Origin of the sequence: Kitasatospora sp. NPDC088548, from assembly GCF_044753005.1 — a bacterium.
Classification (GTDB): domain Bacteria; phylum Actinomycetota; class Actinomycetes; order Streptomycetales; family Streptomycetaceae; genus Kitasatospora.
The window spans coordinates 13,334-69,745 of sequence record NZ_JBIVMI010000035.1; the positions used below are offsets into that span (position 1 = coordinate 13,334).

A 56,412-nucleotide genomic window follows, 5' to 3' on the forward strand; every position below is an offset into this window, starting at 1 on the left:
CGCCTGGCGGCGGGGGGGTTCTCCCCCCCCGGGCGCCGCCGCGGCCGCCGGCGCGCCCCGCCCGCCCCCCCCCGCCGCGCCCCCCCCCCCGCCGGGGGGCCCCCCCCCCCTTCCGCGTCCGTGCGTATACAGCGCGTCACGATCACATCAACTTCTCAAGGAAATCCTCAGGCCTTGGGGGTCTATGTCCATACTTGTCATGATCATCTCGTCAGATGATCTTCCCTATGCTCCCGCCAGCACTGTTGATCAACAGTGGGTCAAGGAGCATCGATGCACGTCTCAAGACGGACCCTGAGCGGTCCGCTGGCCCTCGCGCTGGCACTGTCGCTGGCAGGCGGGGCCCAGGTCGCGTTCGCGGCCAAGCCACAGCCCAAGCCCTCCCCCGGCAAGCCCCCGACGGTGGCCGCCACCGACCCCACCGGCAGCATCGCCGCCGCCAGGGCCGCCGCCCGGACCACCGGCAAGCGGGTCGAGGCAGCCTCCGAGCGCAGCGAGGTCTCCACCACCTGGGTCAACCCGGACGGCACCCTCACCACCGAACTCTCGGCCGGCCCGGTGCGCTTCCTGCGCGACGGTGCCTGGGCCGATGTGGACCTCACCCTCAAGGCCGCCGCCGACGGCTCGGTGGCCCCCGCCGCGCACCCCAACGGCATGAAGCTGGCCGGCGCCGGCGGCAAGCGCCCTCGTTCGCTCCAGGAGTCGCAGGCCGGCGCGGAGGCGGCCCGCACCCTGGTCTCGCTCGGATCCGGCGACGACGAGCTGGCCCTCCAGTGGAAGGGCGGCCTGCCCGAACCCGAGCTGGACGGCCCGCGTGCCACCTACCGGGACGCCATCGGCGACGGCGCCGGCGACCTGGTCGTCGAGGCCACCCGGACCGGCTTCGAGCAGTTCGTGACGCTCAGGCAGCGCCCGGCCGCCCCCGGCTACTCGTACACCATGCCGCTCCAGGCCAAGGGCCTGAAGGCCGTCCCCCAGCCCGACGGCAGCGTGCTGTTCACCGACCGGAGGAACGGCCACAGGCGCGCCGTGCTGCCCGCCCCGGTCGCCTGGGACGCCACCACGGCGCCCGGCTCCGGCGAGCACCCGCGGCAGGCGAAGGTCGACCTCAAGGTCGTCCAGCACGGCGACGACGTCGATCTGGTCTTCACCCCCGACGCCGCGTTCCTGGCCGACCCGGCCACCGTCTACCCGGTGACCGTCGACCCGGCCACCGCCGGTCTCGGCAACGCCTTCGACACCCGGGTGCAGAAGGGCGAGACGGTCGACTGGTCGGCCGACACCGAGATCTACTGGGGCAACTCGGGGACCAAGAACGCCGACGGCAGCTCCCGCGAGGCCCGTTCCTTCATCAACTGGAACACCGCCTCGATCGCCGACGCGCTGGTCTCCAGCGCCACCCTGTCGCTGTACAACTTCCACTCCGGCAACAGCGACTGCCTGAACTACGCCTGGGACGTCTACGACACCGGCCTGGCCTCCACCGCCTCGCGCTGGACCGCCCAGCCGGCCTGGGGCACCAAGCGGGCGACGTCCACCGAGACCAAGGGCCGGGACGCCTGCGGCGGCGACGGCTGGATCAACGCCGACGTCACCACCATGGTGCAGACCTGGGCCTCGGCCAAGAACACCACCTCGGGCATGGGACTGCGCGCCCCCGACGAGACCAACACCAAGTTCTGGAAGGAGGTGAACTCCGCCAACGCGGCCACCAACGTGCCGAAGCTGACGGTCACGTACAACTACCGGCCGCGCACCGGCACCAACCAGCAGGCCGGCCCGCCGTTCCTCCAGGACGGCACCGGCACCTGGCGGGTGGACACCACCACCCCGGTGCTCCGCGACACCTTCGTCGACCCCGACGGGGACAAGGTGACCGGCACCTTCCAGCTGGTCGACGCCATCTCCGGCGCCCAGGTCGGCAACGTCAACGTCTCCGGCTACGTGGCCAGCGGCACCCCCGCCTCCGTCACCGTCCCGGCCGGCCTGCTCCAGTACGGCCACACCTACCGGTTCCGCACCTCGCCGTACGACGGGCTGCACTACAACCTGGGCTGGTCCGCCTGGGCCACCTTCAGCGTCAGCCCGCTGCCGGACGTGCCGAGCGCACTGCAGACCGGCGCCCAGCAGACCCTCACCCCGGTCCTCTCCGCCCTGGTGACCAACCCCAACCAGGGGCGCGTACGCACCGAGTTCGCGCTCAAGGGCCAGAACGGGCAGCCGCTGCCGACCGCGCTTCCCCCCGCCTGGGCGGAGAGCGGCAGCCGGGCCTCCGTCCAGGTGCCCTCCGGTGCGCTCGTCGACGGCGGCAGCTACACCTGGGCCGCGCGCGGCTGCGCCGCCGTCGGCTGCTCCGCCTGGACCGCCGACCAGCCGCTGACCGTCCGGGTGCAGGCCCCGCCCGCCCCGCCGACGCCGACCACCGTGGTGCTCACCGGACCCACGCTGGCCGACGCCTCGACGGCCACCGCCGGCGGCGGCTGCGACACCGGTGCCTGCCCGGCCGCCGACCCGGCCGAACTGCGGGTCGGCACGGTCGCCGGCAGCAGTTGGACCGGCTGGCTCAAGCCGGACCTGACCGCCGTTCCGGCGGGCTCCCGGGTGGTCGGTGCCAAGCTGGCGCTGACCCGCTCGGACTGCGCGGCCGGTACGCCCGGCTGTGACGAGGCCGCCGTGGACGTCTTCCAGCTCGGCTCGGCCTGGACCCCGGACCAGGGCGGCGCCGCGCTGACCGGTGCCACCGGAACGGAGAGCTTCGCCTCCGCCGCCAGGCTCTCCGAGATCGACCTGGCCGCGATGGTCGGCTCCTGGATCGAGAAGGGCGAGGCCTACGGGCTGGCCCTGCGCCCGCCGGCCGACTGGACCGGCGCCGCCCGGTACTACTCCGCCACCGCGGCGAACCCGGCCCAGCGGCCCCGGCTGACCCTCGACTACCTGGCGCCGACCGCGCCGGGCCCGGCCGAGCTGGTCACCGGGACCGGCGGGGACGCCGGACTGCTCGTCACCTGGAACGCGCCGTCCGACCGCGGCTCGGTCGGCGACGTCTCCTACACCGTCCGGGTCGAGACCGCCGACGGCACCCTCGTCCGGGAGCTGGCCGGCGCCGACACCCGCGCCGTGGTCACCGGCCTGGACAACGCCCGCTCGTACCGGGCCGCGGTCACCGCCCGGAACAGTTACGGCAGCGCCGCCCCGGTCGTCTCCGCCCTGGCCCAGGGCACCCCGACGGCCGGCGGCCCGGACCAGTACCGCGGCTATGTGCAGGAGTACCTGGACGCCCGCAACAAGATCAAGATGAAGCCCGGGTTCACCGCGCCCGACGCCGCGGCGGAGGCCGCGCACGGCACCGCCTTCGTCGACCTGCTGGCCACCCAGGAGGCCTCGCTGGTCGCCAACCGCGAGGCCCTGGCGACCCAGAACCAGGTCTACTCCGCGGCGGCGGTCTCGCTGACCGACGTCGTGGTCGACCAGAAGACGGCCGGCAAGGTCGTGGTGCGGGCCACCGTCAAGGACTCGGTGATGATCCGGACCGACGGCGTGGACTCGCCGACCGAGAGCGCCGGCCCGAAGCGGTTCGAGTTCACCGTCGGCTCCACCGCGGTGCTCACCTCGGAGGCCGACGACAGCGCCGCCGAGCAGAAGCTCTCCTCCTCGGCCTCGGCGCAGGCCCAGGTCGAGGTGGCCGACGGCTCGCCGAGCGACACCGTCGGCAGCCAGGGCTCGGTGCCGCTCGGCGCCGACGGCTTCCCGGTCGCCTCGGCCCAGCCGGCCGGCGCCGTCCAGGCCGGGTACAACTACAACGGCACCGCCGACTGGGCCCGCCGGAACGTCGGCATCAGCTGGGACTTCGGGCAGGACTGCACCAACTTCGTCTCCAAGGCCCTGTACTACGGTGGCGGGATGCGGGTCCGGTACGGGTTCAAGACCTTCGACAGCGCCTGGTGGCAGAACGACTACTGGCTCTTCGGCTGGCACAAGAACCGGAGCTACACCTGGGCCGGTGCCGCCAACCTGCGTCGGCACCTGCTGTACTACCGCAACACGGTGTACCTCACGAGCACGAGCCAGGCCCGGCCCGGTGACATCGTCTTCTTCAAGTGGCGGAGCGAATCGGTCGTCAACCATGCTGCCGTGGTAGTCAGTTGGGGTTCCAGGATGGAGCTGCGCCAGCACGGCCGGTCGAATGTCACCACGCTGAACGAGGTCCTGTCCTACTACCGGCAGAAGGGCGACCCGATCGAGTGGATCACCGTCGTCCGGCCCCTCGGGACCAGCTGATGACGCCCGGGCGGCCGATCGCGGCGGCAGCGGCGGCCCTGCTCTCGGCCGCCCTGCTGGCGGGGTGCTCCAGCGGGCCCTCGGACGCCGAACTGGAGTACGCGGGCGACTACGCCAACCACCCGCACCTGCGGGTGACGGGCTATCCGGCCACCGCCACCCTGGGCCTCGTCCAGCAGGTCGTCTGGCGGCTCGCCGACGGCTCCGGGGACCGGCTGGAGAAGCTGGCCGCCTCGGACGGCCCGGGCGACGCGCGCCGGACCGCCGCGGACGCCTGGGTGCGGGACTACCAGCGGGGCGCCCAGGGGTCGGTCACCGCCGACTTCCAGGACGACCCGGCGAACCGGCAGACCGTGGTGCTCACCTTTCACGACACCGGCCAGTCGAAGGAGCTGCTGCTCCGGCTGGACGGCAACGGAGGCGCCGACGGCTGGCGCGTCCTGCTGAAGTGACCGCCGGGTGACGGGCGGGCGTTCCTCCGGGAGCGCCCGCCCGTTCGGCTTTCCTGCCCGGGCCACCTGGCCACCTGACCTGGCCACCTGACCGGGCCACCTGACCAGATGGGCGTCGGTGATCAGCAGTCGGCTCATGACGGTGTCCTCCCGCGGCCTGTTTCAGTACGCCATGTATTGAATACGCCATATATCGTGTGGCCGTGAACCCACCCCAGGCCGAACCCGCCGCCCCCCGCCCGCCGCGCCGCCGCGTCCACACCCGGGCCCGGATCCTGGCCGCGGCCGCCGGGCTCTTCCTCACCGACGGCTACGCGCGGACGAGCATCGAGGACATCTGCGCCGCCGCCGGCTACACCCGGGGCGCCTTCTACTCGAACTTCGCCGCCAAGGAGGACCTGCTGCTGGCGCTCTTCGACGAGCAGGCGGCCGGGCGGATGGCCGAACTGGAACGGCTGGCGGCGGCCTGCGAGGAGCTGGCCCCGCAGGAGCGGGCCCGGCGGCTGGTCGAGGCGCTGCTGCGGGTCGAGCCCGAAGAGACCGGGTGGATCCTGCTCTTCCTGGAGTTCCGCCTGCTCGCCGCCCGCACCCCCGGGCTGGCCGACCGGGTCGCCCGGCACGACCGCGCGGTGACGGCGGCACTGGCCGGGCTGCTGGAGCGGGCGATGCCGGGGCTGGTGCCGCCGGGCGCGGCCGCCGGACAGGCCGCCGAGGTGGTGCTGGCCGCCCGGGAGGGGGTGCTGGCCCGGACGGCGGCCGGCGGCCCGGCGGCGAAGCAGTTGCTGGACGCGGCCACCGCGGTGCTCACCGGCCTGCTGGGCTGAGTACGGCGGCGGGCCCGGGAACGCCGCAGGGCGGCACCCGTGGTGAACGGGTGCCGCCCTGCGGCGGAAGTGGGACGCGGTCAGATGATCAGGCTCAGCGGCATGATCAGGGCGATGGCGACGACCGAGATGACGCTCTCCATCACCGACCAGGACTTGAGCGTCTGACCGACGCTCATCCCGAAGTACTCCTTCACCAGCCAGAAGCCGGCGTCGTTGACATGGGAGAGGAAGAGCGAGCCCGCGCCGATGGCCAGCACCAGCAGGGCCGCGTGGGTGGACGACATGTCGGCGGCGAGCGGGGCGACGATACCGGCGGCGGTGATGGTGGCGACCGTCGCGGAGCCGGTGGCCAGCCGGATCAGCACGGCGATCAGCCAGCCGAGCAGCAGCGCCGAGATGTGCCACTTGCCCGACCACTCGCTGACCGCGTTGCCGACACCGACGTCGATCAGGGTCTGCTTGAAGCCGCCGCCCGCGCCGACGATGAAGACGATGCCCGCGATCGGGCCGAGCGACCTGCCGACGGTGTCGGAGATCCGGGCCTTGGAGAAGCCGGCCGCACGGCCGAGCGTCAGCATGCCGAGCAGGGTCGCGGCGAGCAGGGCGATCAGCGGCGAGCCGATGAAGTCGAACACCCGCTGCGGCATCGCCTTCGGGTCGTCGACGACCACGTCGGCCAGCGCCTTGCCGAGCATCAGCACGACCGGCAGCAGGATGGTCGCCAGCACCGCGCCGAAGGACGGGGCGTGCTCCGGCTTCTCGGTCTCCTCCGGGGCGGTGGCCTCCGGGACCGCCAGCGGTCCGACCCAGCGCTCGGCGAGCCGGGCGAAGAGCGGGCCGGCGATGATCAGGGTCGGCACCGCGATCAGCAGACCGAGCGCGAGGGTCACCCCGAGGTCCGCCTTGAGCGCGTCGACCGCGACCAGCGGGCCCGGGTGCGGCGGCACCAGGCCGTGCAGCACCGAGAGACCGGCCAGGGCGGGGATGCCGATCCGCATCAGCGGCACGTTGCCGCGGCGGGCGACCAGCAGCACGATCGGGATCAGCAGGACGACCCCGACCTCGAAGAACAGCGGCAGCCCGAGGACGGCCGCGATCAGCGCCATCGCCCAGGGCAGCGCCCGGGGGCCCGAGCGGGACAGCACGGTGTCCGCGATGATGTTCGCCCCGCCGGAGTCGGCGAGCAGTTTGCCGAGCATCGCACCGAGGCCGATCAGCAGACCGACACCCGCCACGGTCGAGCCGAAGCCGGTCGAGAAGCTGCTGAGCAGCTTGTCGAAGGGGGCTCCCGCGACGGCGGCCAGCAGGCCCGAACCGAGGGTGAGGGCCAGGAACGGGTGCAGTTTCAGCTTGGTGATCAGCAGCACGATGGCGCCGATGCTGAGCAGCACCGCGATCAGCAGCTGGGTGTCACTGCCGGTGTGCGGCAGGGCCGGCGGCGCGGCCGCGAGCAGGGTGGGGGACGGGCTCACGCGAGGTCTCCATTGACGGGCCGCAGCAGCGCCGCGGCCATCTCGACGAGTTCTTCGGGGGACGGACCGACATCCAGGACGCCGCCGTGCTCGTCCGCCCGGAGGGGTTCCAGGGCGGCGTACTGCGAGTCGAGCAGCGACGGCGGCATGAAGTGGCCGGTGCGGTGGGCAAGCCGGTCCTCGACCAGCTCGTGGCCACCGCTGAGGTGCAGGAAGAAGGCGCCCGGGCAGGCCGCGCGCAGGGTGTCGCGGTAGCGGTGTTTCAGCGCCGAGCAGGTGACCACGCCGCCCGTGCCGGCGTCGGCGCGCTCCCCCAGCCAGGTGCCGAGGGCGCGCAGCCAGGGCGCGCGGTCCTCGTCGTCCAGCGGGATGCCGGCCGACATCTTGGCGATGTTGGCGGGCGGGTGGAAGTCGTCCGCCTCGGCGTAGGGGAGGCCGAGGCGGTCGGCCAGGAGGCGGGCCAGGGTGGTCTTGCCGACGCCGGAGACGCCCATCACCACGACCGTGAGGGGGGTGGGGAGGGTGGGTCCGGTGGTGTCGTGGTTCTCGACGCTGAGAGCCATGGGTGGTGCTCCTTCGTTGCCTGGCCGCCACTATCGCTCCAAAGATATGACGTATTCAAGTGGCAGAAACCAAATCGTCATACTTTTACGGAAGGTCGGGCGGCCGGAGAAGGCGGGACCCCGGGCAGGACGGCCCGGCGGGACCGCCCGGCGCGGCAGCCGGGCGGGGAGGCTGGGCCTGTCTGACGATCCGCCCGCCCGCCGCGAATCATGAGACACGCCTTAAGCTGGGCGGATGGAGATCCAGGGGCTGCCCGGCCGACTGCTCGCCGACCTCGGACCGGCCATCGCGTCCGGTGAGATCCCCGAAGGGGCGGTACTGCGCGGCGAGGAGCTGGAGGAGCGGTACGGGGTGTCCCGGACGGTGGTCCGCGAGGCGGTGCGGATCCTGGAGGGGATGCGCATGGTCGCGTCCCGCCGCCGGGTCGGCATCACGGTGCAGCCCAGGTCGGACTGGGACGTCTTCGATCCGCTGGTGATCCGCTGGCGGCTGGCCGGCGCCGACCGGCCCGCGCAGCTGCGCTCGCTCGGATCCCTGCGGGTGGCCGTGGAACCGGCCGCGGCCGCACTCGCGGCCCGGCACGCCGGCGACGACGACTGCCGTCAACTCAGCGCGCTGGCAGTTGAGTTGACGATGACGGCGCGGGCCGCCGACCTGGAGGCCTTCCTCCGGCACGACATCGCCTTCCACGCCACCGTCCTGCGGGCCTCCGGCAACGAGATGTTCGCCCACCTCGGCGACACCGTAGGGGCGGTGCTGACCGGCCGGACCGAGTACCATCTGATGCCCCACCAGCCGGAGCCCTACGCGATCCGGCTGCACCGCGAGGTCGCGGAGGCGATCTGCGCGCGGGACGCCGAACGCGCCGAGCAGGCGATGCGGACGATCGTGGCCGGTGCGCTGGAGGAGCTGAACCAGCAGCTGGGCTGACGGTCTGCCACGTCTTGCGGTCATCTGGGACGGATCACACGGTTTGGCGGCAGTTCGCCGGATTCGGACGCATAGTCCGGGCCGCATGGGGCAGAGTGTTTCCCAGGGGCGCGTTCTGCGTGCCCTCCCTGCCACGTGACCGCGCCCGGGGGGTCGCCCGATGTCAGTCGCTCGCCGTCGCCGCCTGCCCGACGAGGTACGTGCCGCCGTCGTCCGCGCGGTGCTCTGCCTGTCCTTCACCCTGGTGGGCCTGGTGGTCGCGACGCTGGCCTCGTACGCGGACAGCTGGCTGATGACGCCGGCGATGATGGCGATGGGGCTCGGGGTGTTCGGCACGATGTGGTGCCTGCTGGAGATCCTGATCTCGCGCCAGATCGCGGCGCAGCGGATGCGCGGGCCCGACTCGGCGTCCCCGATGGCGGGCGGCCGGACCGCGGCCCGGCCGCTCCCCCGCCCGGTGCCGCGGCAGGCCCCGCTGCCGCCCCAGAGCTGGCCGCAGCCCGGGCCGCAGTCCGGTTCACCGGCCGGCACCGGGGCGTTCCCGGGACAGGCCCTTCCCCCTCGGCCGCACCCGGGGCAGGGCTACCCCGGGCAGGCGTACCCCGGCCAGGGATACGCGGGCGGGCCGGGCGGGCCTCAGCCCCGGTTGCCCACCGCGTAGCCGTACGACGCGGGCCGGGCGCGGGCGCCGCCGTCTCCCCCGTGGTCCTGGCCGAGGTGGATGTCACTGAGATGAGCGATCGTCAGCATGGCGGTGAGGCCGGGGCTTGTCCGACAATTCCCGCCGCGCGCCGATACGACGGGAATTGTCGGACAAGCCCTGGCCCGGTCAGGCCGAGGCCGGCACCTCCGCGGGGCGCTTGAACATCCGGGTGGCGGTGATCTCGCCGTGGACGGCCGGGCCGTCCGGATCCTGCGGGGCGGGCAGGCCGGGGCGCAGGTGCTCCTCCACCGAGATGTACTTCAGACCGGCCCGCAGGTCGGCGTCGTTGCGCAGCCGGATGACGAGCGGGAACTCGGCGAGCGCGGTGGTGTCGAACAGGCCGGTGGTGTAGATCAGCTGGACGCCGAGCGCGTCGGCCACGGCCCGCTGGAGCTCCAGCAGGTAGGTGGCGTTGGCGCGGCCGATCGGGTTGTCCAGGAAGAGCGTGCCGGCGTGCCGGAGCTGGGACTGGCCGCGGTCGTTGGCCCGCAGCGCGGCCATCGTGCAGTAGAGCGCGATGGCGGCGGTGAGCAGCTGGCCGCCGGAGAAGACGTCGGACATCTGGCCGACGCTCACCCGCTCGGCGCGCAGCACGGCGTCGGGCTTGAGGATCTCGACGCCGACGCCGCGCGGGCCGATCGCGGCCGCGACACCGCGCAGCAGCAGTGACATGCCGTCACGGCGCAGGTCGCTGTTCTTCTTGACGGCGGCACGGGTCGCCTCGTCGATCACCTCGCCGAGGCGCTCGACCAGGGTGGCGTGGTCCGGGTCCTCGAAGCGGATGCGCAGGAACTCCTGGCCGGACCACTCCCCCAGGCCCTCGGGGAGCCGGGAGAGCCGCTGGGCGGCGCGCAGGGTGGTGAGCGAGGACTCGACCAGGCCGCGCAGACGGTCCACGATCGAGCCGCGGTTGCGCTCCAGCTGGGCGAGTTCGTCGGTGAGCACGCGCAGCCGGGGGGCGAAGGCGGCGGCCCAGGCGGCGGCGTGGTCGGGCAGCGCGGAGGCCGGCAGTTCGCGGATCTGCTGGCGGGCCGGGGTGCGGACGGCCTCGTAGCGGGCCGCGTTGGCGTGCCGGACGAGCGCGTCGGAGGCGTCGCGGACGGCGAGTTCGGCGGAGGAGAGCTCGCCGGCGGCGGTGCGCAGGGCGCGGCGGGCCTCGGCGGCGGCGGTGCGGGCGTCGGGGAGCGCGCCGAGGTAGGGCTCGACCGGCTGGTCGGCGTCGTCCTGGTGCTCGCGCAGGCCGTCGCGCAGTTGCCCGGCGTGCTCGTCGAAGTCGGCGGCGGCGGCCTGGGCGGCGTCGAAGGTGCGTTGCAGGTCGGCGTGGGCGGTGCGGGCGGTGTCGACGCTCTCGCGGCGCTCGGCCAGGCGGCTGGTGGCGGTGCGCAGCAGGACCTGGGCGTGCTCGGGGTCGGTGGGGACGAGGTCCTCGGGCAGCTCGGTGTGGGCCTCGCCGTCGGCGGGGGCGGAGCGTTCGGCCTCGCCGCGCAGCCGGCCGAGCTGTTCGCTCGCGGTGGCGGCGCGGGCCTCGATGGTGGCGACCAGCTCCTCGGCGCGGGCGACGGCGGCCTGCCGGGCCGGGCCGTCGGCGCCGTCGGGGCTGTTGAGCAGCTCCTCGGCACGGGTGCGCACCTTGTTGGTGAGGCGGTCGAGTTCGGTCGCGGCGGCGGCCTCGTCGCCCTCTGCGCGGGCCTGTTCGGCGCGCAGGTCGGCGCCGACACCGACCTTCTCGTAGAGCTGGGAGGCCGCGCGGTAGGCCTCGCGCAGGGCGGGCAGTGCGGCGGGGGCGGTGCCGGCGGGCTCGTCGGCCTGCTCGGCGGCGGGGATCTCGGCGCGCTCGGCACGCAGGGTGCGGGCGGTGCGGCGGGCGTCGTCGGCGGCGCGCTGGGCGGCGCGGCGGTCCTCGTCGCAGGTGCGGGCGCGCTCGGCGCACTGGGCCTGGCGGCGGTCGCACTCGGTGGCGTCCTCGGCGAGTTCGCGCAGGCCGCGGGTCCAGCCGGCGCGTTCGCGCAGGCGGAAGGCGAGGCCGGAGAGGGCGTCGGCGCGGCGGCGGGCGCGCTGGGCGGCCTCGCGGTGTTCCTCGTGGGCGGAGGCGGCGGCGGCGTGGTCGGTCTCGGCCTCGTCGTGGTCGGCGCGCAGCGTGGCCAGGGCGGCGGCGGCCTGCTCGGCGCGCTCGCGGGCGGCCTCGGCGGCGGCGGCGAGTTCGGCGAGGGTGCCGGGCGGGCAGCTGGCGTGCCAGGAGGCCAGGCGGGCCGCGAGGGCGCGGTCGCCGCCGAGCCGGGCGGCGAGTTCGCGGATGTGCTCCTCACGGGCGGTGGCGCGGGTGCGCAGTTCGCGGCGCTCGTCGTCGGCGGCGCTCTCGTCGTGCATGGCCGGGTTCGGCGGGACGAGGAAGAAGGCCGGCTCGTCGGTGATCGGGGCGATCAGGGCGGCGGCGGCGCCGACGGCGACGGTGGAGCGGGGCAGCAGGGCGGCGGAGCGCAGGGTCTCGCGGGCCCGGTCCAGCGAGTTCGGGTCGGTCACCACGACGCCGTCGACGAGCTCGGGGCGGGCGGCGAGGATGGCCTCGTGGTCGGCCGGGTCGACGGACTGGGCGAGGTAGCGCCAGCCGGGCAGCGCGGGGATGCCGTGCTCGCCGAGGTACTCGACGGTGGCGAGGACGTCCGGGCCGGGCGGCAGCAGGCCGCCGTCGCCGAGGGCGGCGAGGATGCGGGAGTCGTCGGCGGCCGCGGTGCGCAGGTCGAACAGGGTGCGTTCGGCGGTGGCGATGGCCTCGTCGAGCAGCTCGCGCAGCGCCTCCGCGGAACGGTCCAGGACGGCGGGGGTGAGGAAGCCGGCCTCCTCCTCGGCACCCTCCTGGTACGGGGTCAGGGAGAGCAGGTCGGCGAGGCGCGGCTCGGTGGCGAGCAGGGCGGCGGTGCGCTGCTCGACGGCGAGGGTCTGGGCGGCGGCCTTGCGGGCGTCGTTGGCGCGGGCGGCGCCGAGCTCGGCGCGGCCGGTGGCGGCGGCGGCCTCACGCAGCCGGGCGGCGGCGGCCTCGGCGGCGGTACGGGCCTGGGCGAGCGCGGCGCTGGCGCTCTTCTCGACGTCGGCGGCGTACAGGGCGGCGCGGGCCGGGTCGGGCTCGGCGGTGTCGGGGTCGATCCAGCCGGCCTCGACGGCGGCCGCGGTCTCCTGCTCGACCTCGGCCAGCCGCTGGCGCAGGTGGTCGGCCTCGCTGCGGGCCTTCTGGGCGGCGGTGGCCGCCTCGGTCGCGTCGGACTGCGCCTTGGAGCCGTCGGCCTGCAGTTCCCCGGCGCGCTGCTCCTCGGTGTCGGCCCGGGCTTCGGCCGCCGCGGCGGCGCTCTCCAGGGCGCGGGCGAGGGCGGTGGCGGCGCGGGCGCGGGCGGCGAGCGCCGGGGCGGCGTCCAGCTCGGCCTCGCGGATGGCGGCGGCGACCCGGGCCACCCGGTCGGCGGCGGCGCGCTGGCGCAGCACGGTCTCGGCGGCCTGCCAGGCGGAGTGCAGGGTGCGGGCGTCGGTGAGTTCGCGGCGCAGCGCGGCGGCCTCGGCGGTGGCGGCGGCCAGGCCCAGGGTGGCGTGCCGGTGGGTGAGCTCGGCGGTGATCAGGGTGTGCCGGGTGCGGTCGGCCTCGGCGGCGGTGACGGCGCTCGCGGCGGCGGCCACCTCGATGGCGAGGTCCTGGGCGCGGTCGCGCTCGGCGGCGGCGCGGGAGGTGAGCGCGTGGGCGAGACGGCGGGTGCGCCGCTCGGCGGTGCGGTGGGCCTCGCGGACGCTCTCGCGGGCGGTGGTGGCCTCGGCGATGCGTTCCAGCAGGTCGAGGGAGCCGGCGGTGAAGTCGCGTTCGGCGGTGAGTTCGGCGCGGCGGCCGAGCTTGGCGGCGAAACCGTGGACGAGGTCGGCCAGGCCGTCGGTGTCGCGGGTGTCGGTGACGGCGCGCAGCAGCAGGTCGGTGAAGTCGCTGTCGTGCTTGACCGCGAAGAGGCCGGCGGCCTCGCCCTCGTCGGCGTTCATCTCGCGCTGGTAGCGGAAGAGTTCGGGGTCGAGGCCGAGGTCGCCGAGGTGTTCCGTCCAGCGGTCGTGGCCGTCCTCGAAGACCAGGTCGAGGTGGGGGTGGGCCTTTCCGGCCTCGGTGAGGGCGTCGCGGAAGCCCTTCATGGTGCGGCGCCGGCCGCGGGCCTTCTGGTCGCCGGCCAGGCTGATCCGCTCGGCGACGGGCAGCGAGTCCAGGGTGAGGCCGGGGCCGGGGCGGAAGGAGTACCAGGTCTCGGCGAACTTGCGCGGGTCGGAGGAGACCTGGCGGCCGCGCCACTCGCTGACCTTGCCGACCACGATCGGCTCGCCGGTGACGGTGTGCTGCCACTCCAGGGCGACGTGGCCGCAGTCGTCGGCGAGCAGGAACTTGCGCAGCACGCCGGAGCTGGCGCCGCCGAGGGTGTTCCGGTGGCCGGGGAGCATCACCGAGAAGATCAGCTTGAGCAGGACGGACTTGCCGCCGCCGTTCTCCAGGAAGAGCACGCCGGCGGGCGCGGGGCGGCGGACCGGGCCCTCGGCCTCCTCGCCGAACAGGCCGATCTGCTGGGGGGCCGGGTCGGCGACGGGCTCGCCGACGCCGCGCAGGTCGAGCACCGTGTCGGCGTAGCGGGCGCCGGCCGGTCCGATCGAGTAGAGGCGGACCCGGTTGAGCTCGTACATGTGCGGCGGTTCTCCAGTGCGGGCAGGCGGTTCGGTTCGGGTGGGTGCTGCTCGGGTGGTGCTGCTCGGGTTGGGGGGTGCGGGCGGTGCGGGTGAGCCGGGTCGGGCCGTCCCGGTGGGGGCGGGTGCAGCTAGAGCGAGTGGAACGGCAGCCCGGCGTCGGCGACCAGTTCGTCGCCGGTGTCCGGCGGCAGCAGGCTGGCGGTGCCGTCGGAGACCGCGACGATACCGAGGTCGAGCAGTTCGGCCATGGCGGCGCTGCCGGCCAGGTCACGGACCTGGAGCTGGTAGCGGGCGGTGGTGCGGTAGGTGCCGCCGGAGTCGTCCGAGGTCTTCTGCAGGAAGCCGGACTCCACCAGGAACATCACGGCCTTGGCGACGATGCCGATGGTGGAGCCGGAGAGCCGACGGGCGTCCTTGGTGGCCCCGGTGGCGGTGCGCCGGGCCCAGACCCGCCAGGCGGCCTCCAGGCCGGGGGCGTCGCTCTGCGGGTCGGTGTTGGCGCCCGTGGCGTCGGCCTGCTCCTCCAGCCGGCGGCAGGCCTGACGGACGAAGGAGTCCACGCCGTTGACGGTGATCCGGCCGAGGTAGCCGTCGTCGGCGAGGTCCTCCGGCCGGGGGAAGGCCATCGCGGCGACGGCGAGGTGGGCCAGGCCGTGGAGGAAGCGGTCGGTGGACTCGGAGGCCGCGCGGCGCGAGTAGTCGCCCATCCGGACGGCGAAGACGGAGTCCTCGGCGGCGGCGACGGCCATGCCGGCGCGCGGCGAGACCTCCAGCACCACCAGGCCCATGCCGGTGGCGACGGCGTCGGCGAGGCGGGCGAAGGCCGGGTCCTCGCGGTGGCGGCGGACGAGTTCGGCGTACTCGGCGTCACGGGCCGGGAGCAGCTTGGCCTGGAGCCCGAAGGAGACCAGCCGGGCGGCGTCGGCGACATCGCCCGGGGTGATCGCGGCGGGCGCGGCGGGCTCGGTCTCGGTCGCCCAGGACGTGTCGTGGTGGGTCGTCACGGGCGGTGCTCCTCGGGGCTGTCATGGATCGTGGTGCGGTGGTGGCGGGCCATCGGCTTCGTCGGCCGGTCGTTCGTCAACCGACCGCTCGTCAACTGGCTGCTCGTCAACTGGCGTCCTTGCGGTCGGCCGCCATTCCGGCCGCGTCGAGCAGGGCGCTGCCGACGATGAGGTCGGCGCCGCCGAACTCCGGGTCGCGCAGCGGGGTGCCGTCGTCGACGGCGAACAGCAGCCGCTCCTCGCCCTGGCGGTAGGCGGTGCCGACCGGCGGGCTGGCCGCGTGCACGGCCAGCAGGGCGACCAGGTACGGGAGTTCAGGGTCCTGCCGGCGGGCGTCGGCGAGCAGGCCGGAGAGCCGGCGGGGCGCGTCGGCGGGCAGGTCGAGCAGTTCCAGCGCGGCCTCCAGCTGGGCCTCGGAGAAGCGGCTGTCGTCCGGCGTCGCGACGAGGTCCGGGTCGGGCAGCTCCGCGCCGAGGTGCTCGCGCTCGACCGGTGGGGTGAGCAGCAGGTCCACCAGGTCGGCGACCCGCACCGCGACGGGGGTGCGCAGGCCGATGCCGCGGGCGAAGAAGGCACCGGTGGGCCGGACGGCCTGCTCTATCGGCAGCCGCAGCACCGGGGCGAGCAGTTGCCCGTACAGGTCGATGCCGCTGCGCGCGCCGGGGGTGGCGAAGGCCTGGCGGTCCTGCTCGGCGCGGAACAGCGGGCCGGCCTCCAGCAGGCGGGTCTGCAGCTGGGTGTGGCGGCGGATGCAGTCCTTGACGATGTCGACCAGCTCGGCGGCGCGACGCTTGTGCTCCTGGTCCTCCGCCTCGTCGCGGGCCTTGCGGATGTTGGTGAGAATCGCGTTCTCGTGCCGGTAGCGGTCGGCGATGTGGTCGAGCGCCTCGTCGATGAGGTCGGGGATGGCGTGCATCCAGTCCACGGCGCGCACATTGCGCCGGGTCGCGTCGAGGGCGCGGCGCAGCGTCTCGGCGTACTGGACGGTGCGGTACCGGGCCTGCTCGGCGGCGAGCTGGGCGTCGGCCAGGCGGCCGCGCCGGATCAGCACCTCCAGCTTGACCTCGGCGGCGATCTGGGCCGAGGTGACATCGGTGTCCAGCGCACCGACCAGGACGTTGACCGCCTCGTCGGTGGTGCGCAGGTAGATACCGCCGTCGGGGCCCGGCACCTCCTCGATCAGCTTGAAGTCGTAGTCGCGGCGGACGTACTCGCCGTCCGGGCCGAAGGTGCCGTAGACCGCGCGGAAGCCGCGGTCGACGCTGCCGACGTTGATCAGCGACTCCAGCACCCAGCGGGCGACCCGCTCGTGCTCGGCGGCGGGCCGGGCGGCGGCCTGGGCGGCGACCCTGGGCAGCATCCGGGCGAGCACTATCTCGCGGTCGGCCCCGGTGTCGAAGTCCATGTGCAGGGTGACGAGGTCGATCGCGGCGAGACCGACCTCGGCCATCGCGTAGCCGCCGTACTCGCCGGCCAGGTTGACCTTGCGGCTGTCGAGGTCGTGCAGCGGGGCGGTGCAGGCCAGCGCCTTGAGCCTGCGGGCGAGGCCCTCGTCGGCGGCGGGGCCGGGCGCAGGCCGCACGGCGGCAGCGGCGGGGCCGGCGGGCGGCCGGGAGCCGTGCTCGATGGGCGGGTCAGCGATGGCGGTCACGGTGGACAAGATTAGAGGTTCGCACCGACAACGACCGAAACGGGCCTTACGGGTGGGTGCGGGTCCCGCCGGCGGCGCGGGCGAAGGAGCTCCCGCTCGGACACGGAAGGCGAGTTGAACATGTTCAATTCCGAGGTCTAGAGTCACTTCCAGGTGGCCGGGAGAAGCCCGGACCGCCTCCTCGACCTGGGGGTTTCCGGCATGAACAGCACGTCCGAGAGCGAACGCGCCGCGTTGCGCAGGGTGCGGCAGTGGCTCTGGTTCTTCGTCGTCTGCCTGGTGCTGAGCGGCCTCACGGCCTTCCCGCTGGAGTCCGAGACCAGGTGGCTGGCCGACTTCGCGGCCGGCCCCGGCGCCCCGGTGACCGAACGGTTCCCCACGCTGCTGGAGTGGGCCGAGCGGGTCCGCGACGGCGTCGCCGAGACCAACGCCCGCTACCCCTTCCTGGCGTACGGCACCGACTGGCTGGCCTTCGCCCACCTGGTGATCGCGGCCGCGTTCTGGGGCCCGATCAAGGATCCGGTGCGCAACGTCTGGGTGATCCGCTGGGCCGTCCTGGCGTGCGCCGGGGTCATTCCGCTCGCCCTGATCTGCGGACCGCTCCGGGACATCCCGCTGTACTGGCGATTTATCGATATGTCGTTCGGAATCGTCGGTGTGGTGCCGCTGTTGATCGTGTTGCGCGCGCTGCGCCCGCTGGAGCGGCGGGCGGGGGCGACTCCCGTCACCGGCTGAGCGGGCCCGCCCGAACGGCAGGACGAGCGGCCGGACGAGCGGGCAGACCACGGAGGCGGCCCGAACGGGCGGACGATCGGCTGAGCCGACCGGGGGAGCGCGCACGGCAGCGGTGCGCGCCGGTGGGCCCGGGAGGGGTCGGGTATCGGGCAACGGCCTTCACACACAGGCCCTACCATCTGGCTCAACAGCTGCTGGAAGGCGGACGGGCGTGGCCGATGCGGTGATCGATCTCAATGCGGACCTCGGTGAGGGGTTCGGGCGGTGGACGCTGACCGACGACGAGGCACTGCTCTCCGTGGTGACCAGCGCCAATGTCGCCTGCGGCTTCCACGCCGGGGATCCGTCGACGATGCGGCGGGTCTGCGCGCTCGCCGCCGAGCGCGGCGTACGGATCGGTGCCCAGGTCTCCTACCGCGACCTGGCCGGCTTCGGCCGGCGCGCGATGGACGTCCCGCCCGAGGAACTGGCCGACGAGATCGCCTACCAGATCGGCGCCCTCCAGGTCTTCGCCCGGGCGGCCGGCTCCCGGGTCTCCTACGTCAAACCGCACGGCGCCCTCTACAACCGGGTGGTGGCCGACTCCGACCAGGCCGAGGCGGTGGTCGCGGGCGTGCTGCGGGCCGGCGCGGTCTGCGACGGCCCGCTGCCCGTCCTCGGCCTGCCGGGCTCCCGGCTGCTGGCGGTCGCCGAAGGGGTCGGGCTGCCGGTGGTCACGGAGGCGTTCGCCGACCGCGCGTACACCTGGGCCGGCACCCTGGTGCCGCGCAGCGACCCGGACGCCGTGGTGCACGACCCCGAGGCGGTGATCACCCGCGCCGTCGGTATCGCCCGGGACGGCGTGGTGGAGGCGGTCGGCGGCGAGCCGATCGCCGTCGAGGCCCGCTCGCTCTGCGTGCACGGGGACACCCCCGGCGCCGCCCAGCTCGCCTGGCGGGTGCGCGGCGCGCTCGCCTCGGCCGGGGTGCGGGTGGAGGCGTTCACATGACCGTCCAGGTGGCCGGCGGGCCCGAGCCGTTCGGGCGGATACGACCCGTCGGCGACCGGGCGCTGCTGGTCGAGGTGGCCGGGACGGCCGAGGTGAGCGCCCTGTACGGCTGGCTGCGGGAGCGCCGGGCGGCGGGCGCGCTGCCCGGGGTCGAGGAGATCGTCCCGGCCGCGCGGACCGTCCTGCTGGACGGCGTCGCCGACCTCCCCGCGCTGACCGCGCTGCTGCGCGGGGTGCGCCCGACGGCGGCGAGCAGCACGCCCGGCCCGCTGCTGGAGGTCCCGACCGTGTACGACGGCGCCGACCTCGGCGAGGTCGCGGCACTGTGGGGGGTCTCCGCCGAGGCCGCCGTCCGGATCCACACCGAGCCCGAGTACGTCGTCGCGTTCTGCGGCTTCGCCCCCGGTTTCGGCTATCTCACCGGCCTGTCGCAGCGGTACGGGGTGCCGCGCCGGGCCACCCCGCGCAGCGCCGTCCCGGTCGGCTCGGTCGCGCTGGCCGGCCCGTACACCGGCGTCTACCCGCGCTCCTCCCCCGGCGGCTGGCAGCTCCTCGGCCGCACGGCGCTGCCGCTCTGGGACACCGGGCGCGAGCCGGCGGCACTGCTGGCGCCGGGTACGCGGGTGCGGTTCACGGCGGTGCGCGACGGCGGCGGGCGGGCGGCCCCGGCTCAGGCGTCCCCGGCGGTGCGGGGTGGCGGCGCTGAGTGAGCTGCTGGTGGTCCGGCCCGGGCCGCTGACCACCGTTCAGGACCTGGGCCGGCGCGGCGTCGCCCACCTCGGCGTGCCCCGGGCCGGGGCACTGGACGAACCCGCGCTGCGCGCCGCCAACCGGCTCGTCGGGAACGACCCGGGCACCGCCGCGCTGGAGAGCACACTCGGCGGGGTCGCGCTGCGCGCGCTCGGACCGGTGGTGTTCGCCACGACCGGAGCCCCCGCCCCGGTCCGGGTGGACGGCCGGGCCGCCGCCTGGGGCGCGCCGGTCGCGGTACCCGCCGGAGCGCTGATCGACATCGGCGCCGCCACCCACGGGGTGCGCGGCTATCTGGCGGTGGCGGGCGGGATCGCCGTGCCGCCGGTCCTCGGCAGCCGGTCCGCCGACCTGCTCTCCGGTCTCGGCCCCGCCCCGCTGTCCGTCGGCGACCGGCTGCCCGTCGGCCCGCCCCCGTCGTACCGGCCCGCGCCCGATCTGGTGCCACTGCCCGCGCCCCCGGTCGAACTGGTCCTGCGGCTCCGGCTCGGGCCGCACACGGACTGGTTCGACCCGTGGTCGGTGGCCCGACTGGCCCGCGAGCACTACCGGGTGGCGCAGGCCGGCAACCGGATCGCGCTGCGCACCGAGGGCCCCGCCGTGGCCCGCGCCCGCGGCGGCGAGCTGCCCAGCGAGGGGATGGTGCTGGGCGCGGTCCAGATCCCGCCGGACGGCCTGCCGGTCGTCTTCCTCGCCGACCACCCGACGACCGGCGGCTACCCCGTCATCGGCGTCGTCCCGCCCGCCGACCTCGCCTTCGCCGCCCAGGCCCGCCCTGGCACCCCGGTCCGGTTCGTGCCGCTGCGGGGGCGCTGACGGAGCGCCGGAGGCGGCGCGGTCGGCCCACCCGATGATCACGACCGGGCGGCGGCAAGGGGCTGCCGACGGCCCGCCGGCGAGGGCGGTCCGTCGGGCAGGGGCTCGGCGGGCAAGGGCTCGGCGGGCAAGGGCTCGGCGGGCAAGGGCTCGGCGGGCAGGGGCTCGGCGGCAAGGGCTCGGCTGGGTGCCCAGCAGACAGCTCAGCGGGCCAGCAGGGCCTCGGCCACGGCCCGTTGGGCGGGGTCGATCGCGTGGGCGCCGTCGTCCAGGTCCCAGAGGGCGTTCTGCAGGATCCGGCCGAGGGTCCAGGACGTCGCCCGGGCCCGGTCGAGGGCGAGGACGTCGGTCATCAGGTCGAAGCGACGGCGCAGGGCGCGCGGAACGTCGCCGGTGGCGGTGAGGTCGTCCCAGCGGTTGCCGAGCGCGGGGAGAAGCTCGAAGCCCGGGTCGCCGGCGAGCGGTTTGGGGTCGATGGCGAGCCAGGGCGCGCGGCCGTCCGGGCCGGCCGGGGCGAGCACATTGCCGTAGTGCAGGTCCCAGTGCAGCAGGCGGTCGCCGGGCTCGTCCCTGACCTCGCGGACGGCCGCGGCGCAGTCGGCGAGCAGGCGGCGGTCGGCCGGGTCCGCCAGCACGGCGAGTGCGGGCGGAGTCCCGGCCAGCAGGCCGTCGGCGAGGTCCGCCAGCCGGCGCAGCCCGGGCGGGGCCTGGCGTTCCGTCAGGCCGGCCAGGATCTCCGCGAGGACGCGCAGCGCGGCGAGGTCGTCGGGGACGGCGAGCAGGGAGCGGTCCGGGTCCAGGCGTTCCAGCAGCATCGATCCGGACGCCGGGTCGTGGGCGAGCAGCCGGACGGCGCCCCGGCCGGCCCAGGCCCGCAGCGCCACCGGCTCGCCCGCCGTCTCCTCGTCCACGGGCTGGAGCTTGAGCACGGCGGGCGTGCCGTCGGCGCGCAGCACTGGGACGACCAGCCCGACCACGCCGTGCGCGGGCGGGCCGTCCGGGCGCAGCTCCCAGCTCTCCAGCAGTGCGCCGGCGAGTGACGGCAGCCCAGCCGCCCAAACCCGTCCGGCCTCGCCGAGGAACGCGGTGAGAGAGGCCGCCAGAGCGTCGGGGACATCGATCGGCGCGGGGCCGGGCGGGTGTTTCGGCATGGTGGGCTCCTGCTGGCACGTCCGGGCTGTCCTTCCGGGCAAGCCTGACACGGCCCGCCGCGGCCATCGGCCCGGCCGCATCACCCGCTCCGGGCCGCCGCTCCCCCACCGGGGACCGCCGGCTCGGCGCGACCGCCGGCAAGCAATCGCCAACTCACTTCCCCAGAGGGGGATTTCCGGGGTGCGAGTTCCGCCGAACGACGGTTTTCCGGCCCGTTCCGGAGGAGGATGGCACTCGGACGCTCCACCCGCGGGCGAGGGACCGGAGCAATGACGGAGGGGCGGACGTGGCCTCGCACCCCTGGCAGTCCGCACGCCAGGGATGCGAGGCCGGCGAGGGAGCCGTCTCTCGGACCGGGCCGACCCGTCCTATCGGGTCGGCCTGTGCCGTGTGGCGAATTCTGCGCTTCGCCGGGCAGGTCGGGGACACGGCTCCCCGTCCGCCTCCGCTCTCGCCGCCCGGGGCGCAGGTCGGCCGGAACAGAAGCTTCCCGCAAGCGTACCCGGTTCGGGCAAAACGTTCGGGCCATCAATGAACGAGTTCTGTGCCCAACTGGCCTTTCTTCGGTGATTCCTTGACGAACGATCAGCTCTTGGCGCACAGAAGCCCGAGGGGCGCCGAACCGTCCGGCGCCCCTCGGGCCGTTCTCCTCGCGGCGCTCGCCGGCAGGGACCACGCGAACTGGCGCCACCATCCCCATGGCGCAGTCCGTCGGACCGCGGTCACCACTGGCCGAGCACACCGGCGCGGGTCATGTCCCTGGGAGCCGAACCCGGTCTCCCGGCCGCACCGCCCACCCGGGCCGCACGCTCATCCGAGCAGCAGCAGTTCCCGGACGGATCCCTCGCGATCGACCAGTTGGAGCTTGCTCCCGCGCTCGCTCTCCCGCTCCACCAGGTCCAGCAGGGCGATGGCCCGTCGCACCGTCTCGGTGATGGAGGTGCCGCGCTTCTTGTGCCGCTTCAACACCTCTTCCGTCTCGCTGTTGATGTTGATGCTCAGGCGAGTGAAGGTTTTCGTCTCAGTGTTCTCGGACATGCCGCAGGCCCCTCGTTCGAAAACGCCGCAGCATAGGAACCACGGCGCAGCCCGGGCGTGAACACAGCACACCCAGGCACATTTGATTGGCTGCCATCACGAGCAAGGTGGGACCGCGTGTGAGCGGAAACGCACGACAACGGACTGCAGAGCGTCCGCATCCGTCACACGCCGCGCCGGCACGCCGTCACGTCAACCGAGTCGAGCCATAGCCGAGGACCGGCCCGTAACGCTCGGGACTGTTGGTCGGGACAACCCATGGTGCTCCCCCTGCAGTTCTGGCGATGCGTTCAATCCTCCCCAGACCCACATGCGATGTCAAGTAGATACACCTGGGACACTCCTTTGGTACGCACAAGATGCACATTCAATGTTGATGTGATGTTGATTCAATCCGCCTTCCGTCTGTAGGATCCCTCCTGCAGCACGCTGCAGGGAACTGCGCCGCTGCTCCCCTGCCCCGACGGGCACTTCAGTGAGGGAGAACCACAGCATGTCGACCGTCTCCGCGAGCAGCGGCGAGCCGGGACAGGACCGCTGCGCCTTCGTGCGTCACCTGTTCCCCAGGCCCGGCTCCGCGGTCTCCACCCGGGTCAGCCTGGACTTCGGCTGCCCCAGAATGGCCGCAGCAGACAGCGTGGTGAACGTCTACGCGGGCCAGTCGGTTCCTGAACCGACCCCCGAGGATCCAGAGTTGATCATCAGTCAGACCATTCCGGCCCTCGTGCCGGGGCAGCGGCTCCTGCACGAGGACGAGACCCCCGGCAACGGCCTGTGCGACGTCGCCTCGGTGTCCGGGCCGATCGCCCGGCTCTACTGCGAGGCCGGCAAGGAAGGATGCCGTGACCGAGATCTCTGAGGGCGCCGAGCGGCCCGGACAGCACGTCCTGTCCGAGAACGACGAGCCCTCCAGGCGCGGGCTGAACACCAACGACTTCCTGTTGGAGGTCAACAACCAGAAGCACATGTCCCAGACCCGACGCCTGCTGGCGGTCGGGCTTTTGTGGATCATGGGCCTGCTCGCCGTGATCCCCACCATCGCCCTGGTGCTCGGCCGCTGGACCCACTTCGGCGGCGAGCAGCTCCAGGCCTTCGCGGTGCTGTTCACCCCCGTGATGGCACTCGCCAGCGCGGCGTTCGGCTTCTTCTTCGCCTCGGAGGGGAGCAACCGCCGGCGATAGCGGCGCCGCACACCGGAGCCGCGCCCGTACCGGCCGTCGATCGGACCGGTACCGGCGCGGCTCCGTCCCGCGCGCGGGCCCGCACGCCCGGGAAGCGGACCGCCACGTACCTCTTCCCGGCACCCCCTTCCCAGTTCCGGCCGCCCGTGTTCGGATGGGGCGCATGGGTGATGAGCGACGCGATGGATACGACGGGACGGGGCCAGGAGCGATCACGCCGGACGGCTGCGCCGTCGAGATGTGGTCCCGGCTGCCGGTGGACGGTTCGCCGGAGGTGATCGAACGGGCGGTGCCGGCCGGCGCGAGCATCCTCGAACTGGGCTGCGGCGTCGGCCGGATGACACACCCGCTGCTCGACCGCGGCTTCACGGTGACGGCCGTGGACGAGTCGCCCGAGATGCTGGCCCGGGTGCGCGGGGCGCGCACGGTCCGCAGCCCGATCGAGCACCTGGATCTCGGCGAGCGCTTCGACGTCGTCCTGCTCGCCTCGTTCCTGGTGCACGCCGGCGACCCGACGGTCCGCCGGGGGCTGCTGGAGACCTGCCGCCGGCACGTCGCGGACGACGGCAGCGTCCTGGTACAGCGGGAGGGCGAGGACTGGTACCGGAACGTACCGCGCGAGCGCCCCGTCGGCCGGGACGGGCTGATGCGGGTGGTGTCGGCCACCCCGGTCGGCGACGGGGTGAACTCGGTCCATATCGAGTACGAGTTCCCCGACGCACGCTGGACCCACACCTTCCGCGCCCGGCCGCTCGACACGGAGCAGTTCGAGCGGGCGCTGGCGGACGCCGGGCTGGCCGTGGAGGGCTACCTCACGGACGACCGGACGTGGGTCCAGGCCCGGCCGGTGCCGCACCGGACCGGCTGAGCCCGGCGGGGGCCGGAGCGGGGGCCCGGAGCGGGGGTGATCGCCAAGTCGTCACCTTCACCGCGTACCATCAGGCGCGCGCCGGGCCCGCGCGCGGCCCGAGGGCCGGACGGGACCGGTTGTTCGCATGCCGTCGGCATGTCCCCCGCGCATGCCATCGGGCATGCTCCCGCACCGACCGACAAGGACCGCTGATGCGCATCGAGCGACGGATACCCCCGGCGGGTGCCCGGTGATCGACTGGTTCCACGGGGCCGTCCTCGGCCTGATCCAGGGGCTCACCGAGTTCCTGCCGGTCTCCTCCAGTGCCCACCTGCGGGTCTTCTCCGCCCTGCTGGGCTGGGACGACCCGGGCGCGGCGTTCACCGCCGTCACCCAGCTCGGCACCGAGTCCGCGGTGCTGATCTACTTCCGCCGCGACATCGCCTCGATCGTGAAGACCTGGACGCTCTCGCTGTTCCGCCCGGCGCTGCGCTCGCACCAGGACGCCCGGATGGGCTGGTTCGTGATCATCGGCACCCTGCCGATCGGCATTCTCGGCAAGCTGTTCCAGGACAGCATCGAGACCAACCTCCGCGATCTGCGGATCATCGGCACCACGCTGATCGTCTTCGGCCTGATCCTGGCGGTCGCCGACCGCAGCCGGGCGGTCCGGAACGCCAAGCCGATCACCGACCTGACCCTGCCGCACGCGGTCGGGTACGGCTTCGCCCAGGCGCTCGCGCTCATCCCCGGCGTGTCGCGCTCCGGCGGCACCATCAGCGCCGGTCTGCTGCTCGGCTACAGCCGCGAGGCGGCGGCCCGGTACTCGTTCCTGCTGGCCATCCCCGCGGTGCTGGCCTCCGGCGCGCTGGAGCTGTTCAAGATCGGCGAGGGCCCGGCGCCGGCCTGGGGACCGACCATCCTGGCAACGGTCATCGCCTTCGCGGTCGGCTACGCGGCGATCGCCTGGTTCCTGAAGTACATCTCGAACAACAGCTTCCTGCCGTTCGTGGTCTACCGGGTGCTGCTGGGCATTCTGATCATCACCCTGGTGAGCATCGGCACCCTGGCCCCCGACGCCGGTGTGGTGAAGTAGCGCGGCGGACGTCGCGGACACGTCGGTAGAACGGCATTGCAGAACGGCCCGGGCACAAGCGCCCGGGCCGTTCGTCGTATGCGGTGCGGAGAACCTAGCGACCGCGCTCGCGGGCGGCGGTCAGACGGCCGCGTACGGCGGCGTGGACCTCGGCCTCCTCGGCCGGGTCGGCGGCGAGCCGGCGCAGGCGCTCCAGCACACGGGCGTCCCCCGTGGTGGCGACGTGCCGCGCGGCGAGCTCGCGGGTGGACTCCTCGCAGTCCCAGAGGCACTCGACGGCCGGCCCCTCGGGGAAGTGCACGTCGGTCACGGCGAGCGCGCGGGCGGCGCGGCCACGCAGCTCGGACGAGGCGGCCTCACCGTAGATATGGCGCAGGACGGGGACGGCTTCGGCGGCGGCCAGCCGCCCCGCGCCGTCGACCAGCGACCCGAGCCCGGTACCGGTGACGCCGCGGACGGAGACCCAGCGGCGCAGCCCGGCCACCACCAGCGGTCCGTCGCCGGGCTCGCCGGCGTCGGCGAGCAGCTGGACGGCGGCCTCGCCGAGGGCGCTGTCGGCGCCGCCGGTGGCCGGATCGGCCCAGCGGCGGGCGTGGGCCAGCGCCTCGGGGCCGCGCATCCGGCCGAGCAGCTCCAGGGCGGCGCGCACGATCCGGTCGTCGACATCGGCGGCGGCGGCCTCGATCAGGGCGGCGGCGGCCGGGTCGCGTTGGTCGACCAGGAAGCGCAGAGCGGCCCGGCGGGCCCCCGGCAGTCCGCCGCGGGCGGCCTCCAGCACGGCGGGACGGTCCTCGGGGCGGACCACGGCGGCCAGGCAGCGGGCGGCGGCGGCGGCCCGGCGGTCCCCGGCGTCGGGGCCGTCGGTCTCGCCGGCGTCACGGGCCGGCTCGGGGCGGTCGGGCTGCCGGGCGAAGGCACCGGCACCGAGGCCCCCGAGGTCTCCCTGGTCGGCCCAGGCGAGCACGTCCGCGGTCGACCAGCCGGGGGTGACGCCGCTGCGGTTCAGCTGGCGCTGCCAGAGGTCGAAGGGTGACTGCTCGCTCGCCGCGGCGACCCTCGGGTGGTACGCGGCCCAGAGCCGCCAGGGCCTGGGCTCGTACGCGCCGCGGATGAACTCGCGCAGCTCGGCGTCGCCCTCGGGGCCCGGCGCGAACCGGTCCAGGACGGCGGTGCCGAGCAGCAGGAGCCCGCGGTCGTCGTCCCTCAGCGCCAGTTCGTCCAGCGCCCAGGCCCAGTTGGTGCCGGTGGCGGTGTACTCGCGCAGCATCAGCAGCGCGTCGCGCCGGCCGTACGCGGCGAGGTGGCCCAGGACGGACAGGGCGAGACCGGTGCGGCCCTCGTCGTCGTCGAGAAGGTCCTCCGGGTCGTGGAGGTGGTCCTCGATACCGTCGAGCGGTGCCTCCAGCTCCATGTAGAGGCGCGCGTAGTAGAGGGAGCGGTTCTCGACCTGCCAGTCGGCTCGCGGATCCCTGGTGACGCACTCCTCCAGTGCGGCGATGGCCTCGGTGCGGTCGGCGGCCAGCGCATGGAGCTGCCCGTCACCGCGGCCTCGCTGAAGGAGGCCGAGGAGGCTGGCACTGGGCGCTATCACTGGCTCGAACATGAGGTCAGCATCCGTTGCGGCGGTCGTAGTGGCAACGGGATTTCCGTCGCCGGGGTCTCTGGTCGGTACTGCGGTGGGCGCCCGGGCGCCGGAATCACCGAAGGTTACCGCCTCGCGCACGTCGCCGCACACAGGGCGACGACCCCCGATGCCTTACTGGCATATGCCGGGGGACTTTTGCCAGGATCTGTTCAAATCCCCCGCAGGGGTGACGCGGCTGTGCGACAGTTTTTTCACCACCCCCGACGGCCTTCCCGGCACCCCGCCACCCTCGGAGCGATGGAGCCGCCATGAGCATGCCAGCCCCCGCCCCCGATCCCTGCCCGCCCGGCACCCCCGCCGGGCCGGGCGGCCCGGCGAAGGGCCCGGCAGGGGGCGGGACGGACGGCGGAGCGGACGGCGCGACCGGCACGGCGCAGGCGCCACCCGCCCCCGAGATCGGCTCGGCCGAGTGGGACCTCCTCACCGACGACGTCCGGTGGTCGGCGGAGACGTTCCGGCTGCTCGGGTGTGACCCCGGACACGGTCCGCTCAGCCTCGACCGGCTGCCCGACCGGCTCGACGCGGCGGACCGGCCGATGCTGCGCCGGATGATGACCGACGCGCTGGTGCACGGCCGCTGCGCCGTCGGCACGGTGCAGGTGCGCCGGCCCGGCGGCGGGCACGGCACGGTCGAGTACGCGGGCGAGCCCGTGCTCGGCGCGGACGGCACCGTCACCGCCCTGCGCATGCTGCTCCGGCCGGCCGGTCAGGACGGCGGGACGACCCCGGTCTGACCCCGACCCGCCGGGCGCCACGGACCCGCCGGGGACGGCTCGGAGAACACCGGACAGCACCGGACACGCCGGCGAAGGTACCGGCCCCGGGCCGGAGGCCGGCTCAGGCGAGCTTCGGGCGGTGCTTGGCGTCCGCCACCCGCAACTCCCGCCCCAGCTCCGCCCGGAGCTCGTCCACCACCTGCACGCCGCGGTAGCGGGCGGTCAGCCGGTACATCTCGCGCAGCCGGTCCCAGGTCCGGTGGGACGAGTTCTGGCCGATCAGGTTCATCACCATCTTGGCCTGGAACTCCGCCGCGTCCGGCTCCCCGGTGATCCAGTGCACCGAGGCCAGGGTGATCCGGTCGAACAGCGCCGAGCGCAGCTGTCCGGTGCCCTCGCGCAGCTTGATCACCCGCTCGGCCTGCTGTCTGGCCTGCGGGGCGGCCACCGGGTCGTGCTCGGCGAGGGTGCGCAGCACCAGCGCCTGCATCCCGCGCAGCTCGGCCTCGTCGAACACCTGCATCCAGGACGGCGGTGGCTCGGACACGTCCTCGGCGAACAGCTCCTCGGCCTCGCCGAGCAGCCGCCAGGTGTCCTGCGAGTGCCCGATCGAGGCGTGTGCCCAGGCCTCCACGGTGTTCAGCATGGCCCGGGTCCTGGGCAGCGCCCGGCCACCGCCCGCCTTGGCTGCCGCCATCAGGTCGAGCGCGTCGTCGGCCCGGCCCAGGTGGACCATCTGCCGGGCGGCCCGGGAGATCGCCTCGCCAGCCCGGGGGCGGTCCCCGGCCTCCTTGGCGGACTCGGCGGCGATCATGAAGTACTTCTGGGCGGTCGGTTCGAGGCCGACGTCGTGCGACATCCACCCGGCGAGCACCGCCAGGTTGGCCGCGACCAGCCACAACCGCCGCTCCACCGGCGGACTGTGGCGGTGCGTCAACAACCCGCCCACCTCGTTGAGCTGGCCGACCACGGCCTTGCGCTGAAGTCCGCCGCCGCGCGCCGCGTCCCAGGCCCGGAACACCTGGACCGAGCGCTCCAGCGCCTCCACCTCGTCGAGCCCGACCGGGCCCGCGTCGTACACGTCGACCACCGGGCGGACACCGCCCTGGGTGATCATCTGGCGGGGGCCCGGCACCGAGGCCGCGTAGGCGACCGCGTCCCCGCCCAGCCAGCCCTTCAAGGAGTCGGCGATGGCCGCCCCGGCCGTGAGCGCGGCACCCGCACCCACCAATCCACGTCGGTTCAGCATGAGGTCCATTCCCGTGAACTCGGTGAGGACCGCGGCCGTTCGATCCGGCTCCCATGGCACTGCTGCGGACTGCGCCGCTCCGGTCCTGGTGGGCCGGTGTCGTTCCAGACCGAGGTCCTCAGTGGTGACGACACGGCCGAGCCGCTCCGTGAACACGGACGCCAGTACCCGCGGCACCGGATCGCGCGGGATCTCCCCGTGCTCGATCCACCGCCGCACCCTCGAGGTGTCGGTGGACAGCTGCTGCTGTCCCATCGCGGCACCTCTCCGGTTGACCAGCCGCGCGAGTTCGCCCTTGGACCATCCGGTCAGGACGAACAGATCGGCGAGTCGGGTGTTGGGTCCCCTGCTCACGTGAAGCCCCCAGGTTCCTCGGCTGGTTCGAGGCTAGAGGCTCCGTCAGGTGCCGGGCGAGTATTCGCCATGCTTCGCCAGGGTCCGCCACATTCTTAACCAGTGGCGATCGGGTGTGTTGTAGAGGTGCGCCACCTCGCCCCTCGGGTCGGGCGGCGTCCCAGGGCCGGTCGGGGCATTCCCCCGCCCGTGTCATGGGGCGTCCCCGGTCCTCACCCGAGGGGGTGGCGCGGCCGGGTGGCGCGGGGGCGCCGGGCACGGCCACGGCAGTCCGGCCGACCGCATTCCCCAGGGTGCGGACGGCCGGCACCTCGCCGCAGGGGCTCCGGCCCCGCGTCCGTGCCCGGCGCCCGCGTTCCACCCACCGCACCGCCCAAGGGCCGCCGTCACGCCAGGAAAGCTCGCGGCACCGGCCCTCCCCCGCACCGCGGGGCACACCCGCCCGACGGACAGGAAGGGACCACCCTCACCCCATGTACTCCTCAGCGACCACCCCTACGCCGACCGCGGCCCGCACCGCGCTGCGACCCCCCACCGCAGCCGCGGGCCGTCCCGGGCCGAAGCAGGTGCCGCCACCGAGCCGCCCCGCCGCCCCGCGCGGGGCCGACGGCCGGTCCACGGACGCGCGGGGCCACGCCGGCCGTACGGCGCTGGGGCTGCGCGGCCCCGAGACCGTCCTGCCGCCCGGCGCCCGGATCCCGGGCGCCCGCCCGACCGACGGCCGGCTGCTGCGGCCGCACCGGCCCGGCCAGCCCGGCACGGCCGAGCGGATCGACCCGGCGGCGCTGCAGACCCCGACGGTGCGGGCCGCGCTGGCCGGTGTCGCGCGGATATGTCCCGCGTTCACCCCGCGTCAGGTCCTGCGGGAGGGCAGCCGCCACATCCTGGTGGCCGGCACCATCGGGCGGGCCCCGGTGGTGGCCAAGTGCCTGGCCCCGCAGGCGGTGCGGAGTGAGTACTTCGAGCAGCTGGTGGCCGATTTCCACCACGAGGTCGCGGTCTACCGGGCCTTCGTCCGGCACCGTCCGCCGGTCCGGCTGCCCCGGCTGGTCGCGGCCGACCACGACCGCTGCGTGCTCGTCATGGAGCGCGTGCCCGGCCGCCCGGCCGCCCGGGAGCGCCACCCGGTCAACGCGCCCACCCCGGGCGAGGTACGGGCGCTGCTCACCGCCGTCCGCACGCTCAACCTGTGGCGGCCGCCGACGGACGTGTTCCAGCCGAGGATGGACTACCAGCTGGAGATCGCCCGGTACCACTCGGTGGGCCAGCTCACCGACCGGGACGCCGGCGATCTGCGCGGGCTGCTGCACGGCCTGAGCCACACCCCGCTCCAGCTCTGCCACGGCGACGCCCTGCTCAGCAACATGCTGCTGGCACCGTCCGGGCCGGTGCTGGTCGACTGGGAGCAGGCCGGCTGGTACCTGCCGGGCTACGACCTGGCGGTGCTGTGGAGCGTGCTCTCCGGGGACACCGCCGCCCGCCGCCAGATCAGCCAACTCGCGCAGAGCGGTGGCACGATGGCCCGGGACGCGTTCCTGGTCAACCTGGTGCTGGTGCTCATGCGGGAGATCCGGCTGTACGACGTGCCGGGCGCCGGCGAGGAGCAGCGGATCATGATCCGCCGGCTGTACGACGACGCCGCGCTGGCCCGCAGGGCCGTCCGGGCCGCCGTCGGCACCCGCTGAGGCGGCCGCGGACGGGGCGGGACATGGACCGGAGCCGGCGTCGGCTGAGGCGACGCCGGCTCCCCCCAAGGGGGGTTTCGGGCCAGGGGGCGTCAGGCCCTGGTACCGCGCTCCAGGGCGGCTCGCCCGGCCCTGTCCAGGACGGCCTCGTCCGGGGCGAAGTGCACCCGGCTGCTCAGCACGTCCCGCAGGTAGCGCTCCAGCGGATGACGCCGGCTCAGACCGGGGTTGCCGGTGAGCGAGACCGCCTGCTGGACGGCCGATACGGCCGCGCGGGTGGCCAGCAGATGGGCCGGTCCGGTCCGGGCCACCGCCTCCGGGTCGGCCCGGTCCACCCGCGGGGCCAGTCCGCCGACCAGCTCCTCCGCGCCGATCAGCTGGGCCTCGATCTCGCCGAGCGCACAGCGGTAGCGGGGCAGGCTGCCGAGCGGCTCGGTCAGGTTGGCCGGGGTGCGCTGCTTGAGGAAACGAACCAGCCAGTCCTGCGCCGAGCGGGCCACTCCGACGGCGACGGCGGAAAGAGCCAGATCGTGCCAGGCGCGGGTGAGTTCGCCGGGCGGTACCGCGCCGGACACCTGGGCGACCGTCGAACTCGCGCCCGATTTCGGCCCGGTGAGCCCCAGCGCGAGTTCGACCGGCACCCGGACGGCGTCCAGCACCACGTCGTGGCTGGCGCTGGCCCTCAGGCCGAGCTGGTCCCAGGTCGGGTCGATCTCGATGCCCTCGCTCTCGCCGCGCACCAGGAAGGTGCCGACCCGGGGCACCGGTTCGTCGGTCCGCGCGGTGACGGCCATCCAGGCCAGCGCCTCCGCGCCGGCGCAGTACGTCTTCCGGCCACTGAGCAGCCAGCCGTCGCCGTCCCGCCTGGCGACCGTGGCGGGCGGTTCCCCGCTCTGCGAACCGGGCTCCGCGCGCAGGGTGTTGACCAGCGCCGGACCGCGCCGGGACTCGGTGAGCAGCCTCCGGTAGCCGGCCGGCGGCCAGTTCGCCACCCGGGCCTGTTCGGCGTGCTGGAGCAGGGTGAACGCCGTGACCACGGCCACCGAGGCGTCCCCGCGCCCGAGTTGGGCGAGCACCCGGACGGTGTCGGCGAGCGTGCCGCCCGCGCCGCCGTACCGCTGGGCGACGGTGAGGGTGAGCAGCCCGGCCTCGTGCACCGCCTCGATGCCCTGGTACGGGAAGGTGGCGTCGCGGTCGTGCTCCTCCGCGCGGGCGGCGAGCAGATCGACCACCCGGGGCAGCCCGGCGAGGGCGGTGGCGACGGACGGCTGGTCGGCAGCGATGGTGGTCATGGTGCTGGTGCCTCCGGGCGGCAGCGTGGGCTCGGCAACTGCGGGCGGCACGCCGGACGGGCGCGCGGTACCGGTTGGCGGCCCGGGAGACCAGCGGAAACGCCGCCCCCGGATCGGCGTCGGCCACTCGGCCGCCCGCCCACCGCCGCGGGGACGAATCCCCCTCAGCGGCCCGGACACGCCGCGCTGGCGGTGCGCCGCAGGTCCAGATAGCTGCGGCGGGTCAGCAGCAGCGGGAGACGGCACGACATGTTCGCGACTGTACGAAGCCGTGATCGAAACCGTCAAGCAGCGGCCAGGGCCCCGGCCGGTGCCCGGCCCGGGGGCGGCCGGATCAGCCCTGGTGGAACATGTCCGCCGGCAGCGGCTTGAGCAGCTGGTAGAGGTCGTCCGAAATCGGTCGGTCCCAGGAGGCGATGGTGACCTGCACGCCGTCGCTGCGCCCGAACTGGGAGCAGAACACCCGACCCTCGCTGACCTTGACCTTCTTCACGATCAGGAGGTCGTCCCCGAGCATCACCGGGAAGTCCTCGGCGGAGACGAACTCGACCGGTTCTTCGTTCTCCAGCGCCGCGAGCAGTTGCCGGATCTCGAAGGGCACGCTGTCCCCGGTGTCGCGGGCCGGCGAGCCCTCGGGGAGGTTGCCGATGAACATCGCCGGGCCTCTGCCGCCGAACAGGTCGTAGCGCAGGAAAATTCCCTGGCAGGAGCCGTCCGGGCCGGTCATCATGGCCGCACCGAAGTCACCGGGCCAGTCGCCCGGGTCCATCGCGAGCACGTCGAAGTCCGGGCCGGCGGGCTGTCCGGAGCGACGGCGGAGAAAAGACATGGGAACATCGTACGTGCCCGGCACACCGCCTTCGCAGGGTGGGTGGGGCGCCGAACGGAGATCCACGCTCAGAGACCAATGTTGACTCTGAGCAACCGTCCGGGCTACGTTCGGTTCAGCACGACAGCCGCTCTGGGTTTCACCCTCCGGGGGGACGGCTTGTCGCAACGCGGCCCTACACGCGTATCCCTCACTGTGCACATCGTCGTGCCGAACCGCCGAGCACCCAGCTTCGTCGTCGCACACAGCACAGCACACAAGCCAACAGTTCCATGCCACATAAGCAAGGTCCGCGGGGCCCCGGCCCGTCGCTCCCGCGGATCTGCTCGGGACGCCGCCGCGTGGGGGCGTGCGGGTCCCGAGCATTCGGTACCGCCGCCGAGTCGCTCTCGGCGGCGGCGCCACCCTCCCGGCGACTGCCGGCCCCTTGTGGGCCGGGACCGGCCGACGCACCCCGGTGCGCAGGGGATGACTGGGAGGAGGCCTGGCAGCGCTGCCGGGCCGCACAGCAGGCGCCGTGTCTGGCCGCGTGGGGGCGGTGGGCACGGCGTCTGCCTGTGCTCATACTCTGAGCTGCGTTTGTCTAACAGTCAACAGAAATTATGACGGCGCACGCTCAAAAGATGATCAGATGGGACGATCTGACGGACAGTCGAGTCAGGTCGGCCAAAAAACACCCGTTCGTGGAGCCACTCGTTCGAGGAACCACCCGTCCGGGGAGACGCCCTCCCGGGGCACCGGAAGCGGGCAGCACGGAAACGGGCCCCCGAACCGGGGGCCCGCCGCTGTCCGTCCCGGACCCGGGCTCAGGTGAGGTCGAACTCGCCGTCCCGCGCGCCGAGCACGAAGGCCCGCCACTCCCCGGGTGTGAACACCAGGACCGGTCCGTCCTCCTGGCGGCCGTCCCGCATGCCGATGTAACCGTCCACAAAAGCGATCTGGACGTCCCCGACACCCTGGCTGCTGCACAGCCAGGTCGCCCCGGTGAAGTCCACCTTCGGCTTCCCGCTCGGCGCGAACTCCTGCGCCGCTCCGGCCGTCTCCACGTCAGTCCCGATGTTGGCTGCCACTACTGCTCTCCTCCCGACGGCTTGTCGGGGCCAGCCTAACCACCCCGCGTCGCCCCGGTCAGCGGGTTGACCGGGACCGCCCCGACGGTTGACCGGGCTCCCCCGCCCGGGCCGGGTCCGCAGGCCCGCCCCGCGGACCCGGCCGGCCCGGCCGGAGGCCCGGTGTACGGAATCCCGCCCGGCCGCCGGAGGCGCGCCGGAGCCCCGCCGGGGCGGCTCCGGGGCGTGTCCCGGAGTCCGGGGCGGCGGTCAGCTGCCAGAGTGTGGGAAGCCCCGACCGAACGCCCCCAGGAGCAGCCGATGAGCCGCCGGGACGGCACCCGCGCCGATGTCATCCCCATCTCCGACGCACCCTCGGCCCACCCTCCGGCGCCCCGCACCCCACCCACGCGCACCCCGCTGCCCCGGCCGGCGCGGGGCCGGCCGCCCGCGCACGGCCGGGTCGGGATCGTCCTGGTCTCGCACAGCCAGGAGCTGGCCGCCGCCGTCCGCGCCCTGGCACTGGCCCTGGTCGACGCCGACTCCCCCGCCCCGGTCGTCGGCACCGGCGGCGACCTGGTCTCCGGCCCCGGCATCAGCGCTGTGCTGGTGGCCGCCGCCACCCGCCGGGTCGACCAGGGCCATGGCGTGGTGGTGCTCGCCGACCTGGGCAGCGCGGTCTCCACCGTGCGCGCCCTGCTCGCCGACGCGGACGAGCACGGGCTGCCGTTCCCGGTCCGCTTCGCCGACGCGCCGTTCGTGGAGGGCGCGGTGGCCGCGGTGGCGACCGCCACCGCCGGAGGCGACCTGACCGCCGTCCTGGACGCGGCGGAGGAGGCCTACCGCCAGCACAAGGGCTGAACCCGGCGTCCGCCCGGCCCCGCCGGGCGTCCCGCACTGTCCTGGGGCCGTCCTGGGGCCGCTCCGGGGCCGGGGTGGAGCGTTCCACCCCACGGGGGGTGACCGCCCGGCTACCATCGGCGCAGGGCCGGCCGAGCGGGCCGGGCGGTTGTCGGGGGGGGAACCTCAGCCATGCGCGTGGTCGTCACCGGCGGAGCCGGATTCATCGGGGCCAATCTGGTCCGGGCCCTGCTGACCCGCCCGGAGGTGGTCCAGGTCCGGGTCGTGGACGACCTTTCCACCGGCAGCAAGGCCACTCTGGCGGGCCTCGACGCCACGCTCTACGAGGGCAGCATCCTGGAACCCGCCCTGCTGGACGAGGCGTTCGCGGGTGCCGACGCGGTGGTGCACCTCGCCGCGCTGCCCTCCGTCCCCCGCTCGGTGGCGGACCCACTGGCCAGCCACCACGCCAACGCCACCGGCACCCTGGAGGTGCTGGAGGCGGCCCGCCGGGCGGGCGGGCTGTACGTGGCGGCCGCCTCCTCGTCCTCGGTGTACGGCGCCAACCGCGAGCTGCCCAAACGGGAGAGCATGCGCACCGCGCCGATGAGCCCGTACGCGGTCAGCAAGCTGGCCACCGAGGCGTATCTGGCGGCCTATCACCACTGTTACGGGCTCGGCGTGCTGCCGCTGCGGTTCTTCAACGTGTACGGCCCGCTCCAGCCCGCCGGACACGCGTACGCCGCCGTGGTGCCGGCCTTCCTGGACGCGGCACTGGCCGGCCGGCCGCTGACCGTCCACGGGGACGGCGGCCAGAGCCGGGACTTCACCTATGTCGGCACCGTCACCCGGGTGATCACCGAGGCGGTGCTGCGCCGGGTGGTGCACGCCGACCCGGTGAACCTGGCCTTCGGCGCCCGTACCTCGCTGCTGGAGCTGGTCGGCGAGCTGGAGTCGGTGCTCGGCCACCCGGTCGAGGTGGACCACACCGATCCCCGGCCCGGCGACGTCCGGGACTCGCAGGCCGACAACTCCCGGCTGCGCGAGCTGTTTCCGGACGTCCGGCCGGTGCCGCTGCGCGAGGGCCTGGAGCGGACCGCGGAGTGGTTCCGCACGCTCTGAGGGCAGGGCTGCCGGGTCTTTCAGGGCACGGCGAAGGGGCCGCTCGGGCAGAAGGCCAGCCGGGCGAAGCGCTCGCCGATCAGGGTGTGCCCGGCCGGGCCCGGGTGCAGCAGGTCGACGAGCCCGTCGGCGTCCGCCGGGCCGAGCAGCGCGAGCCCGTCGAGGTAGTGCAGCGCCGGGTCGGTGGCGGCCCGGGCGGCGGTGATCCGGGCCAGTTCGGCGCGGACCACCTCCAGGGTGAGCGCCCCGGCCGGGACGTCCGCCCGGTCCCCGAGCGCCGCGAACCGGCCGCCGGTCTCCGTCGCCTCGAACGCCGCCGGGCCTGGCGTCCGTTCCAACGGCGGGCTGAACACCGGGGAGACCACCAGCAGCGGGGTGTCCGGATGGCCCTCGCGGACGGTGTCGAGGAAGCCGTGCACGGCCGGGCCGAAGGTGCGCAGCCGGAACGAGGCCTTGGTCAGGACGTTGATGCCGATCTTGAGGCTGATCAGATCGGCCGGCTGGTCACGGATGGTCCGGGCGGTGAACGGGTCCAGTTGGGCGTTGCCCGCGAGCGAGAGATTGAGCAGGTCGACGCCGGCCCGCCCGGCGGCGATCCACGGCCAGGTGTCGGCGGCCGAGGCGGCCTCCGGTGCCTGGCTGACCGAACTGCCGTGGTGCAGCCAGCGGCGGCGCCCGGTCGGCCGGGGCGGGAGGACCGGGGCGTCCGCGCGCAGGGCGGTCAGTTCGACGGCGGTCCACTGGGGAAGCCACAGTTCGGCCTCCCGCTCACCGCCCGCCCCGGTGGCGAACCGGAGGACGACGGGCCCGCCCGCGGGCGGCAGCGGAGCCCGGTCGGTCCGGACGCCGTCCAGCCACAGCTCGACCGCCCCGGGGTACGGCGACTCCGGCTCGGCGTACAGGGCGAGTTCGAGCACCGCGGCCGCCGTCCGGAAGGCCAGCCGCACACCGGACGGCATGGCGGCCACCCGGCGCAGCTCGCCGTCCGGGAACTGCCCGGCCGTCCAGGCGGGCAGCCGCCAGGGCCGCAGACCGTGCTCGGCCCGCTCCAGATGCAGGGCGCCCCGGACCCGCACCGGGCCGTCCCGCAGCGGGACTTCGGCCAGCCGGCCGGTCACGGCCGCTCCCTGCCTTCCCATTCGAAGAACGCCGCGCCCTGGCACTCCAGGGCCTGGCGCAGCCGCTGGTGCTCCTCGTCGATCATCGGCGGCAGCGCGTCCAGGGTGTACCAGCCGACCGCGAGCGACTCGTCGTCGTTGACCCGGGCCTCGCCGCCGACCGCCCGGCAGCGGAAGGTGAGGAGCACGTACCGCGTCACATCGCCGTTGGGGTAGGTCACTTCCGGTGTCACGCCGACCGAGGCGAGCAGTTCGGGGACGGCGGCGACGCCGGTCTCCTCCAGGCACTCGCGCACCGCGCCGTCGGCGGGCTGCTCACCGGGGTCGAGGATGCCGCCGGGCAGCGCCCAGCGGCCGTCGTCGGCGCGCCGGGCGAGCAGCACCCGGCCGTCGTCGTCCAGGACGACGGTCACGACGGCGCTGAGCCAGAGCGGGCGGGTACCGACCACGGAGCGGAGTTCGGCGAGGAAGGGAGGAATGGCCATGCCCCGCAGCCTATCCACCGGTCCACGTCGGACCTGCGGCTCTGCCCGGCCCCGCTGTCCTCGCCACCGCGACACGCGCCCGGCGCGCCCTACCGGAGGGCGCGCGCCGGGGTCCGGCCGGCGAGCCGACCACCACCTCGCCGGGCGGGACGTCCCTGGTGACCACGGCGGCGGCGCCGACGAAGGCGCCCGCGCCGACCTTGCGGCCCTGGAGCACCACGGCGTTGCCGCCGACGGTCGCGCCGTCGTCCAGCAGCACCGCACCGGAGACGTTGCCGCCCGGACAGACCGTCACCCGCTCACCGAGCACGCTGTCGTGCCCGACGGTCGCGTTGTAGTGGACCTGGCTGTGCGCGCCCAGGCGCACGCTGCTGGACACGTACGCCCCGCCCATCACCAGGCAGCCGGGGCCGAGTTCGGTCCCGGGCGCGATCAGCGCCCGCGGGTGGACCAGGGTCGCGGGCACCGCGCCGAGGCCGTCCAGCAGCGCGGCGTGCGGTGTGGTTGGCGACGGTGCAGAGGCCGGAGCCGGTCATCTCGCGCAGCTGCTCCCAGCTGAGCGCGGGCGCGCCGGCGCCCTTGGCGGTGGAGCCCTCCCAGCGCGTCTCGCCGCCGACGTGGCCGCTGGCGAGGTAGACGGTGAACGGGAGGGCGCGTTCGCGCAGCAGCGGCCAGGCGTTCTCGTAGACGTCCGCGAAGCCGTCGTCGAAGGTGAGCACGGTGCCGGGGGTCCGGCGGCCGGCCTCGATCCGGTCGACGGCCTCGTCCAGGGAGACCACCCGGCCGGGCGCGCCAGCCGGCGCTTGACCTGGGCGCGGATGCCTCCGACGGCTCCGGTCGGTCCGGGCGCGGCGGTGCCGCTCATCGCCCCCCCCCTCTGCGGCGCCCTCCCCGGCGCCGTCAAGTGGCCCCGCATCCGGCGCAGTTGACGCACCGGACGAAAATCACAGCAGGGGGGACCGTGAGGCTGGTGGACCGGAATCGTGAAAGAGGCGAGAAGGAGTTGGCGGATGGGCTGTAAACCGGCCGATCCGACCGGTTGAGACGGGTGCCCGTCCCGCGTCAGAGCGTGGCGCCCCGGCGGTACCGCAGCACGGCGAACGCGATCCGGCCGAGCAGCAGCACGCCGGCCCCGAGACATCCGGCCACCGCCATCGCCCAGGCCGGTCCGTCACTGTCCGGAACCGCCACCGCGACCACGATGCCCACCGCCAGACAGGCCAGGCCGACCATCGCCAGCGGGATCTGGTGGGTGACCAGCGCGCCACCACTCCACAGGCGGGCCATCCTGGTCGCGCCGTGCGGGTGGGAGTGATCACGTTCCGCATCTGCCATGAGCCCAAGGTACCCCGGGAGGGCGCCCGGGGCAGCCCGCGGGAAGTGATTCCCCGGACACCCTCCGCAACCGCCCCGGCGTCGGGCGCACTCCGGCGCGCGGCCGGGGCCGCCCCGCCTCCGGCGCGCGAAAAATCCTCGACTGTCCGGTACAACCATCTACGCGGCGTATCGGTCTCCACTACATTGAGCGATCCAGGAGCCGTCCGCGGTGCGGGTTGGGAGTCCCCGCCGTGGACCGGAATACCCAGGGGGCGGAGCCGCCGTGCCCTTGGTGTCGGAGGCCGGGCTCCGTCCTCCGGCGGTACCGCCACGCCGCATCGGCGACCGAGGGGGAACCGTGCCGCAGTCCCAGTCCACGACGTCGACCTCGACGGCCCCGGCCAGGTCCGCGCCCGGCGTGCGTGTTCGCCCGCTGCCACGGGCGGCGGTCCAGCCGGTGTCCGGCGCGTCCACACGCTCGCCGGCCCGCTCAGCGACGGGCGCGGCGGCCCGCGAGCAGCGCGGTGCCGGCGCGCGCGGTGGGCGGCACGCCGCGCAGTCCGCGGGCTGTCACTCGGACGGGCGAGGTGAGTGGCTGCGCTTCGCCCCCGTCCAGCCCCTGTTCCGGGCCCGCGCCGCCCAGCGGCTCGCCGTGCTCGCCTATCACGGCGTGACGGACCCGCGGTCCTTCGGCGCCCAGCTGGACCGGCTGCGAAGACTTGCCACGCCCGTCTCACTGGACGCCGTCCGGCAGGCCGTCGCGGACCGCCGTCCGCTGCCGGCCCGGAGCGTGCTGGTCACCTTCGACGACGCCGACCGCAGCGTTCTCACCCACGCCCTGCCCGCGCTGAACGACCGGGGCATCCCGGCCGCCGCCTTCGTGATCTCCGAGCTGATCGGGACGGAACGACCGTTCTGGTGGCACGAGGCCGACTTCCTCGCCCGGCACGGCGGGCGCGCCCGTTCACTCGACTGCGGACACCCCTCGCAGCTGCTGCGCCGGCTCAAGGCCATGCCCGACCCCGACCGGCGGCGCAGCCTCCAGGAACTGCGGGTCAGCGCGGACCGCAGGCCTCCCCGCCAGGACCAGCTCACCCCCACCGACCTGCTCGCCCTGCGCGAGGGCGGGGTCGCGATCGGCAACCACACCCAGGGGCACCCCTGCCTCGGGCGCTGCGACGACGCCACCGTCCGGACCGAGATCACCGGCGCGCACGAAGCCCTCACCCGCTGGCTCGGCGAGCCCCCGATCGCCTTCGCCTACCCCGACGGCGGCCACGACCCGCGTGCCGAAACCGTCCTGCAGGAGCTCGGCTACCACCTCGGGTTCCTCTCCGACCACCGCCTGGGCCCCCGGCTCCCCGACCACCCGCTCCAGATCAGCCGCCTCCAGGTCGACTCCACCACCAGCACCCGCCGCTTCGACACCATCCTGTCCGGGCTGGAGCCCGCCTACCGCCGCTGGCGCGGCCAGGCCGTCGCGTAGCAGGACCTCGTCCGGGCCGGGGCCCCCGTCAGACGGCCGGGAGCGGGGCCGGGGCGGCGAGGGTACGGCCCTGGGGGTAACGGGTGGCGGCGGTGGGAAGGGCGGCGGGGCGGCCTGCGTGGAGGACGGTGAGGGTGCCGGTGCCCTGGCGGGCCGGGTCCCCGATGCGGCGCAGGGCCTGGGCGGCGACCGCGTCGGCGGAACCGTGCAGGGTGAGCTGGGCGGCCGCGGTGGGCGCCACGGCGGCCCGGATGCGGTCGGCCACGAGTTCGTAGTGGGTGCAGCCCAGGACGATCGCCGCCGTACCGGCCGGGGTGCGGGCGGCCGCGTCGGTGACGGCCGCCTCGATGGCGTCGTCGTCGCCGTGTTCGACGGCGTCGGCCAGGCCCGGGCAGGCGACCTCGGTGACGGTGGCCGCCCCGCCGAAGTCACGGATCAGCCCGCGCTGGTACGTGCTGCCGGTGGTCGCGGGGGTGGCCCAGATCGCGACCGGCCCGCCGAGGGCGGCGGCCGGCTTGATGGCGGGCACCGTGCCGATGACGGGCAGTCCGGGCTCCAGTTCGGCCCGGAGCGCGGCGAGCGCGTGGACGGAGGCGGTGTTGCAGGCGATCACCAGCGCGTCCGGTTCGAGGGCGGCCGCCGCCCGCGCGCAACCGACGGCGAGCGCCGTCACCTCCTCGGTCGTGCGCGGGCCCCAGGGCATCGAGGCCGGGTCGGAGGAGAGCACCAGATCGGCGTCCGGGCGCAGCTTCCGAAGGGCGGCGGCGGCGGCCAGCAGGCCGATTCCGGAGTCCATCAGTGCGATCTTCACGGGTCAAGACTTTAGTCGATCCGCCCCGCCGGGCCCCGGGTGCGGCAGACTGCCGGGGTGACCGTCCTGCTGTGGATCGCCGTGCTCTCCCTGCTGGTCTGGCTCTGGCTGGCGTGCTGCCACGGGTTGTTCTGGCGTACCGACGTGCGTCTCCCGCCCCGTCGGCCGCCCGCGCGCTGGCCCGCGGTCGCGGTGGTGGTGCCGGCCCGGGACGAGGCGGAGGTGCTGCCGCTCAGCCTGCCGAGCCTGCTCGCGCAGAAGTACCCGGGCCGGGCCCGGGTGATCCTGGTGGACGACCACAGCTCCGACGGCACGGGCGCGGTCGCGTCGAACCTCGCCACCCCTGACCCCGCCGCCCCGGGCCTCACCAGCACGGCCGGCCTGGAGCTGACCGTCACCACCCCTCCCCCGCTGCCGCCCGGCTGGACGGGCAAGCTGTGGGCGCTGCGGCACGGCGTGGAGCTGGCCGGGCCGGACGCCGAGTACCTGCTGCTGACCGACGCCGACATCGCGCACGGCCCGGACTCGCTGGCCGACCTGGTGGCCGGAGCCGAGAGCAACGGGCTGGACCTGGTCTCGCAGATGGCCCGGCTGCGGGTGGAGACCGGCTGGGAGCGGCTGATCGTCCCGGCCTTCGTGTACTTCTTCGCCCAGCTGTACCCGTTCCGCCGGAGCAACCGGCCCGGCAGCCGGACGGCCGCCGCGGCGGGCGGCTGCTCCCTGGTGCGGCGGGACGCCCTGGAGCGGGCGGGCGGGGTGGCGGCGATCCGGGGCGCGGTGATCGACGACGTGTCGCTGGCCCGCGCGGTGAAGGCGTCCGGCGGACGGATCTGGCTGGGCCTGGCCGAGGAGGTGGACAGCGTCCGGCCGTACCCGCGCCTCGCCCAGCTGTGGCGGATGGTCTCGCGCAGCGCGTACGCCCAGCTCCGGCACTCGTCGGTGCTGCTGCTCGGGACGGTGCTGGGGCTGACGCTGGTCTACCTGGTGCCGCCGGTGGCGACGCTGGCCGGGCTGGCCACCACCCGGTGGGCGGTGGCCGGGGCGGGCGGCGCGGCCTGGGCGCTGATGGCGGGGACGTATCTGCCGATGCTCCGCTACTACCGCCGGCCCGCGCCGGCCGCGCTGCTGCTGCCGTTCACGGCGGCGCTGTACCTGCTGATGACGGTGGACTCGGCGGTGCGGCACTGGCGGGGTCACGGGGCGTCCTGGAAGGGCCGGACCTACTGAGCGGCCGGCGCCGTCGGCACCGTCCCGGCGCCTTCCCAGCGCCTTCCGTGCGGTCAGCGCCCGAGCATCCGCAGCGCGGCCGGTTCGGTGAACTCGTACCTGGTCATCTGCTCCAGGTCCCGCAGCCAGCTGGTCATCCGCGCCGCCCCGGCGGGGCGGGCCGGCACCCGGGCGTACAGCTCCTCGAACGCGGTGGTGGCGCTGTCCAGCGAGAACCGGCCGGCCACCCACTCCCGCCCCCAGGCACCGAGCCGCGCCCGGCGGGCGGGATCGTCGACGAGCTGCGCGCGTTGCCCCCCACGGAGCCCTGCCCTCTCCGGTACCGCCGGTATCGAGAAGTGGGCCCGCCGCCACGGCAGTTCCGTACCGCGGCGGTGTGGCCCGGCGCCCACCCTGGCACAGGGTGTGGTCGTCGGGGGTCGGATCGGTGAAGGTGATCAGGTCCGGGGCCCGGCCGGGTCGTCCGGCCGGGCCCCGGCGCACGTTCCGGGCCGGCGAGGGGCCGCCGGGCGTCGGCGGACGGGGCCGGCGGCGGGTCAGCGACCGGGCCGGGCCTGCTGCCCCTGCCGTTCCAGCTCGACCAGGTGGTCGAGGACGCCGGGCATGGCCTCGACACCGCCGGCCCTGGTCGGCGAGGTGCGGTACTCGCCCTGGACGACCACGGTGGGCAGTTCCTCGACGCCGTACCGGACGAACAGCCCGGCGGCCTCGTCGGTGGCCCGCTGGACCTCGGCGGAGCGGTACGCCTCGCGGAACCGCTGCGGGTCGACGCCCTGGCGCAGCGCCCAGTCGGCGGCGCCGGCCTCGGTGGTGAGGTCCGCCCGGTCGACGCGGACGGCGCGGAAGACGGTGGTCTGCAGGCGCTCGACCAGGCCGAGGCGCTCCAGCGTGTAGTAGAGGCGCGCATGGCCGCGCTGGGCACCCTCGTGGGGGTCGCCGGGCCAGACGGCGGGCACCCGGCGGAGGGTGGCGTCGGCCCGGTGCCTCCCGGCCCAGTCCTGGAGCGGCTGTTCCAGGAGCTGGGAGTGGCTGCAGTCGTACCAGAAGAACTCGACCGCCTCGGTGCGGGTGCTCTCGCGCACCGGCTGCGGCTGGTCGAGGCGGACGTACTGGGCGCCCTCGTGGGGCGGTTGAGGGGTGATCGCGCCGGCCTGGAGGGGGGACGCGGCGATCCCGGCGGCGACGGCGAGCAGGACGGTGGACCTCAGCAGCGATTTCACACCGGGCAGTGTGTCGATGACGGATCGTTACCGGCCAGTCTCCCGGGGGCGGCCGGGCCGGGATTCGCCCGTTCGGCGCAGCCCGGCCCGGCCTGTTCGGCGGGCGGTCAGCCTCTTCCCCACACGTCGGTGAAGAGCCGCTGCCAGGCGTCGGCCACCACGCCGAGTTCGAAGTGCTCCAGGGCCCGCGCGCGGGCGGCGGCGCCGAGCGTGGCGCGGTCGCCGGCCAGCACCTTGGCCAGCGCCTCGGCGAGGGCGACCGGGTCGCCGGGGGCGACCAGCGCGCCGGTGGCGCCGTCGCGGACCACCGAGCGGACCCAGCCGACATCGGTGGCGACGGCGGGCAGCCCGGCCAGCGCGGCCTCGATCAGGACGCCGGGCGCGCCCTCGCTGTCGCTGGTCAACAGCAGGGCGTCGGCGGCCCGGTAGAGCGGGGCCGGGTCGGCGAGGGTGCCGAGGAAGTGGGTGCGGGCGGCGGCCGGGTGGCGTTCCAGGGCGGCGCGGCCCGGGCCGTCGCCGGCCACCGCGAGGCGGACGTCGGGCAGCCGGTCGAGGGCGTCGAGGGCGAGGTCCAGGCGCTTCTCGGGGGCGATCGCGCCGACCCAGGCGACCAGCAGGCTGTCGGTGGGCAGGCCGAGGGCCTGCCGGGCGGCGCGGCGGTCGGCGTCGCCGTCGGCGGGCGGATAGCGGTCGGCGGCACGGGCGTTGGGGATGGTGCGGACCGTGGCGGCGGGCAGCCGGAACCGGTCGAGCAGAACGGCGCGGGCCTCGTCGGCGAGCGCGGTGACGGCGGCCGCGCGGCGCAGCAGGAGGCCGGTGCGCAGCCGGCGCAGCGGGCGGGCGGTCCAGTGCCGGGGGTCGCCGATGGAGACGTAGACGAACGGGGTGCGGGTGCCGGCCAGGGCGAGGGCGCAGGCGGGGAGGGTGGCGGAGCCGTGGGCGAGCACGAGGTCGGCGGTCCGGGCGGCGGAGCGCAGGGCGAGCAGGGTGGCGGGGTGCAGCCGACCGGGGCCGAGCACGGTGGTGGCGCGGGTGTCGGGGGCGTCGGGGTGGGCGTCGGGGTGCGGGGCGAGGGCGCGCAGCGCGGAGGCCTGGCCCCGGCGGCGGAGTTCCCGGTGGAGGTCCCGGGCGAGGTTCTGGGCGCCTCGGCGGCGCGGGTCGGTGATCACGTGCAGGATGCGGGGGCGGGTTCCGGCCGTCTTGGCCGACACGGCGTCGGGCATGGGAACGACCTTGGCACAGCGCCCGGCGCGGTTACAGCCCCTTCGCGCAACCCGGTGGTGGCCCGTACGCCGGTGCCGGTACTCCTGGCGGGCGCCGACCGCGAGCCGTCGTGCGCGGGGCATGGCGACCGTACGCCTTGTTTCGCGCCCCCAGCGCCGTCGACCGCCCCCGGCTGCCCCGGCGCCCGTGGGACCGGCCTGGCCTAATCCCTGGCGGGCGGTGCCCGCCACCTGCGATGCTGATCGGCAGTCAGGGTGCCGGCCGGCATGGGAGACCGGCCGCGCCCAGGAGGGCGGGGGTTGGCCTGTGCATGTGCTCTATGTGATCGACAGCGTGAGCCGGGTCGGTGGGGCCGAGCAGGGTCTGGTGGCGATGGCCCCCCAACTGGTGCGGGCCGGCGTGAAACTGGATGTCGCGTACCTCGAGGAGTCACCCGGGGGCTTCCAGCCGGAGCTGACCGAGGCGGGGGCCGACGTGTTCGGCGTGGGCCGGGCCACCCGGGGGCGGACGGCCGCCGCGCTGCACCGGCTGATCCGCGAACGGCGGCCGGAGCTGGTCCACACCACCCTGTACGAGTCGGACGTGCTCGGCCGGGCCGCCGCGCTGTCGGCCCGCACGCCGGTGGTGTCCAGCCTGGTGAACTCGGCGTACGGCCCGGAGCACCTCAACGCGCGCGGGCTCAGCCCCTGGAAGGTCCGGGCCGCGCAGGCGGTGGACGCGGCGACGGCCCAGGGCACCCGCCGGTTCCACGCGCTGACCAGGTATGTGGCCGGGGCGATGGCACAGCGGCTGCGGGTGCCGCGGGAGCGGATCGACGTCGTCCCGCGCGGGCGCGACCCCGAGCTGCTGGGCATCATCACCCCGGAGCGCCGGGCCGCCGTCCGGGCCGCGCTGGATCTGCCGCAGGACGTCCCGGTGGTGCTCGCGGCGGCGCGCCAGCAGTACCAGAAGGGTCTGGACGTGCTGCTGGAGGCGTGGCCGGCGGTGCTGCGGGCGGAGCCGGAGGCGGTGCTGCTGCTGGCGGGCAGCGAGGGCACCGAGACGGTGCGGCTGCGGGCGCTCGCCGAGGCCGCCGGGAACGTCCGCTTCCTCGGTCCGCGCGGGGACGTGTTCGACCTGATGGCCGCCGCCGACGCGCTCGCCGCGCCGTCCCGCTGGGAGGGGCTGGGCAGTGCGGCGATGGAGGCGATGGGCGTCGGTGTCCCGCTGGTCTGCGCGGACGTGCCCGCGCTGCGCGAGACGGTCGGTTCGGAGGACTACGCCCGGCTGGTGACGCCGGAGCGGCCGGCCGAGCTGGCGGCGGCGCTCACCGACACGCTGGACGACCGGGCGTCGGCCCGGGTGCGGGCGAAGGCGGCCCGGGCGCGGTTCCTGACCTCGTTCACGCTGCACCAGGTGTCCGCGCAGATGGTCGAGTTCTACGAACGCTCGCTGCGACTGCGCCCGGTCTGACCGGTCCCGACGGCCCGCCGGTCACCGACTGCCCCCAGTATCGCCAAGGCGGTTGCGCCGCACGTCGCGGCTCGGCAAGCATCGCGGGAGGGGGACGGGCGCGGGCGGCGGGGGTCGGTCGGACGCCTTCGGCCCGACCGCCGAGCGGCTCGCCGCCGTCCTGCGGGCCGAGGGCATCGGCTCGCGCCGCTACTTCCACCCGCCGGTGCAGCGCCAGCGGGCCCACGCCCATCTCGGCCAGGCCGAGTCACTGCCGGTGACCGACCGGCCGGCCGCCTCGGTGCTGACCGTCCCGCTCTGGTCGCAGACGGACGCGCCCACCGTGCGCCGGATCGCCGGCGCGGTGACCCGGATCCAGCCGTACGCGGAGCGTCTGCGCACCGTCTGACGGGCCGCACCCGGTTGGGCGGTTCGGGTGAACGCGGTTGGACCGCGGGCGCATCCGGTCGGCAGGATGTCCGGCCGGGGGCCTGCGGCTCCGTCTCACGGGCACCCGTCGAACACCTTCACGGGAATTTTATTCCCGAAACATTCACGAGCCACCGTCACGCCCTCGGCGGGGGCTCGAATGCGCCAGCGCACGCCCTGTGCGCAGAAGTTTCTTCGGCGGTGCCCGAACCGTCCACCGGCCCGTCACCACACGGGCCCGCGCGAGCCGTGTCCGGGTGGCGTTCGAGAGTCCGCACGGGCTCCGGGTTGGCCTGAAGTCGCCGCCGGAATGTCCGTTCTTCCCACTTTCGAAACCTTTGTGCGAGCGAAGACTGTGTAAACACTCGAACTGCACTGCCTCCCGCTCTCCTCAGCAGGCGCGTTGTGGGCTTACCGTATGCCCCATGACCTCGCCCCGCTCCTACGACGGAGTCGGCTACCCCTCTCCGTCCTTCTCCTCCGGCACGCCCATCTACGACAGTCTTGTCGCAGAGCGCGGTGTCCCCCAGATCGCGCCCATCAACGTGCCGGCCGCCCTGCCACCGGCCCTGTCCACCGGGTACGGCCCGGGCGCCGGCCCGTCCTACGAGAACCGGTACGGCTCCGGGTACGAGAGCACCGGCAGCAACCTCCCCGCGCTGCCGCCCGCCCGCCTCGCCCTCGGCCCCGGCCCGAGCAGCGCCCCGTCCGCCGGCCCCGCCACGACGTACCTCCCGGCGCAGCCCGCGCCGGCCTACGCCGCCGCGCCCCAGCCGCCCGTCCCCGGTTACGGCGGCCCCCAGCCGTACGTGCCCGGCCAGCGCCCGCAGACGCCGGCGCCCGGTTTCTCGCAGACCACCGGCGGCGGCTACCAGCCGTCCGGCGGCCAGAGCTTCGGCGGGCAGAACACCTTCGTCGGCGCCGGCCAGGGCGGCCAGCAGCAGACCTTCGGCGCCCAGCCGCTCGGCGGCCCCGGCCCCTTCGGCGGACCGCAGAACCCGGCCGGCCAGCCGCACGGCGGCCCGCAGGGCTTCGGCGGCCCGCAGCCCTTCGCCGGACCGAACCCGGCCGGCCAGGGGTACCAGGGCCAGGGCGGCGACCAGGGCTTCGGCGGCGCCCAGCTCCGCCCGGCCGTCGCGCCCGTCGCGCCGGTCCGCCCGATGCAGCCGCAGCGCCCGGGCCCGTACGGCGAGCCCGGCCAGTTCCAGCAGGGCGGCTACCAGTCGCAGGGCCAGGGCTACTGAGCCGCTGACCACCCCATGGGCCGACCCCCACCCGGCCGGCACCCGCACCACCTGAGCACCACCCGGCGTACCACCGCGCGCCGGGCGTACGGAGAAACGGGTCATCCACGGACCGTCCGGACCGCCACCCCACGGCGTCCGGGCGGTCCGTGCGCGTACGGGGGCACGGCGGGTGCGCCGGGGGGGGGTGCACCGGGGGGTGTGCCCGCCGTCCGGCGGGGCTGGCAGGATGGAGGAATGCAGCTCTCCGGTCTCCACGTCTACCCCGTCAAGTCCATGTACCGCCTCAGCCCGGCCAGCGCCCGGGTCGAGCCGTGGGGTCTGGCCGGCGACCGCCGCTGGATGCTCGCCAATGCCTCCGGACGCTTCGTCAGCCAGCGGGAGAACGCCGCGCTCGGCCAGATCCGCGCCGAACTCGCCACCGACGGCTCACTCGCCCTCACCGCCCCCGACGGCTCCCGGATCGACGTCCCGGCCCCCGCCGTGACCGCCGGCGCCCCGCTCGCGGACGTCGAGGTCTGGGGCACCCGCTTCCGCGCCGCCGAGGCCGCCGAGGAGGCGCACCGGTGGATCGCCGAACACCTGGGCGACTACCGCCTGGTGCACCTGGACGACCCGCGCGCCCGGCCGGTCGACCCGGACTTCTCCGAGCCCGGCGACACCGTCTCGATGGCCGACGGCTTCCCCCTGCTGCTCGCCACCACCGCCTCGCTCGACGAGCTGAACGCGCTGATCGCCGCCGAGCACCCCGAGGGCCACGAGACGCTGCCGATGGAGCGCTTCCGCCCCAACGCGGTGGTCACCGGCACCAAGCCGTGGGCCGAGGACGGCTGGCGCCGGATCCGGATCGGCGAGCTGACCTTCAAGGTGGTCAAGCCCTGCGGCCGTTGCGTGGTCACCACCACCGACCAGGAGAGCGGCGAGCGGCGCGGCCCCGAGCCGCTCCGCACCCTGGCCCGGCACCACAAACTGCTGAAGAAGGCCGCGTTCGGCCAGAACCTGATCCCCGAGCGCCCGGCCGGGGTCGAGGGCGACGTGTTCGGCACGCTGCGGGTCGGCGACGAGGTCGAGGTGCTGGAGGAGGGCGCGCACTGGCCGGAGCACGGCCTGCTCTGAGAACGGCCTGGTCCGGCCACCGGGTGCCGCCGCCCGCGGGGCCGGAACCGGAAGCGCGCGCACTCGTTGAAGGGGGTGCCGGGCACCGGGCGTCCGCGGTCCCGTACGGCGGCGGGCGGGCGGACCACCCGCGCGAGCGCGCTACGGTGGGCGGGCGGCCCGCGCACCCCCGCGTACGGCCCGTTGATCGCCGGCTCGATGAAGGTGGGGACGACAGACCGTCATGGCTGAGCACAGGGTCCGGGTCACCCAGGACAGCGCATCCCGCTGGCGGCGCCGCGCCGGCGAGTACGACACCCTCGCGGAGGCCCTGGCCGCCGCCGAACCGGGCGACACCGTGACGATCCGGCCGGGCACCTTCCGGGAGAACGTGGTCCTGGACAAACCGGTCACCGTCGTCCCGGCCCAGGGGCCCGGCACGGTACGGATCGACCCGCCGGGCGGGGTACCGCTGACCGTGACGTCCGCCGCCATCGTCCGCGACCTGGTGATCGAGGGCAGCGACAGCTCCGTCCCGGCCGTCCTGGTCACCGGCCCGGCGGCGACGCCCTCGCTCAGCGGCTGCCGGGTGGAGACCCGCTCGGCCAGCGGTATCGAGGTCACCGCCGGCGCCCGGCCCACCCTGCGCGGCTGTGTGGTCTCCAACCCGGCGGGCCTCGGCCTGCGGCTGCGCGGCGAGGGCACGGCGGCCGCGTTCGAGGACTGCGAGGTCGCCGCCGCCGGGCAGGCCGGGCTCGCGGTGCTCGGCGGCGCCACCGCCGCGCTGGAGCGCTGCCGGGTGCACCACGCCTCCGGCGCCGGGGTGCTGCTCACCGACCCGGGCAGCGCCGCCGAGCTGACCGGCTGCGAGATCTACGAGATCCGCGGCAGCGGGGTGCAGGCCGAGGCGCAGGCCGGCGGGCGGCTGATCGACTGCGAGATCCACCGGGTCACGGGCAACGGCCTGACCCTGGACGGCGAGGCCGAGCTGGTGCTGACCGGCTGCCGGCTGCACGACCTGCCGGAGAACGGCGCCGACCTGCGCGGCCGGGCCCGGCTCAGCCTCTCCGGCAGCACCGTCCGGGACTTCGGGCGCGGCGCGCTCTCGGTCTGGGACCAGGGCACCGAGGCCGTCGCCGAGTCCAGCGAGATCCACGGCTCGACCGGGGAGTACCCGGCCCTCTGGGTCAGCGACGGCGCCCGGCTCACCCTCACCGACTGCTCGCTGCACGACCTGCCGGACGCGCTCTTCGTGCTGGACCGCGACTCCGCCGCCACCGCCGACGGCTGCTCGTTCAGCCGGATCCGCAGCTCGGCGGTGTCGGTCAGCGGCGGTGCCGGGGTGACCCTCACCGGCTGCCGGGTCCAGGAGGCGGGCACCGGGCTCTGGTTCCGCGACCACGGCAGCGGCGGGCTGCTCACCGGCTGCGAGATCTCCGACGTGGCCACCGGCGTCATCGTCACCAAGGGCGCCGACCCGGTGCTGCGCGACTGCACCGTCCGGGCCAGCTCGGACGCCGGCGTGTACGTCTCCGCGCAGGGCCGGGGCACCTTCGAGGACTGCCGGGTCTCGCACGGCAAGGGCTTCGGTTTCCACATCATCGACGGCTGCCGCACCCAGCTCATCCGCTGCCGGGCCGAACAGAACGAGCGGGCCGGTTTCGAGTTCTCCGAGCCCGGCCCGGTGGTGGAGGCCTGCACCTCGGACGATGTCGCCCCGGCCGCCCCCGCGGCCGAGGTGCCGGCCCCGAGAACGGCCCAACTGACCACCGCCCCGCCCCCGTTGGCGGCACCCGCGGCGATCGGCCCGATCCCGGACTGCCGGCCGGCCGACGAGGCGCTGGCCGAACTGGACGCGCTGGTGGGCCTGGCCACCGTCAAGCAGGAGGTCCGGACGCTGATCGACCTGATCGCGGTCGGCCGGCGCCGCCGCCAGGCCGGGCTCAAGGCGCCCTCGCTCCGCCGCCATCTGGTCTTCACCGGCGCCCCCGGCACCGGCAAGACCACGGTGGCCCGGCTCTACGGCGAGATCCTGGCCTCGCTCGGGGTGCTGCAGCGCGGCCACCTGGTCGAGGTCGCCCGGGTGGACCTGGTCGGCGAGCACATCGGCTCCACCGCCATCCGCACCGCCGCCGCCTTCGACCGGGCGCGCGGCGGGGTGCTCTTCATCGACGAGGCGTACACGCTGGCACCCGAGGACGGCGCCCGCGACTTCGGCCGGGAGGCGATCGACACCCTGGTCAAACTGATGGAGGACCACCGGGACGAGGTGGTCGTCATCGTGGCCGGCTACACCAGTGAGATGGAGCGCTTCCTCTCCGCCAACCCCGGTGTCTCCTCCCGCTTCTCCCGCACCATCACCTTCTCCGACTACACCGCCGAGGAGTTGCTGGAGATCGCCCGCGCCCAGTGCGCCGAGCACGAGTACGCGCTGGCCGAGGCCACCGAGGGCGCGCTGCTGGACCACTTCGCCACCCTGGAGCGCGGCCCCAACTTCGGCAACGGCCGCACCGCCCGGCAGGTCTTCGAGACCATGGTCGAACGCCACGCCATGCGCGTCGCCCACCTCACCGACCCGTCCACCGAGGAGCTCCAGCTCCTCGTCCCCGCCGACCTCCCGGGCACCCGCACGCCCTGACCGCCCGCGATCGCCCGGGCCGGCGGCGTCAGCCCGTCCAGGCTCCGCCGGCCAGGAAGGCGTCGAGTGCGGCGCGGTAGGGCGCGATGTCGATCCGTTCGCCGGCCAGCCAGTCGTCCGAGTAGTACTTGTCGAGGTAGCGGTCGCCCGGGTCGCAGATCAGGGTGACCACGCTGCCGCGCTCCCCGGCGGCGCGCATCTCGGCGACGATCCGCAGCGCGCTCCACAGCCCCGTCCCGGTGGAGGCCCCGGCCCGCTTGCCGAGCACCCGCTCCAGCACCCGGACGGCGGCGACCGAGGCGGCGTCCGGGACCTTCATCATCCGGTCGATCGCCCCGGGCACGAAGCTCGGCTCCATCCGGGGGCGCCCGATGCCCTCGATCCGCGAGCCGCTCGCGCAGACCGCGTCCGGGTCGTGGCGGACCCAGCCGTCGAAGAAACAGGAGTTCTCCGGGTCGGCGACGCAGATCCGGGTGTCGTACTGCTGGTAGTGCACGTACCGGGCGATGGTCGCCGAGGTGCCGCCCGTCCCGGCGGTGGCGACGATCCAGGCCGGCTCGGGGTGCGGCTCCAGGCGCAGCTGGGCGAAGACCGACTCGGCGATGTTGTTGTTGCCGCGCCAGTCGGTGGCCCGCTCGGCGTAGGTGAACTGGTCCATGTAGTGGCCGCCGGTCTCCTCGGCGAGCCGGGCGGAGGCCTCGTACACCTCGTCGGAGCGCTCGACCAGGTGGCACTCGCCGCCGTGGAACTCGATCAGGTCGATCTTGGACTGGCTGGTGCTCTTGGCCATCACGGCGATGAACGGCACGCCGACGAGCTGCGCGAAGTACGCCTCGGAGACGGCGGTGGAGCCGCTGGAGGCCTCGATCACCGGTTTGCCGGGGCGGATCCAGCCGTTGCAGAGCCCGTACAGGAAGAGCGAGCGGGCCAGCCGGTGCTTGAGCGAGCCGGTGGGGTGGGTGGACTCGTCCTTGAGGTAGAGGTCGATGCCCCAGTCGGCGGGGAGCGGGAAGCGCAGCAGGTGGGTGTCGGCGGAGCGGTTGGCGTCCGCCTGGACCTTGCGTACGGCCTCCTTGAGCCAGCTGCGGTAGTCCGCGTCGGAGCGGTCCACGTCGACGGTCGGCTCGATACCCATGATGGCTCTCCTCGCTCGAACCCCCCGGTTGCTCACTACGAGTATATGAGAGTCACGATAAGTGACCGTTTCGGCTGTCCCAGCTTCCGCTTATCGCCCTCCGGCGGCCTGGCGTGTCATCGCCCTCCGGCGGCCGGCGCGCCGGAGGGCCCGGGGTTCAGCCCGCCGCCACCGACTGCGGGTCCGCCAGGTACGGCAGCCAGGCCAGCTCGGCCGCGCCGGCCAGTGCGCTGTGCGCCAGCTCCGAGCCGACGATCGGCACCCGGCCGCTGCGGCCCCAGAGGGAGCGCTCGGCGAGCACCGCGCGCAGCCGCTCGGGCGCGGCCTCCAGCAGGTCGCGGTGGAGGCCGCTGAGCACCACCCGGTCGGGGTTGAGGATGTTGGCGACTCCGGCGAGCCCGAGGCCGAGCCGGTCGATCACGTGCTCGACGGCGGCCCGGGCGCGCGGGTCGGTGGCGGCGGAGCGGCAGAGCTCGCGGGCCTGGTCGAGCAGCGGGCGGTCCGGCTCGGGGGTGAGCCCGGCGGCGGCGAACAGCGCGTCGGGGTCGGTCTCGGAGTTGAGGCAGCCCCGGTTGCCGCACTGGCAGGGGCGGCCCTGCGGGTCGACGGTGAGGTGGCCGACCTCCAGCGCGAGTCCCGCGCTGCCGGTGTGCAGCCGGCCGTCGATCACCAGCGCGCCACCGACGCCGCGGTGGCCGGAGGTGACCAGCAGCAGGTGGCGGGCGCCGCGCCCGGCCCCGTGCCGGTACTCGGCGAGCGCGCCGAGGTTGGCGTCGTTGGCGACGAAGGAGGGCAGCGGGTCCAGCGCGTGCGGGCCGTTGTCGGCGCGGCCGACCTCGACGTCGTACAGGTCGGCGACCGGCGTGCCACTGGGCCAGGCGAAGTGCAGTGCGGCTAGGGCGGTGCCGTCCGGCTCGGTGACCGGGTTGGGCAGCGCGAGCGCGGCGCCGAGGCAGCGGCGGGTGGTGCCGCGGGCGAGCTCGGCACCCGCCTGGGCGACGGCGCGCAGCATCCGGACCGGGTCGGTGGCGGCGGGCAGCGGCAGGTGGACGGGCGGGTCCAGCAGGCCGCCGAGCCCGGCGAGGGTGACGCTCAGCCCGTCGGCGTGGATCTGCCCGGCGATGACGACCGGGCCCTCGGGGTCGATGGCCAGCCGGTGCGAGGGGCGGCCGCGGCCGCCGCCCGCCGGGCGGGAGTCGACGGCGATCAGGCCGAGCGCCTCCAGCTCCGCCGTGACGGCGCCGGCGGTGGCCCGGGTGACGTCCAGCGCGCGGGTGAGCGCCGAGCGGGTGGGCGTCTGGCCGGTGTGGATGAGGGAGAGCGCCGGGCCCAGCAGCGTCCGGCCGCGGTCGGGTGCCGCGCGGCGGTGGGCGTCGCGCTGCGCGTCGGGGTCGGCCGCAGAGCCTGGCTTCGGACTTGAAGGTGTGAGCTGCACACCTCTATTGTTACTTTGTGCCGCTCCGAAACAAAATCCTCGCGTATTCCCGGACCGACCGCCCCTCCTCCCAGTCTCGCAGCACACCACCCGCCCCCGACACCCCCTGGGGGGCCGCACGTCTCGCACTGACCGCCTTCTTCGCCGTCGACGGCTTCCTGTTCGCCGCCTGGGTGGTGCGCATTCCGGACATCCGCAGCCAGGTCAGCGCCTCGCACAGTGCCCTCGGGCTCGCCCTGCTCTGCGTCTCGGCCGGCGCCGTGGCCACCATGCCGGTGGTCGGCCGGCTCTGTCTGCGGTACGGCTCCCGGCCGGTCACCGTCGGCTCGCTGGCCCTGCTCGGCGTCGCCGTGCCACTGCCCGCGCACGCCCACTCGGTCGCGGCGCTCGGCGGCGTCCTGCTGCTCTTCGGTGCCGGCTACGGCGGTGCCAACGTCGCCATGAACAGCGCCGCCGTCGACCTGGTGGCCGAGCTGCGGCGACCGGTCATGCCCAGCTTCCACGCCGGCTACAGCCTCGGCGGCCTGCTCGGCGCGGGCGCCGGCGGGCTGCTCGCGGGCACCCTCAGCACCGCCTGGGCGCTCGCCCTGGGCGGCCTGCTCGGCCTGGCCGTCACGGCGGGCGCCGGTGTGGTCCTGCTCCGCAGCCCGGCCGCACCGGCGGTGGCGCCCGCCCGCCCTGCCACCGGGAGCCCTGGCTCGCGGACGGCGGCCGCCCCGCACGCCCGCCTGCTCGTCCTGCTGCTCGGCCTCACCGCGCTCTGCTGCGCCTACGGCGAGGGTGCGATCGCCGACTGGACCACCCTGCACCTCACCGACGACGTGCACGCCGGTGCCGGTACGGCCGCCGCCGCGTACGCCGCGTACGCCTTCGCGATGACCACCGGGCGGGTCGGCGGGACCTGGGCCTCGATCCGGCTCGGCCAGACCCGGGTGATGGTCCTCGGCGGCCTCACCGCCGCGGCCGGCATGCTGCTCGCCGCGCTCTCGCCCTCGGTGCCGCTCGTCATCGGCGGATTCGTGCTGGTCGGCCTCGGCCTGGCCAACATCTTCCCGCTCGCCATCGCCCGGGCCGGCGCCGCGGGCGGTCCGCAGGGCGTCGCCCTCGCGTCCACCCTCGGCTACGGCGGCATGCTGATCGGGCCGCCGGTGATCGGCTTCCTCGCCGACGCCGCCGGCCTCCCGCTCGCCCTCACCACCGTCGCGCTCGCCGCCACCGTCGCCGCGCTCCTCCCCCTGACGGCCCGCTCCCGCTGACCGGCCGGCCGCGCCCCGACGCCCGCCCACCCCCGGTCGCGCCGTCCGGCGCGGGAGGCCCGTCCGTCCGCGCCGGGCTGCCGCGCTTGCCGACCGTGCCGGAGATCCTGCGCAACGGCGGGGGCGCCCTCCGCCCCCGGCCCCCGGGCGGCTCGTGGCAGGATGCCGCCATGACGACCAGTGGGCGGATCCGGATACTGCGGGCGGGCGAGCGCCCGGCGACGGCCTGGCTCAACGGGGGCGGGGTGACCAGGGAGGTCGCCGGCTTCCCGGCCGGGGCGGGGCTGGACACCTTCGACTGGCGGGTCAGCCTCGCGGACGTCGCCTCGGCCGGACCGTTCTCGCCGTTCCCCGGCGTCGACCGGGTGATCACCCTGGTCGACGGCCCGGGCATGGCGCTGACCGTCGACGGCACCGAGCACCTCGTCGACACCCCCTTCCGCCCGTTCGCCTTCCCCGGCGACGCGACGACCGGCTGCCGCCTGCTCGGCGGCCCGGTGGTCGACTTCAACGTGATGACCCGCCGGGGCCGCACCACCGCCGACGTCTCCTTCGCCGCCTCGCCCCGCGCCGTGGACGTCCCGCCCGGCGCCACCGTCCTGGTGGTCTGCCTGGCCGGCACCGCCGCCCTCGGCCCGGCCGGCCTCACCCGCTTCGACGCCGCCCTGCTCACCGCCCCCGGCCCGCACACCCTGCGCGTCGACGGCGCCACGGCCGTCGTGACGCTGAGCCCGGCCGGCTGACCGGGGAGCGGCAGCGCGGTGGGAGCGAACAGACCTGCCACCCGGACGAGTTGCCGCTCCCGCCCGCGAAGAAGGGCACCGGCCCCGCGGAGGAGCTACGGGCCCGGTCCGGGAACAGCCAGCGGAACCGCCCGGACCGAACTCCCCTGCCCGGC

48 protein-coding genes and 1 pseudogene are annotated in these 56,412 nt (G+C 74.9%); 26 read left to right on the forward strand and 23 right to left on the reverse strand.

The window, feature by feature from the left end:
* The first annotated feature begins 273 nt into the window (after window positions 1–273).
* The 3 genes from ACIP82_RS32955 (at window position 274) to ACIP82_RS32965 (ending at window position 5,554) form a co-directional block, all read left to right on the forward strand.
* On the forward strand, window positions 274–4,278 hold the full coding sequence (locus tag ACIP82_RS32955; RefSeq protein ID WP_400658826.1) for a DNRLRE domain-containing protein: 4,005 nt from the start codon (window positions 274–276) through the stop codon (window positions 4,276–4,278).
* Window positions 4,278–4,730: a hypothetical protein gene (locus ACIP82_RS32960; RefSeq protein ID WP_400658828.1), complete on the forward strand. Its 453-nt coding sequence runs from the start codon at window positions 4,278–4,280 to the stop codon at window positions 4,728–4,730. The genes ACIP82_RS32955 and ACIP82_RS32960 overlap by 1 nt, the downstream gene beginning before the upstream one ends.
* Window positions 4,731–4,933: 203 nt before the next feature.
* Window positions 4,934–5,554 (forward strand): TetR/AcrR family transcriptional regulator, encoded by a 621-nt coding sequence (locus tag ACIP82_RS32965; RefSeq protein ID WP_400658830.1) that lies wholly within the window; start codon window positions 4,934–4,936, stop codon window positions 5,552–5,554.
* An 80-nt stretch (window positions 5,555–5,634) separates the two neighbouring features.
* Here ACIP82_RS32965 and ACIP82_RS32970 read toward each other — a convergent pair whose 3' ends face one another.
* Both ACIP82_RS32970 and ACIP82_RS32975 read right to left on the reverse strand, forming a co-directional pair.
* Entirely contained in the window at window positions 5,635–7,029 is a 1,395-nt protein-coding gene (locus ACIP82_RS32970; RefSeq protein WP_400658832.1) for a GntP family permease, read from the reverse strand.
* Window positions 7,026–7,592, reverse strand: coding sequence for a gluconokinase (locus ACIP82_RS32975; protein ID WP_400658834.1), 567 nt, complete (start codon window positions 7,590–7,592; stop codon window positions 7,026–7,028). Before ACIP82_RS32975 ends, ACIP82_RS32970 begins: the two co-directional genes overlap by 4 nt.
* A 235-nt stretch (window positions 7,593–7,827) precedes the next feature.
* Between ACIP82_RS32975 and ACIP82_RS32980 the strand changes: the two genes are divergently transcribed.
* Together ACIP82_RS32980 and ACIP82_RS32985 are read left to right on the forward strand one after the other, a co-directional pair.
* Window positions 7,828–8,523 carry an FCD domain-containing protein gene (locus ACIP82_RS32980; protein WP_363610635.1) on the forward strand — a complete coding sequence of 232 codons (696 nt, stop codon included), beginning with the start codon at window positions 7,828–7,830 and terminating at the stop codon, window positions 8,521–8,523.
* Between the two features lie 160 nt (window positions 8,524–8,683).
* Complete coding sequence (locus tag ACIP82_RS32985; RefSeq protein WP_400658836.1) at window positions 8,684–9,184, forward strand: hypothetical protein; 501 nt, start codon at window positions 8,684–8,686, stop codon at window positions 9,182–9,184.
* Between the two features lie 168 nt (window positions 9,185–9,352).
* Here the strand turns inward: ACIP82_RS32985 and ACIP82_RS32990 are convergent, their stop codons facing one another.
* From ACIP82_RS32990 to ACIP82_RS33000, 3 genes are all read right to left on the reverse strand, one after another.
* On the reverse strand, window positions 9,353–13,918 hold the full coding sequence (locus tag ACIP82_RS32990) for a hypothetical protein (RefSeq protein ID WP_400658838.1): 4,566 nt from the start codon (window positions 13,916–13,918) through the stop codon (window positions 9,353–9,355).
* 131 nt (window positions 13,919–14,049) lie between these two features.
* Window positions 14,050–14,925 carry a hypothetical protein gene (locus ACIP82_RS32995; protein WP_363610629.1) on the reverse strand — a complete coding sequence of 292 codons (876 nt, stop codon included), beginning with the start codon at window positions 14,923–14,925 and terminating at the stop codon, window positions 14,050–14,052.
* Window positions 14,926–15,031: 106 nt separating this feature from the next.
* Entirely contained in the window at window positions 15,032–16,552 is a 1,521-nt protein-coding gene (locus ACIP82_RS33000) for a hypothetical protein (RefSeq protein WP_400658906.1), read from the reverse strand.
* 225 nt (window positions 16,553–16,777) lie between these two features.
* Between ACIP82_RS33000 and ACIP82_RS33005 the strand changes: the two genes are divergently transcribed.
* From ACIP82_RS33005 to ACIP82_RS33020, 4 genes are all read left to right on the forward strand, one after another.
* Window positions 16,778–17,311: a hypothetical protein gene (locus ACIP82_RS33005; RefSeq protein WP_363610627.1), complete on the forward strand. Its 534-nt coding sequence runs from the start codon at window positions 16,778–16,780 to the stop codon at window positions 17,309–17,311.
* A 211-nt stretch (window positions 17,312–17,522) separates the two neighbouring features.
* Window positions 17,523–18,299 carry a 5-oxoprolinase subunit PxpA gene (locus ACIP82_RS33010; protein WP_363610625.1) on the forward strand — a complete coding sequence of 259 codons (777 nt, stop codon included), beginning with the start codon at window positions 17,523–17,525 and terminating at the stop codon, window positions 18,297–18,299.
* Window positions 18,296–19,009 carry an allophanate hydrolase subunit 1 gene (locus tag ACIP82_RS33015; protein ID WP_400658841.1) on the forward strand — a complete coding sequence of 238 codons (714 nt, stop codon included), beginning with the start codon at window positions 18,296–18,298 and terminating at the stop codon, window positions 19,007–19,009. Before ACIP82_RS33010 ends, ACIP82_RS33015 begins: the two co-directional genes overlap by 4 nt.
* Window positions 18,993–19,865: a biotin-dependent carboxyltransferase family protein gene (locus ACIP82_RS33020; protein WP_400658843.1), complete on the forward strand. Its 873-nt coding sequence runs from the start codon at window positions 18,993–18,995 to the stop codon at window positions 19,863–19,865. Before ACIP82_RS33015 ends, ACIP82_RS33020 begins: the two co-directional genes overlap by 17 nt.
* Window positions 19,866–20,068: 203 nt before the next feature.
* On the opposite strand, the gene ACIP82_RS33025 is transcribed toward ACIP82_RS33020, so the two are convergent.
* Both ACIP82_RS33025 and ACIP82_RS33030 read right to left on the reverse strand, forming a co-directional pair.
* Window positions 20,069–21,016 carry an aminoglycoside phosphotransferase family protein gene (locus ACIP82_RS33025; protein WP_400658845.1) on the reverse strand — a complete coding sequence of 316 codons (948 nt, stop codon included), beginning with the start codon at window positions 21,014–21,016 and terminating at the stop codon, window positions 20,069–20,071.
* A gap of 811 nt (window positions 21,017–21,827) precedes the next feature.
* Window positions 21,828–22,055 (reverse strand): hypothetical protein, encoded by a 228-nt coding sequence (locus ACIP82_RS33030; protein ID WP_363610619.1) that lies wholly within the window; start codon window positions 22,053–22,055, stop codon window positions 21,828–21,830.
* A 493-nt stretch (window positions 22,056–22,548) separates the two neighbouring features.
* Here ACIP82_RS33030 and ACIP82_RS33035 point away from each other — a divergent pair, with 493 nt between their 5' ends.
* The 4 genes from ACIP82_RS33035 to ACIP82_RS33050 all read left to right on the forward strand — a co-directional run bounded on the left by ACIP82_RS33035 (window position 22,549) and on the right by ACIP82_RS33050 (window position 25,182).
* The gene (locus tag ACIP82_RS33035; protein WP_363610617.1) at window positions 22,549–22,914 is read left to right on the forward strand and encodes a hypothetical protein; all 366 of its coding nucleotides are present in this window, start codon (window positions 22,549–22,551) and stop codon (window positions 22,912–22,914) included.
* Complete coding sequence (locus ACIP82_RS33040; protein ID WP_363610615.1) at window positions 22,898–23,236, forward strand: hypothetical protein; 339 nt, start codon at window positions 22,898–22,900, stop codon at window positions 23,234–23,236. The genes ACIP82_RS33035 and ACIP82_RS33040 overlap by 17 nt, the downstream gene beginning before the upstream one ends.
* A gap of 163 nt (window positions 23,237–23,399) precedes the next feature.
* The gene (locus tag ACIP82_RS33045; RefSeq protein ID WP_400658848.1) at window positions 23,400–24,104 is read left to right on the forward strand and encodes a class I SAM-dependent methyltransferase; all 705 of its coding nucleotides are present in this window, start codon (window positions 23,400–23,402) and stop codon (window positions 24,102–24,104) included.
* A 235-nt stretch (window positions 24,105–24,339) separates the two neighbouring features.
* Complete coding sequence (locus tag ACIP82_RS33050) at window positions 24,340–25,182, forward strand: undecaprenyl-diphosphate phosphatase (protein ID WP_400658908.1); 843 nt, start codon at window positions 24,340–24,342, stop codon at window positions 25,180–25,182.
* 94 nt (window positions 25,183–25,276) lie between these two features.
* On the opposite strand, the gene ACIP82_RS33055 is transcribed toward ACIP82_RS33050, so the two are convergent.
* Entirely contained in the window at window positions 25,277–26,785 is a 1,509-nt protein-coding gene (locus ACIP82_RS33055; RefSeq protein WP_363610609.1) for a HEAT repeat domain-containing protein, read from the reverse strand.
* 290 nt (window positions 26,786–27,075) lie between these two features.
* On the opposite strand from ACIP82_RS33055, the gene ACIP82_RS33060 reads away from it, so the two are divergent.
* Entirely contained in the window at window positions 27,076–27,561 is a 486-nt protein-coding gene (locus ACIP82_RS33060; RefSeq protein WP_400658850.1) for a hypothetical protein, read from the forward strand.
* Window positions 27,562–27,664: 103 nt separating this feature from the next.
* Here ACIP82_RS33060 and ACIP82_RS33065 read toward each other — a convergent pair whose 3' ends face one another.
* Window positions 27,665–29,146: a hypothetical protein gene (locus tag ACIP82_RS33065; RefSeq protein ID WP_363610605.1), complete on the reverse strand. Its 1,482-nt coding sequence runs from the start codon at window positions 29,144–29,146 to the stop codon at window positions 27,665–27,667.
* 473 nt (window positions 29,147–29,619) lie between these two features.
* Between ACIP82_RS33065 and ACIP82_RS33070 the strand changes: the two genes are divergently transcribed.
* Window positions 29,620–30,831, forward strand: a complete 1,212-nt coding sequence (locus tag ACIP82_RS33070; RefSeq protein ID WP_363610603.1) for an aminoglycoside phosphotransferase family protein — start codon at window positions 29,620–29,622, stop codon at window positions 30,829–30,831.
* A gap of 92 nt (window positions 30,832–30,923) precedes the next feature.
* Here the strand turns inward: ACIP82_RS33070 and ACIP82_RS33075 are convergent, their stop codons facing one another.
* The 3 genes from ACIP82_RS33075 to ACIP82_RS33085 all read right to left on the reverse strand — a co-directional run bounded on the left by ACIP82_RS33075 (window position 30,924) and on the right by ACIP82_RS33085 (window position 33,998).
* Window positions 30,924–32,123 carry an acyl-CoA dehydrogenase family protein gene (locus tag ACIP82_RS33075; RefSeq protein WP_400658853.1) on the reverse strand — a complete coding sequence of 400 codons (1,200 nt, stop codon included), beginning with the start codon at window positions 32,121–32,123 and terminating at the stop codon, window positions 30,924–30,926.
* 334 nt (window positions 32,124–32,457) lie between these two features.
* The gene (locus ACIP82_RS33080) at window positions 32,458–32,952 is read right to left on the reverse strand and encodes a hypothetical protein (protein ID WP_400658855.1); all 495 of its coding nucleotides are present in this window, start codon (window positions 32,950–32,952) and stop codon (window positions 32,458–32,460) included.
* Between the two features lie 806 nt (window positions 32,953–33,758).
* Window positions 33,759–33,998: a DUF397 domain-containing protein gene (locus tag ACIP82_RS33085; RefSeq protein ID WP_363610667.1), complete on the reverse strand. Its 240-nt coding sequence runs from the start codon at window positions 33,996–33,998 to the stop codon at window positions 33,759–33,761.
* A gap of 324 nt (window positions 33,999–34,322) precedes the next feature.
* Between ACIP82_RS33085 and ACIP82_RS33090 the strand changes: the two genes are divergently transcribed.
* Both ACIP82_RS33090 and ACIP82_RS33095 read left to right on the forward strand, forming a co-directional pair.
* Window positions 34,323–34,862, forward strand: a complete 540-nt coding sequence (locus ACIP82_RS33090; RefSeq protein ID WP_400658857.1) for a PTS-dependent dihydroxyacetone kinase phosphotransferase subunit DhaM — start codon at window positions 34,323–34,325, stop codon at window positions 34,860–34,862.
* Window positions 34,863–35,033: 171 nt separating this feature from the next.
* Window positions 35,034–35,963 (forward strand): NAD-dependent epimerase/dehydratase family protein, encoded by a 930-nt coding sequence (locus ACIP82_RS33095; protein WP_400658859.1) that lies wholly within the window; start codon window positions 35,034–35,036, stop codon window positions 35,961–35,963.
* A 20-nt stretch (window positions 35,964–35,983) separates the two neighbouring features.
* Here ACIP82_RS33095 and ACIP82_RS33100 read toward each other — a convergent pair whose 3' ends face one another.
* The 5 genes and pseudogenes from ACIP82_RS33100 to ACIP82_RS33120 form a co-directional block, all read right to left on the reverse strand.
* The gene (locus tag ACIP82_RS33100; protein ID WP_400658861.1) at window positions 35,984–37,081 is read right to left on the reverse strand and encodes a lipase; all 1,098 of its coding nucleotides are present in this window, start codon (window positions 37,079–37,081) and stop codon (window positions 35,984–35,986) included.
* On the reverse strand, window positions 37,078–37,566 hold the full coding sequence (locus ACIP82_RS33105) for an NUDIX domain-containing protein (protein ID WP_363610593.1): 489 nt from the start codon (window positions 37,564–37,566) through the stop codon (window positions 37,078–37,080). Before ACIP82_RS33105 ends, ACIP82_RS33100 begins: the two co-directional genes overlap by 4 nt.
* A gap of 10 nt (window positions 37,567–37,576) precedes the next feature.
* Window positions 37,577–38,032, reverse strand: coding sequence for a hypothetical protein (locus ACIP82_RS33110; protein WP_400658911.1), 456 nt, complete (start codon window positions 38,030–38,032; stop codon window positions 37,577–37,579).
* Between the two features lie 85 nt (window positions 38,033–38,117).
* A pseudogene (locus ACIP82_RS33115) lies at window positions 38,118–38,345 on the reverse strand (polysaccharide deacetylase family protein); the annotation flags it as partial.
* Window positions 38,346–38,628: 283 nt separating this feature from the next.
* Window positions 38,629–38,901, reverse strand: coding sequence for a hypothetical protein (locus ACIP82_RS33120; protein WP_400658863.1), 273 nt, complete (start codon window positions 38,899–38,901; stop codon window positions 38,629–38,631).
* Between the two features lie 400 nt (window positions 38,902–39,301).
* Between ACIP82_RS33120 and ACIP82_RS33125 the strand changes: the two genes are divergently transcribed.
* A complete protein-coding gene (locus ACIP82_RS33125; protein WP_400658865.1) occupies window positions 39,302–40,369 on the forward strand; it encodes a polysaccharide deacetylase family protein in 1,068 nt (355 codons plus the stop codon).
* 28 nt (window positions 40,370–40,397) lie between these two features.
* Here ACIP82_RS33125 and ACIP82_RS33130 read toward each other — a convergent pair whose 3' ends face one another.
* A complete protein-coding gene (locus ACIP82_RS33130) occupies window positions 40,398–41,180 on the reverse strand; it encodes a glutamate racemase (protein WP_400658867.1) in 783 nt (260 codons plus the stop codon).
* 57 nt (window positions 41,181–41,237) lie between these two features.
* Between ACIP82_RS33130 and ACIP82_RS33135 the strand changes: the two genes are divergently transcribed.
* Window positions 41,238–42,407, forward strand: coding sequence for a glycosyltransferase (locus tag ACIP82_RS33135; RefSeq protein WP_400658869.1), 1,170 nt, complete (start codon window positions 41,238–41,240; stop codon window positions 42,405–42,407).
* Between the two features lie 53 nt (window positions 42,408–42,460).
* Here ACIP82_RS33135 and ACIP82_RS33140 read toward each other — a convergent pair whose 3' ends face one another.
* From ACIP82_RS33140 to ACIP82_RS33150, 3 genes are all read right to left on the reverse strand, one after another.
* Complete coding sequence (locus tag ACIP82_RS33140; protein ID WP_400658871.1) at window positions 42,461–42,634, reverse strand: hypothetical protein; 174 nt, start codon at window positions 42,632–42,634, stop codon at window positions 42,461–42,463.
* Between the two features lie 309 nt (window positions 42,635–42,943).
* On the reverse strand, window positions 42,944–43,627 hold the full coding sequence (locus tag ACIP82_RS33145) for a thiol:disulfide interchange protein DsbA/DsbL (RefSeq protein ID WP_400658873.1): 684 nt from the start codon (window positions 43,625–43,627) through the stop codon (window positions 42,944–42,946).
* A gap of 107 nt (window positions 43,628–43,734) precedes the next feature.
* The gene (locus ACIP82_RS33150; RefSeq protein ID WP_400658875.1) at window positions 43,735–44,850 is read right to left on the reverse strand and encodes a glycosyltransferase family 4 protein; all 1,116 of its coding nucleotides are present in this window, start codon (window positions 44,848–44,850) and stop codon (window positions 43,735–43,737) included.
* A 322-nt stretch (window positions 44,851–45,172) separates the two neighbouring features.
* On the opposite strand from ACIP82_RS33150, the gene ACIP82_RS33155 reads away from it, so the two are divergent.
* The 5 genes from ACIP82_RS33155 (at window position 45,173) to ACIP82_RS33175 (ending at window position 51,688) form a co-directional block, all read left to right on the forward strand.
* The gene (locus tag ACIP82_RS33155) at window positions 45,173–46,303 is read left to right on the forward strand and encodes a glycosyltransferase family 4 protein (RefSeq protein WP_400658877.1); all 1,131 of its coding nucleotides are present in this window, start codon (window positions 45,173–45,175) and stop codon (window positions 46,301–46,303) included.
* Between the two features lie 52 nt (window positions 46,304–46,355).
* Complete coding sequence (locus ACIP82_RS33160) at window positions 46,356–46,691, forward strand: DegT/DnrJ/EryC1/StrS family aminotransferase (RefSeq protein WP_400658879.1); 336 nt, start codon at window positions 46,356–46,358, stop codon at window positions 46,689–46,691.
* 445 nt (window positions 46,692–47,136) lie between these two features.
* The gene (locus ACIP82_RS33165) at window positions 47,137–47,955 is read left to right on the forward strand and encodes a DUF6643 family protein (RefSeq protein ID WP_400658881.1); all 819 of its coding nucleotides are present in this window, start codon (window positions 47,137–47,139) and stop codon (window positions 47,953–47,955) included.
* A gap of 237 nt (window positions 47,956–48,192) precedes the next feature.
* Window positions 48,193–49,071, forward strand: coding sequence for an MOSC domain-containing protein (locus ACIP82_RS33170; protein ID WP_400658883.1), 879 nt, complete (start codon window positions 48,193–48,195; stop codon window positions 49,069–49,071).
* A gap of 223 nt (window positions 49,072–49,294) precedes the next feature.
* Window positions 49,295–51,688 (forward strand): right-handed parallel beta-helix repeat-containing protein, encoded by a 2,394-nt coding sequence (locus tag ACIP82_RS33175; RefSeq protein ID WP_363610567.1) that lies wholly within the window; start codon window positions 49,295–49,297, stop codon window positions 51,686–51,688.
* Between the two features lie 28 nt (window positions 51,689–51,716).
* Here ACIP82_RS33175 and ACIP82_RS33180 read toward each other — a convergent pair whose 3' ends face one another.
* Both ACIP82_RS33180 and ACIP82_RS33185 read right to left on the reverse strand, forming a co-directional pair.
* Window positions 51,717–52,823, reverse strand: a complete 1,107-nt coding sequence (locus tag ACIP82_RS33180; protein WP_363610565.1) for a PLP-dependent cysteine synthase family protein — start codon at window positions 52,821–52,823, stop codon at window positions 51,717–51,719.
* 157 nt (window positions 52,824–52,980) lie between these two features.
* Window positions 52,981–54,159 carry an ROK family protein gene (locus ACIP82_RS33185; RefSeq protein ID WP_363610663.1) on the reverse strand — a complete coding sequence of 393 codons (1,179 nt, stop codon included), beginning with the start codon at window positions 54,157–54,159 and terminating at the stop codon, window positions 52,981–52,983.
* 116 nt (window positions 54,160–54,275) lie between these two features.
* On the opposite strand from ACIP82_RS33185, the gene ACIP82_RS33190 reads away from it, so the two are divergent.
* Together ACIP82_RS33190 and ACIP82_RS33195 are read left to right on the forward strand one after the other, a co-directional pair.
* Window positions 54,276–55,514, forward strand: a complete 1,239-nt coding sequence (locus tag ACIP82_RS33190) for an MFS transporter (RefSeq protein ID WP_400658886.1) — start codon at window positions 54,276–54,278, stop codon at window positions 55,512–55,514.
* A gap of 170 nt (window positions 55,515–55,684) precedes the next feature.
* Entirely contained in the window at window positions 55,685–56,257 is a 573-nt protein-coding gene (locus ACIP82_RS33195; protein ID WP_363610563.1) for a HutD family protein, read from the forward strand.
* Window positions 56,258–56,412: the final 155 nt, after the last annotated feature.

Bases quoted from the DNA above. Each gene is read 5' to 3' on its own strand.
- ACIP82_RS32955 (WP_400658826.1), top strand. From the start codon at position 274: ATGCACGTCTCAAGACGGACCCTGAGCGGTCCGCTGGCCCTCGCGCTG.
- ACIP82_RS32960 (WP_400658828.1), top strand. From the start codon at position 4,278: ATGACGCCCGGGCGGCCGATCGCGGCGGCAGCGGCGGCCCTGCTCTCG.
- ACIP82_RS32975 (WP_400658834.1), bottom strand. From the start codon at position 7,592: ATGGCTCTCAGCGTCGAGAACCACGACACCACCGGACCCACCCTCCCC.
- ACIP82_RS32980 (WP_363610635.1), top strand. From the start codon at position 7,828: ATGGAGATCCAGGGGCTGCCCGGCCGACTGCTCGCCGACCTCGGACCG.
- ACIP82_RS32985 (WP_400658836.1), top strand. From the start codon at position 8,684: ATGTCAGTCGCTCGCCGTCGCCGCCTGCCCGACGAGGTACGTGCCGCC.
- ACIP82_RS32990 (WP_400658838.1), bottom strand. From the start codon at position 13,918: ATGTACGAGCTCAACCGGGTCCGCCTCTACTCGATCGGACCGGCCGGC.
- ACIP82_RS33005 (WP_363610627.1), top strand. From the start codon at position 16,778: ATGAACAGCACGTCCGAGAGCGAACGCGCCGCGTTGCGCAGGGTGCGG.
- ACIP82_RS33015 (WP_400658841.1), top strand. From the start codon at position 18,296: ATGACCGTCCAGGTGGCCGGCGGGCCCGAGCCGTTCGGGCGGATACGA.
- ACIP82_RS33025 (WP_400658845.1), bottom strand. From the start codon at position 21,016: ATGCCGAAACACCCGCCCGGCCCCGCGCCGATCGATGTCCCCGACGCT.
- ACIP82_RS33030 (WP_363610619.1), bottom strand. From the start codon at position 22,055: ATGTCCGAGAACACTGAGACGAAAACCTTCACTCGCCTGAGCATCAAC.
- ACIP82_RS33035 (WP_363610617.1), top strand. From the start codon at position 22,549: ATGTCGACCGTCTCCGCGAGCAGCGGCGAGCCGGGACAGGACCGCTGC.
- ACIP82_RS33045 (WP_400658848.1), top strand. From the start codon at position 23,400: ATGGGTGATGAGCGACGCGATGGATACGACGGGACGGGGCCAGGAGCG.
- ACIP82_RS33055 (WP_363610609.1), bottom strand. From the start codon at position 26,785: ATGTTCGAGCCAGTGATAGCGCCCAGTGCCAGCCTCCTCGGCCTCCTT.
- ACIP82_RS33060 (WP_400658850.1), top strand. From the start codon at position 27,076: ATGAGCATGCCAGCCCCCGCCCCCGATCCCTGCCCGCCCGGCACCCCC.
- ACIP82_RS33070 (WP_363610603.1), top strand. From the start codon at position 29,620: ATGTACTCCTCAGCGACCACCCCTACGCCGACCGCGGCCCGCACCGCG.
- ACIP82_RS33075 (WP_400658853.1), bottom strand. From the start codon at position 32,123: ATGACCACCATCGCTGCCGACCAGCCGTCCGTCGCCACCGCCCTCGCC.
- ACIP82_RS33080 (WP_400658855.1), bottom strand. From the start codon at position 32,952: ATGTCTTTTCTCCGCCGTCGCTCCGGACAGCCCGCCGGCCCGGACTTC.
- ACIP82_RS33090 (WP_400658857.1), top strand. From the start codon at position 34,323: ATGAGCCGCCGGGACGGCACCCGCGCCGATGTCATCCCCATCTCCGAC.
- ACIP82_RS33095 (WP_400658859.1), top strand. From the start codon at position 35,034: ATGCGCGTGGTCGTCACCGGCGGAGCCGGATTCATCGGGGCCAATCTG.
- ACIP82_RS33105 (WP_363610593.1), bottom strand. From the start codon at position 37,566: ATGGCCATTCCTCCCTTCCTCGCCGAACTCCGCTCCGTGGTCGGTACC.
- ACIP82_RS33120 (WP_400658863.1), bottom strand. From the start codon at position 38,901: ATGGCAGATGCGGAACGTGATCACTCCCACCCGCACGGCGCGACCAGG.
- ACIP82_RS33150 (WP_400658875.1), bottom strand. From the start codon at position 44,850: ATGCCCGACGCCGTGTCGGCCAAGACGGCCGGAACCCGCCCCCGCATC.
- ACIP82_RS33165 (WP_400658881.1), top strand. From the start codon at position 47,137: ATGACCTCGCCCCGCTCCTACGACGGAGTCGGCTACCCCTCTCCGTCC.
- ACIP82_RS33170 (WP_400658883.1), top strand. From the start codon at position 48,193: ATGCAGCTCTCCGGTCTCCACGTCTACCCCGTCAAGTCCATGTACCGC.
- ACIP82_RS33175 (WP_363610567.1), top strand. From the start codon at position 49,295: ATGGCTGAGCACAGGGTCCGGGTCACCCAGGACAGCGCATCCCGCTGG.
- ACIP82_RS33180 (WP_363610565.1), bottom strand. From the start codon at position 52,823: ATGGGTATCGAGCCGACCGTCGACGTGGACCGCTCCGACGCGGACTAC.
- ACIP82_RS33195 (WP_363610563.1), top strand. From the start codon at position 55,685: ATGACGACCAGTGGGCGGATCCGGATACTGCGGGCGGGCGAGCGCCCG.